The sequence below is a fragment of the Streptomyces sp. NRRL F-6492 genome, assembly GCF_001280125.1.
Lineage (GTDB): Bacteria > Actinomycetota > Actinomycetes > Streptomycetales > Streptomycetaceae > Streptomyces.
The window spans coordinates 1-55,514 of the sequence record NZ_LGEG01000227.1 but is presented as its reverse complement, the minus strand read 5'-3'; the positions used below and the strand labels follow the sequence as shown (position 1 = coordinate 55,514).

Genomic DNA, 55,514 nt, shown 5'->3' with positions numbered 1-55,514 from the left:
CGCCCTCGCGGCCGTCGGCATGGTCGGCTTCAACCTCGCCGTCCTGGCCGCCGAGCGGACCGCCGAACCGGCCGTCCCGGGCGTCCTGGTGGGCTGCGCGCCGGTCGTGGTCGCCGTCCTGGTCCCGCTGGCCGAGGGCCGCAGGCCGGCCCGCGCCGTGCTGTGCGGGGCGCTGCTCGTCGCCGCCGGGGCGTTCACCGTGCAGGGCTGGGGGCGGACGGACGCGGCCGGGATCGGCTGGTCGGCGGCGGCGCTCGCGGGCGAGGTGGGGTTCACGGTCCTCGCCGTCCCGGTGCTGCGGATCCTCGGCCCGAAGCTGCTCACCGCCGCCGTCTGCGGGGTCGGCGCGGCCGAGGCGGCGCTCCTCGGGCTGCTCGTGGACGGCGCCGGTCTCGTACGGACGCCGACGGGCGTGGAGGCGGGGGCGCTCGTCTGGCAGGCGGCCCTGGCCACGGTCGTCGGCTTCGTCCTCTTCTATATGGGGGTCCAGCGGATCGGCATGGAGCGGGCCACCCTCTTCACCGGGGCGATCCCGGTCGCCGCCGCCCTGAGCGCCGTCCTGGTCGCGGGCGCCGCCTTCGGCCTCCCGCAGGCGGCCGGCAGTCTGCTCGTGGGGGCCGGAGCCGCCCTGGGCACCGGCCTGTTCACCCGTGCGAAAGAGGTCTCAGCGACTGCCGTCGAGGAGCACGCGCGCGACGAGGGCCGGGTCGTCGTTCATGGGCACGTGGCCGCAGCCGGGCAGCCGGACGAGCCGCGCGCCGGGCAGCGCCTGCTTGGCGCGGACGCCCTGGCGGCGCAGGAGCAGCCGGTCGCGGGTGCCCCAGGCGACCGTGACCGGGACCGCGGGGACGTCGTCGCGGAAGAGCGCGGTCCGGCCCGCGGCCAGGGTCTGGTGGAAGCCGGTCGCGCCGCGCAGCGCGAGGGTCTCGGCGACGACCGCCTCGGGTGAGCGCCGCGCGGGCCGGGCGTAGATGGTGCTGGTGAGGGCGGTGCGCCCGGCGGGCGTGCGGGAGAGCCGCTCGATCACCGGCACGGGCAGCGACAGGGCCGCGCCGCGCATGGCCCGCAGCGTCCCGAAGGCGTACCGGCGCTCGGCCTCCGTCCAGAAGCCGGCGGGGGAGAGGGCGGTGACCGAGCGCACCAGCTTCTCCCGGCCGAGCTCCAGCGCGAGCAGTCCGCCGAGCGAGTTCCCGGCCACGTGCGGACGCTCCGCGCCGAGGGCCCCGCAGAAGGCGTCGAGGACGGGGACGACGGTGGACAGGTCGTACGGGGAGCCCTCCGGCAGCGCGTCGGAGGCGCCGAAGCCGGGCAGGTCGACGGCGATCACGTCCCGCTCGGCGGCCAGGACGTCGAGGACCGGCTCCCAGGCCTGCCAGTGGTGCCCGATGCCGTGGAGGAGGAGCAGCGGCTCGCCCGAGCCCCTCCTCTCGTACGTCAGGGACGTCGTCCGGGGACCCGAGGGGGTCTCGATCGTGAACGTGATCCGTGCGGACATGCGGACTCCCTGTCGTGACACCTCTTAGACGACCCGTCAGTAAGAATTACCGGTCGGTAGCCGGGAGTTCAAGAGGCCGGCCCGAACTGGACAGGCCGGAGCCGCTTGGGCTGGGATGGGCGGGTGCCCACCGACATCCCGACCGGCGCCGAGGCCGGTACCCCCACGCGCGTCGGCGGCGTTCCGTCCGACGCCCCGACCGAACTCTTCGAGGAGCACCGCCCGATGCTCCTCGGCATCGCCTACCGGATGCTCGGGCGCGCCGCCGACGCCGAGGACGTCGTCCAGGAGGCCTGGCTGCGCTGGACCGCCGACGACCGGGCCGCCGTCCGCGAGCCGCGCGCCTTCCTCGTGCGGATCACCACCCGCCTCGCCGTCGACCGGCTCCGGCTCGCCCACGTGCGCCGCGAGACCTACGTCGGCCCCTGGCTGCCCGAGCCCGTCGTCACCGACTTCGGCCCGGCCGCGCCCGACACCGCCGAGCGCGCCCTGCTCGCCGACTCCGTCTCGCTCGCGGTCCTCGTCGTCCTCGAATCCCTCTCGCCCCTGGAGCGGGCCGTCTTCGTGCTGCGCGAGGCCTTCGGCTTCCCGTACGGGGAGATCGCCGCCGTCCTGGACCGCTCCGAGGCGGCCGTGCGCCAGCTCGCCGGGCGGGCCCGGCGCCACGTCGACGAGGGCAGGCCGCGCTACGACGTCGACCCGGCCGAGCGCCGCGACCTGACCGAGCGCTTCCTCGCCGCGGCCGCCGGCGGCGACCTCGGCGGGCTCCTCGCCCTGCTCGCCCCGGACGCGCGCCTGGTCGGCGACAGCGGCGGCAAGTCCAAGGCGCCGCTGCGGGTCATCGAGACCGCGTCCAAGGTCGGCCGCTTCCTCCACGCCGTGTCCGGGGACGCGGGCCTCTACGACTACCGCCTCGTCGAGCTCAACGGCGCCCCGGCCCTGGTCGCGTTCGCCGGCGGGCGCCCCGACACGGTGATCCAGCTGGAGGTGAGGGACGGACGCGTCCAGACCGTCCACATCATCCGGAACCCCGACAAGTTCCACGGCCTGAAGGACGTCTGACCCGCCGGGCACGACGACGGGCCTCCCGCCGCACCGCGGTGGGAGGCCCGTCGCCCGTCGGGGAGGGGACGCGTCACACGCCCGCGATCGACCTGATCCAGGAGCGGTACGCCGTGACGTTGGTGTACGCCGTGGTGGTCTGGCGGTCGCTGGTGGAGGCGACGCCGACCTGGACGCCGGCGGCCGTCATCGGGCCGCCGGAGTCGCCGCCGGCGGTGATGCCGTCGCCCCGGCGGGCGCAGATCGCGGAACCGCCGTAGGCGTCGGTGCAGCCGCCGGTGACGGTGACGTTGGCGACCTTCAGGTAGCGGGACTGGCAGTTGGCCTCGGAGCCGCACTGGGACGTGGCGCCCCAGCCGTACACCTGGACGTTCTGGCCGACGCGCACGGTGCCCGGCTGGCCGAGCGTCGCGTAGGTCGCCGACACGGAGCGGTCCAGGCGGACGAGGGCCAGGTCCGAGCTGTGCGTGTAGGTCTGGGCGCCGTTGGCCAGGGTGCCGCCGCTGTGCTGGTCGAGGCTGCCTATGCGGAAGGAGAGGCCGCCGCCGGTGACGCAGTGCTTGGCGGTGAGGATCCAGGTCGGGGCGATGATCGTGGCCGAACAGGTCTCCCGGCCGTTCGAGAGCAGCCGGGCCGCCCACGGGGCGTTGGAGGCGTAGCCGCCGCCGATGATGGGCTGCACGGCCTGGACGGCCGGGGGCGCGGGCGCCGGCGCCGCGGAGGCGGTGGGGGAGAGGAGGGCGAGGACGGAGACCGCGGCGGCCGCGAGGGCGGGCACGAGCCGTGAGATGCGCAAGGTTCCTCGATTCGGTGGGCGCGCCCGGCGGGCGCGCGTGTGGGGGGCGGGCGGCCCCGAGGGGCCGCGCGCATGCCGGAGTCCCGCCGGCGGGGCGGTGGTTCGGCATGGACATGACCCATGATTCCGAAGGGGAGGGCGCGCGGGGTAATAACACTTGGCCATAACACGGCGCTCTCTCCCGGAAGGGCGCGCTTCGCCGCCCCCGGCGCCGTACGAACACCCGCTCCCCGCCCCCGGTGCCGTACGAACACCCGCCCCCGCCGTCCCGCGACGGGGGTTTTCCGCTACCGGAGCCTCACAGGGGTGCGAACGTCCTGTGAACGATCTAGGTCAGAGAGCCACATTCCGGGGTTTTCGACGGAGGATTGGTCTTGACCAAGGGGGTGGCTCGCCTTATGGTCGCAGAGTTAGTGCAGGAACCTTTAATAAACAAGGGCGCGGAAAAACGCCGCGGGACACGGCGAATTGCGGAGGATCAGGGTGGGGACCACGCAGCTGGCATCGGTGCCGGAACCGAAGTACCAGCACCTCAAGACAGTGATCGGCGAAGCGCTCGACTCGGACTTCGCCGTCGGGGAGATCCTCCCCAACGAGCGCGAGCTCGCCGCGCGCTTCGGCGTCGCCCGGGCCACGCTCCGGCAGGCCCTGGAGCAGCTGGAGCTGGAAGGGCGCCTCCAGCGCCGCCGCGGCGTCGGCACCACGGTCGCCCCGCCGCGCGTCGGCGTGGACGTCTCCACCACGCAGCACGCTTGGCCGGGCGTCGGCGACGAGGCCTGGCAGTCCCTGGACTCCGCCTCCGACGTCCCCCCGGCCGCCGTCGCGCGCGTCCTGGAGACCGGCGCCGAGGACCGGGTGCACGTCGTCCGCCGCCTCCGCGTCACCCAGGGCCAGCCGGTCGCCGCCGAACTGCTCTACGTGCCGGCCGGCTCCGTCCCGGACCTCAGCGGCATCGACGCCCCCGCGGGCCCCGCCCGCGCCCGCGCCGTGCTCCGCGAGCTCCAGCACCTCGCCCTGGACGGCCAGGACCGCTCCGTCGAACTCGGCTCCGCCCGCGCCGACGACGCCAAGGAGCTCGACCGGCTGCCCGGCGCGCCCGTCCTCGTCGTGACGACCCGCTACCTCTCCGGCGGCCGTACCGCCGCCGTCTCCGTGGCCACCTACCGCGCCGACACCTGCCGCCTCACCTTCGGCGACTCGGGCGACCTGGTCATGGCCTCGTAACTCCCGCGCGTCCGGCGACGGACAGGCACCGGCCCGCCCCGGGACCGCCCCTCGGCGGTTCAGCGGCGGGCCGTCACCGATCCGTCGACCGCGAACAACTGCTCCTCGACGTGGTCGAGGGCGAGCCGCAGCGCCCCCGTGCCCACCGCGGCCTCGCCGAGCAGGGAGAGCGCCACCCGGGGCGGCCGCAGGCAGAACCGGGCCAGCTCCTCGCGGAGCGGCTGGAGCACCCCGTCGAGACCGGCCGCCCAGCCGCCCACCACGACCAGCTCGGGGTCGATGGCCAGGACGAGGGCCGCCACGTCGTGCACGAGCCGCTGGATGAACCGCTCCACGGCCGCCCCGGCCCGCGCGTCGCCCTTCTTGGCCAGCGCGAACACCTCCGCGACCGCCTGCTCGTCCAGCGGGTGCAGCGGCTCGTCCGTCGTCGACAGCAGGTGCTCGGGGGTGACGTCCCGGCCGAGCAGGTGCAGGGCGCCGATCTCCCCGGCCGCCCCGCCGAAACCGCGGTGCAGCCGGCCGCCGATCAGCGAGCCGGCCCCCGGGCTCAGTCCGGCCAGGACGAACACGATGTCGTCGGAGTCGGTCGCCGCGCCCTTCCAGTGCTCGGCGACGGCCGCCGCGTTCGCGTCGTTCTCCACGATCACCGGGCAGCGGAAGGAGCGCCGCAGCCGCTCGCCGAGCGCGAGGCCCGTCCAGCCGGGCAGCGCCGTGCCGAGGCGCACCGTCCCGTCGGCCTCCACGATGCCGGGCGTACCCACGCCCACGGCCCGCAGGTTGGACCGGGCGACCCCGGCCCTGCGCAGCACGTCCGCGACGACCGTGCGCACCCGGTCGAGACGCTCGTCCTCGGGCGCCGTCTCCGACACCTCGCGGGACCCCGCGCCGATGATCCGCCCGTCGAGGCCGGAGAGCAGGGCGGCCACCCGGTGCGGGCCGATCTCGATGCCGAGCAGATGACCGGCCTCCGCGCGGAAGCGGAACCTCCGCGCCGGGCGCCCCTGCCGCCGGGCCTCGCCCTCCTCGGGCGCCGACTCGACGACGAGCCCGCCCTCCATGAGGCCCTCGACGACCCCTTCGACCGTGGGCCGCGACAGACCGGTGATCCGGGTCAGATCGGTGAGCGTGGGCGCGTCGGCGCCCCGCAGCGCATGGAGTACCACCGCGGAGTTGATCCGCCGCAGCAGAGACGGATCCCCGCCGGTCAGCCGCCCCACCGTGTGTCCTCCCAGCTCGTGAGCCATTCAGCCGGATGGTACTCAATGGGCCCCGATGCGGCGAGTGCCGCCCCCGTCACGCTTGGGTGACGGTCCCTGCCCAGGGTCCCGGCGCCCTCCCGGGCCCCCGGTCCGCGGGACCGGGCACGGACGGGTGCGTCCGGGAGGAGGCGGGGGAGGGGCGCGAAGCGGAACGGGAGGCGCTGGACGTGCCGTTCACCGGCCGCGGGCCCCGCACGAGAGCCGCGCGGGACCCCGGTCACCGGGACGGTCCGGGCCCGTTTCGTGCGGCGGCTCCGTACGGTTCCGGCCCGGCCCGGTCCGGTCCGTACGGCGGGACCGTTCGTACGGCGGGACCGGAACCGCCCTACGCCTGCGACCGCCGCTCGACGTCCGCCGCCTCGCGGAGGCGGGCGAACTCCTCGGCCATCGCCGCCGTCGACCAGTGGGCGTTCAGGCCGCTCGGGCTGGGCAGCGCCCAGATCCGGGTGGTGCCGATCGTCCGCTCCTGCGGTCCGACGGCCGCCTTCGGCTCGTCGAAGGCCGCGCGGTACGCCGTGACTCCGGCGATCGCGAGCCAGCGCGGCTCCAGCCGCTCCACCCGCGCGGCGAGCAGCCGCCCGCCCTCCCGGTACTCCTCGCGGGTCAGCTCGTCGGCCCGCGCGGACGGCCGCTCCACCACGTTCGTGATCCCGAGGCCGTACGTCAGGAGCTCCTCCTGCTCGTCCGGCCGCAGCTGCCTCGGCGTGAACCCCGACAGGTGCAGCACCGGCCAGAACCGGTTGCCCGGCCGGGCGAAGTGGTGGCCGGACGCCGCCGTCATCAGACCCGGGTTGATCCCGCAGAAGAGCACCGAGAGGCCGCTCGCGACCACGTCGGGAACGACGCGGTCGCGGGCGGCCTCCAGCTCCTGCCGGGTGAACCGGGGGGAGGAGGTCAGAGGATCGCCCCGGGGGCGTAGGCGGCGGCCTCCGGGTGCTGCTTGAGGATCTCCTCGACGCGGGAGACCACGGACGCGACCTGGTCGGCGGCGGCGCCCGTGAAGGACAGCTTGTCCGCCATCAGCTCGTCGAGTTGCGCCCGGTCCAGCGGGATGCGCTCGTCGGCGGCCAGCTTGTCGAGCAGCTCGTTGCGCTCGGCGCCCTGCTCGCGCATGGCGAGCGCGGAGGCCACGGCGTTCTCCTTGATGGCCTCGTGCGCGACCTCGCGGCCGACCCCGGCGCGCACGGCGCCCATGAGGACCTTGGTGGTCGCCAGGAAGGGCAGGTAGCGGTCGAGCTCGCGGGCGACGACGGCCGGGAAGGCGCCGAACTCGTCGAGCACGGTGAGGAAGGTCTCCAGGAGGCCGTCCAGCGCGAAGAACGCGTCCGGCAGCGCGACCCGGCGGACCACGGAGCAGGACACGTCGCCCTCGTTCCACTGGTCGCCGGCCAGCTCGCCGGTCATCGAGGCGTAGCCGCGCAGGATGACCATCAGGCCGTTGACGCGCTCGCAGGAGCGGGTGTTCATCTTGTGCGGCATCGCCGAGGAGCCGACCTGGCCGGGCTTGAAGCCCTCGGTGACCAGCTCGTGGCCCGCCATCAGACGGATCGTCTTGGCGGTGGAGGACGGGGCGGCGGCCAGCTGGACCAGCGCGGTGACCACGTCGTAGTCGAGCGAGCGCGGGTAGACCTGGCCGACCGAGGTGAAGGCGTGCGCGAAGCCGAGGTGACCGGCGATCCGCCGCTCCAGGTCGGCCAGCTTGCCGGCGTCGCCGCCGAGCAGGTCCAGCATGTCCTGCGCGGTGCCGACCGGGCCCTTGATGCCGCGCAGCGGGTAGCGGCCGAGCAGCTCCTCCAGGCGCGCGTACGCCACGAGCAGCTCGTCCGCCGCCGTCGCGAACCGCTTGCCGAGGGTGGTCGCCTGGGCGGCGACGTTGTGCGAGCGGCCGGCCACGACCAGCTCGGCGTACTCGGCGGAGAGCTTGCCGAGCCGGGCGAGGACGGCGACCGTGCGGTCCCGCATCAGCTCCAGGGAGAGCCGGATCTGGAGCTGCTCGACGTTCTCGGTGAGGTCGCGCGAGGTCATGCCCTTGTGGACGTGCTCGTGGCCGGCGAGGGCGTTGAACTCCTCGATGCGGGCCTTCACGTCGTGCCGGGTGACCTTCTCGCGCTCGGCGATGGAGCCGAGGTCGACCTGGTCGAGGACGCGCTCGTAGTCGGCGAGGGCCTCCTCCGGGACCTCGATCCCGAGGTCCTTCTGCGCACGCAGCACGGCGAGCCACAGCCGGCGCTCCAGCTTCACCTTCTGCTCGGGGGACCAGAGGACGGCGAGCTCCGCGGAGGCGTAGCGGCCGGCCAGAACGTTGGGGATGCGGGGCTTCGCAGTCACAGCAGTCACGTAGAGGGATTCTACTGGCGGTTTCTGCAGGCCAGTGCCACCGCCCGGTGTGGAGCTTGCTACGAGACGCGGGTCACGGGCGCTCCGGCCGGACGGCCACCGAGGGCTCGTACGGGAGCAGCTCCGGGCGCTTGGGCGCGCGGCCGTCGCCGGAGGAGCGGCCGGTCAGCCGCCGTCCGATCCAGGGACCCAGGTGCTCCCTGGCGAAGCGGGCGTCCGCGAGCCGCCGGCTCGCCCAGCGGGGAGGCGCGGTCGCCGGCATCGGCGTGCGCCAGTCCTCCTCGGCCTCCAGGCCGAGGGCCTGCCACACGGCCTCGGCGACCCGCCGGTGCCCCTCGGCCGTCAGATGGAGCCGGTCCACGTCCCAGAGGCGGGGGTCGCCGAGCGACGGCGCCCCGTACAGGTCGACGACCAGGGCGCCGTGCCGGGCGGCGAGCGCGTCGATGTGGGCGAAGAGCTCCTCCATCCGGGGCCGGAAGCGCTCCATGACGGGGCCGTTCCGGCCGGGGCTGCGCATCAGGACGAGCTGCCCGCAGGCGGGTGTGAGGCGTTCCACTGCCTCGGTGAGGAGGTCCCGCACCCGGACCATGTCGACCTTGGGCCGGAGGGTGTCGTTGAGGCCGCCGACGAGGGTGACCACATCGGCCTCCATCGTTGCGGCCGGGCCGACTTGCTCCTCGACGATCTGTCCGATGAGCTTCCCGCGCACGGCGAGGTTCGCGTACCGGAAGCCGGGGGAGCGGGCGGCGAGACGGCCCGCGAGGACGTCGGCCCAGCCGCCGTAGGAACCGTCGGGCCTCAGGTCCGACATACCCTCGGTGAAGCTGTCGCCGAGGGCGACGAAACTGTTGTACGTGGCATTGATCTCCATGGCGGAGCGATCATACCGTGCGGTATGCGAGGCGTGCCGTGGAGAACCCGGGAGGGGAAATCCGATGAGCGAAGCGCTCCTGAGCGCCCTGGCAGAGGCCCTGGCCGGACTGGTGACGGAGGTCGAGGCCGCCGACGACGAGGTCCTCGACCCCGACACGGCGGTGAAGTGGCTGGAGTCCACCGGGCACGCCCTCGCCGGGCTCGCGGCGGCCGACCGGCGGACCCTCGACGGGCTGTTCCGCGCGGCGGCCCTGCGCGCGCCCGAGGGCCCCCGGCGGGACGGTCTGCTCAGGGTCTCCGAGGGCTTCGGACTCGCCGGGGACACCCACGCCGCCGACTGCGGGGCCGCCCTGGACCACGCCCGGCGCCTCGCCGCCGTCGTCCGCGACGCCGGCCCCGCGACCCCCGTCCCCGGCCGCCCCGACCGGACCCTCGCGGACCTCGCCCGGCACGTCGGCACCGTCCACCGCTGGGCCGAGCACCTCGTACGGACCCGTGCCACCACCCGGGTCCTCGCCCAGGACGTCCCCCTCGACCCGCCGGCCGACCCCGCCGCGTACCCCGACTGGCTCGTCGCCGGCGCCGAGCGGTTCGCCGCCACCGCCCGCGACGCCGACCCCGACGCCCCCGTCTGGTCCCCGGGCGCGGACCCGCACGTCCGCCACTACCCCCGCCAGGTGCTCTTCGAGACCCTGGTCCACCTGGCCGACGCCGAACTCGCCGTCCACGGGAAGACCGGCCCCCTCGACCCCGGCACGGCCGCGGCCGCCGTCGACCACTTCCTGACCGACGCCCCGTACATCCCCCGGATCGCGGAGCCGGTCTCCCGGCTCGGCCGGGACGGGGCGGTCCTGCGCCTCACCGCCCGCGACACCCGCGCCGTCTGGACCCTGACCTTCGGCGGGGGCGGCTTCACCTGGACCCGGGGGAGCGGCGGCGCGGAGCCGACCGCCGCCGTCGAGGCGGACGCCGGGGAGCTGCTGCTCCTGCTGCACCGCCGTTACGGGGCCGACGAGCCCTGCTTCGCGCACACCGGCGACCGGGGCCTCCTGGACGACTGGCTGGCCGCCGCCGCGCTCTGAACGAAGCCCGAAGGGCCCCGGGACGGATCCCGGGGCCCTTCGTCTTCCGTGCGCGCGGCCGTTACGACGCCGCGGGGCGCCCGACCAGCTCGCGCAGCACGTCCTCCATCGCCACGAGGCCGGCCGGCCGGTCGTTCTCGTCGAGGACCGCCGCCAGGTGCGTCCGGCTGCGGCGCATCGCGGTCAGGACGTCGTCCAGCGGCGCCTCCGCCCGCACCCGGGCGATCGGCCGCAGCGACGACACCGGGAACGGCAGGTCGCGCGGGACGATGTCCAGGGCGTCCTTGACGTGCAGGTAGCCCAGGATGTGGCGCTCCGGGTCGACCACGGGGAAGCGGGAGAACCCGGTCCGCGCCGACAGCGCCTCCAGCTCCTCCGGGGTGGTGCCGACCGGGGTGGACACCACCTTCTCCGCCGGCATCACCACGTCCCGCACGGGACGGCGGCCCAGCTCCAGGGCGTCGTGCAGCCGCTCGGCGGCCCGGTCGTCCAGGAGCCCGGCGTCACCGGCGTCGGTGACCAGACGGGCCAGCTCGTCGTCCGAGAAGGTCGCCGAGACCTCGTCCTTGACCTCCACCCGCAACAGCTTGAGCAGGGCGTTCGCGAAGGCGTTGATCGTGAAGATCACCGGCCGCAGCGCCCGGGCGAGCGCCACCAGGGGCGGCCCGAGGAGCAGCGCGGAGCGCGTCGGCTCGGCGAGCGCGATGTTCTTCGGCACCATCTCGCCCAGCAGCATGTGCAGGTACGTCGCGAGCGACAGGGCGATCACGAACGAGATCGGGTGCACCAGACCGTGCGGGACGCCGACCGCGTCGAAGACCGGTTCGAGCAGGTGCGCGATGGCCGGCTCGGCGACGATGCCGAGGACCAGGGTGCAGAGCGTGATGCCGAGCTGGGCCGCCGCGAGCATCGCGGAGACGTGCTCCAGACCCCAGACGACACTGCGCGCCCGCTTGTCCCCCGCCTCGGCGAGGGGTTCGATCTGGCTGCGGCGGACCGAGATCAGGGCGAACTCGGCGCCGACGAAGAAGGCGTTGACGACCAGGGTGAGCAGGCCGATCAGCAACTGGATCGCGATCATCGGCCGGCCTCCCCGGTCTCGTCCCCGGTCTCGTGCGCGGGTGCGTGCAGCAGCAGACGGGCCGCGCGGCGGCCCGAGGCGTCCACGACGTCGAGCCGCCAGCCGGCCAGCTCCACGCTGTCGCCGGCGTCCGGGATGCGGCCCAGCTCGTGGGCGACGGCGCCCGCCAGCGTCTCGTAGGGGCCGTCCGGCACCTTCAGGCCGATCGCGCCGACCTGGTCGGTGCGGGCCGCGCCGTCGGCGGACCACAGCTCGCGCCCGTCCGCGTCCTCGCCGGCCCGTGCCAGGTCCGGCGTCTCGTGCGGGTCGTGCTCGTCGCGGACCTCGCCGACGACCTCCTCGACGATGTCCTCCAGGGTGACGACCCCGGCCGTGCCGCCGTACTCGTCGATGACGACCGCCATCGTCTGCTTCCCGGACAGCCGGTCCAGCAGCCTGTCCACGGTCAGCGTCTCGGGGACGAGCAGCGGCTCGCGCATCATCTCCCCGATCGGGCGGCGGTACCGCTCGGCGGCCGGTATGGCCAGGACATCCTTGATGTGGGCGATGCCGACGACCGCGTCGAGGCTGCCCCGGTAGACGGGGAAGCGGGACAGGCCGGTCGCGCGGGTCGCGTTCGCCACGTCCTCGGCGGTGGCCTGCACCTCCAGGGCGGTGACCTGCACGCGGGGCGTCATCACGTTCTCGGCGGTCAGCTCCGCCAGGTTGAGGGTGCGGACGAACAGCTCGGCCGTGTCCGCCTCCAGGGCGCCCTCCTTGGCGGAGTGCCGGGCGAGGGCCACCAGCTCCTGCGGGGAGCGCGCGGAGGCCAGTTCCTCGGTCGGCTCCATGCCGAGCCGGCGCAGGATCCGGTTCGCGGTGTTGTTGAGGTGGCTGATCAGCGGCTTGAAGGCGGCCGTGAACACGCGCTGCGGGGTGGCCACGACCTTCGCCACGGCGAGCGGCGAGGAGATGGCCCAGTTCTTGGGGACCAGCTCGCCGACCACCATCAGGACCACGGTCGACAGGGCGGTGCCCAGGACCAGGGCCACCGAGGAGGCGACCGTGGCGGAGAGGCCGAGGGCCTCGACCGGGCCCTTGATCAGCGCGGCGATCGACGGCTCGGCCAGCATGCCGACCACCAGGTTGGTGACGGTGATCCCCAGCTGGGCGCCGGAGAGCTGGAACGTCAGCGACCTGACGGCCTTGAGCGCGCTCGCCGCGCCGCGCTCGCCGCGCTTCACGGCGGCTTCGAGTTCGCCGCGCTCGACCGTGGTCAGCGAGAACTCGGCCGCGACGAAGGCGCCGCACGCGAGGGAGAGCAGGAGCGCGAGGAGGAGCAGGAGCACTTCGGTCATCGGTTCACCTCCGTCCCATGATCACGCGGCGGGAGGAGGATCGCTCGGAGCCGGCGGCCGGAGCCGGAGCTTTCGAGTCTGTGGGAACCAGTGCTACTGGGAGGCTCGCCCATGGGCGGACGCTCACACCTTTCAATCGTCGGGACGAGGGACCATGGTAAAGGACGGGCAAAGCGGGGTGTCGATCACCCCGGTGCCCCTCACCTCGCACTTCTCATCGTCCCTCCTGCTTCTCCTGCCCCGTGAGCGGCTTCACCCAGCGGCGCCAGCGGTCCTCGCGCTGGTACCCGGCGGACGCCCACAGCATCCGCCCCGTTCCGTTCGCCTCCAGGACCATGGCGTCCGCGCGCCGCCCGCCGAGCGCGGCGAACCGCTCCTCGGCCGCCCGCAGGAGCGCGGTGGAGATCCCCCGGCGCCGGTACGCGGGCAGGACGGCGAGCCGGTAGAGGGAGGCGCGCCAGCCGTCCCAGCCGGCGATCACGGACCCCACGATCCGTCCGTCGGCCACCGCGAGCAGCAGGGCCTCCGGATCGCGCTCGACGAGCCGGGTGACCCCGGGCACGTCGTCCGAGACCGACGTCCCCTCGGCGGACTCCCGCCAGAAGGCCAGGACGGTCTCGGCCTCGTTGACGGTGGCGGGACGTATGTGCAGATCGATCATGGCCGGATCCCATCACGGGGGACTCGGGCCGTGCCAGGGGGTTCCGGAGGGCGGGACGGCGGCGCCTCACCGTCGCGCCGTGCCCAGGACACAGGGCGAGGACGGCAGGCGCGGCCCGCCCTCCGGGACGTCGAAGGAGCGGTACGGGCCGAGGGCGAAACCGGCCTCCCCGATCTCCGCCAGCGGGTCGCGGGAGGTGTGGCAGCCGCCGAAGAGCCGCGGCCACACCGTCCGGTCGAGTCCCCGCTGCACCCGGGCGAGCCCCGGCGTGTCCGCCGCCCCGTGCTCGAAGAAGCGCAGCTCGCCGCCGGGACGCAGCACCCGGCGCAGCTCGGCGAGGGCCGCCGGCACGTCCCGCACCGTGCACAGGACCAGGGAGACCACCGCCGCGTCGAAGGCGCCGTCCTCCGCCGGCAGCGCCTCGGCCGTTCCCGGCACCACGGTCACCGGAACGGCGGCCCGCCGCGCGGCCTCCCCGGCGAGCCCGCGCAGCCGGGCCTCCGGTTCGACGGCCACGACCTCCGTGACCCCGACCGGGTAGTGCCCGAAGTTCAGCCCGTTCCCGGCGCCGACCTCAACGACCCGGCCGGTGAGCCCGGCGAGCAGCTCCGCCCGGAGGGGCCCGATCCCGCCCCGCGTCTCGGCGGAGACGCTGAACCGGGCGTAGAGGCGGGCGAAGAGGGGGTGGTGCACCCGGGGCGGACCCCCGGGCACCGGCCGCGAAGACGTCATCGGGGGCTCCTCGTGCCTGGACGCGCGTACGACCAGCCTGGCGCGCGTACGTCCAGCCTACGGAGCCGCGCCGCCCGGGGCCGGACGACGGGGCCGGGACACCGACCGTCCGGCGCCTCTTCGCGCGGATCCGGGGACCTCTTCGCGCGGCCCCCGGGACCTCTTCGCGCGGCCCCCGGGACCTCTTCGCGCGACCCTCGGGACCTCTTCGCGCGGCCCCCGGGACCTCTTCGCGCGACCCTCGGGACCTCTTCGCGCGGCCCTCGGGACCTCCTCGCGCGGCCCCGGGGACCTCTTCCTACGGGCCCCGAGCCCCTTTCGCGCGGCCCCCCGGCACCCCGTCCGGCGGTCAGCCCCCGTACGGCTCCGCGTGCGTCCGCGTGAACGCCCCCGCGTCCCACGTCCCGCCCAGGGCCGGGCCCAGCCAGCTCCCCGCCGCCGCCCGGAACTCCGCCGGGGGCAGGGACCCCGAGCCCTCCGGTACGGCTCCGAGCAGGGGGGCGCCCGCCGCCTCCGGCAGGTCGGCCAGGTTGCAGCGGGCCGCCAGGTCCGGCGCGGCCGGCCAGCTGCCGACCACCACGCCCAGCTGCTCGATCCCGCGCGCCCGCAGCGCCTCGGCCGTCAGGGCCGTCGAGTTGAGCGTCCCGAGCCCGGCCGGGGCCACCACCAGGACCGGCGCGCCGAGCAGCGCCGCCGCGTCCGCGAGCGTGCCGCCCTCCTCGTCGAAGCGGACGAGCAGCCCGCCCGCCCCCTCCACGAGCACCAGGTCGTGCTCGGCGGCCAGTTTCCGGGCGGCCTCGGCGACCTCCCCGGGCCCGACCGGCGCGAGGCCGGCCCGCCGGGCGGCCGTACCGGGCGCCAGCGGCTCCGGGAAGCGGCCCAGTTCGGCCGAGGCGACGGCGCCCGAGAGCCGTACGACCTCGTCCGCGTCGCCCCGCTCGTCCGGCCCGACGCCCGTCTGCGCGGGCTTCAGGACGGCGACCGAACGCCCGGCGGCGGTCGCAGCGGCGGCCACGGCCGCGGTCACGACCGTCTTGCCGATCTCGGTCCCGGTGCCGCTGACGACGACGATTCCCATGACTGTTCCCTCTTTCCGTTCAGCCCGCCGCGGCGGCGGCGCGCACCGCCGCGCAGATCCGGGCCACGTCCTCGTCGCCGGTCACGTACGGCGGCATCGTGTAGATCAGGTCCCGGAACGGGCGCAGCCACACGCCCTCCCGGACCGCCGCGCGCGTGGCCGCCGCCATGTCGACCTCGTGGTCGAGCTGGACGACCCCGATCGCGCCGAGCACCCGCACGTCCCGCACCCCCGGCAGGCCGGTGGCCGGGGCGAGCCCCTCGCGCAGCCCGGCCTCGATCCGCTTGACGTCGACCCGCCAGTCCCGCGAGAGCAGCAGGTCGATCGAGGCCAGGGCCACCGCGGAGGCCAGCGGGTTCCCCATGAAGGTCGGCCCGTGCGCCAGGACCGGCACCTCGCCCCGCGAGATCCCGTCGGCCACCCGGCCGGTGCAGAGCGTCGCGGCCATCGACAGGTAACCGCCCGTCAGCGCCTTGCCGACGCACATCACGTCGGGGGAGACCCCGGCCGCGTCGGCCGCGAACAGCGTGCCCGTGCGCCCGAACCCGGTCGCGATCTCGTCGAACACCAGCAGTACGCCGTGCTCGTCGCAGGCCTCCCGCAGCACCCGCAGATAGGCCGGGTCGTGGAAGCGCATCCCGCCCGCGCCCTGCACCACCGGCTCCACGACCACCGCGGCCAGCTCGTGCGCGTGCCGCCCGATCGAGGTCCGCAGCAGCTCGGCGTACGACTCCTCGTACGCGGCCGGCGGGGCGTCCGTGAAGACCTGCGGCTGGAGGACCCCGGTCCACAGCTCGTGCATCCCGCCCTCGGGGTCGCACACCGACATCGGCTGCCAGGTGTCCCCGTGGTAGCCGCCGCGCCAGGTGAAGAGCCGCCGCTTCTCCGGGCGGCCCAGCGAACGCCAGTACTGCAGGCACATCTTGACCGCGACCTCGACGGAGACCGAGCCCGAGTCGCTGAGGAAGACGTGCCGCAGCGGCTCGGGGGTGATCTCCACCAGCCGGCTCGCGAGGCGGACGGCCGGCTCGTGGGTGAGCCCGCCGAACATGACGTGGCTCATCCGGTCGAGCTGGCCGCGCACCGCCTCGTTGAGGACGGGGTGGTTGTAGCCGTGGACCGCCGACCACCACGAGGACATGCCGTCGACCAACTCGTCCCGCCCCTCGGCGGGTTCGGCGAGCCGCAGGCGCACCCCGGACGCGGACGCGACGACCAGCGGGTCCGTGCGGCCCGGCATGGGGCCGTACGGGTGCCAGACGTGCGCCCGGTCCAGGGCGAGGAGCTCGTCGTTACGCATTCGGCGCGAGGTCCGTCCCGGCTCCCCTGCGGCGCACCGCCACCAGATCGGTCCGGGCACCGCCCGGCGCGGCCTCGGCGGCCGGGGCCTCGGCGGGCTCGGGGACCGGGGCGTGTCCGCCGCACGGACCGCAGCCGCCGCCGGCGCCCGAACCGCAGCCCGCGCCGCCCTCCGCCGCGCCGCTCTCCGCCGGCGCGTGCGAGCCGCAACCGCCGCCGCTCTCCGCGGGAGCGCCGGAGCCGCAGCCGCCGGAGGCCGCCGCGAGCGCGTCCGCGCGGTGGGCGGGCAGCGTGGGCGTGCCCGTGCCCTCCACCTCGAAGCCCGCGTCAGCGATCATGTCCAGGTCGGCCTGGCCGGCCTGGCCCTCGCTGGTCAGGTAGTCGCCCAGGAAGATCGAGTTCGCGATGTGCAGCGCGAGCGGCTGCATCGAGCGCAGGTGCACCTCGCGGCCGCCGGCGATCCGCACCTCGACGTCGGGGCAGACGAACCGCACCATCGCCAGGATCCGCAGACAGCGCTGCGGGGTCAGGTTCCACTCCTTGGCGAGCGGGGTGCCCTCGAACGGGATGAGGAAGTTGACCGGCACCGAGTCCGAGCCCAGCTCCCGCAGCGCGTACACGACGTCGACCAGGTCCTCGTCGGCCTCGCCCATGCCCGCGATCAGTCCCGAGCAGGCCGAGAGCCCGGCCGCGTGCGCCTTCTGCACGGTGTCCACCCGGTCGGCGTACGTGTGGGTCTTGGTGATCCCGCCGTACGTCGCCTCGGAGGTGTTCAGGTTGTGGTTGTACGCGTCGGCGCCGGCCTCCCGCAGCCGCTCCGCCTGGCCGTCCGAGAGCAGACCGAGGCAGGCGCACACCTCGACGCCCTCGTTGCCCTCCTTGATGGCCTCGATGGTCCTGCCGACCCGCTCGACGTCCCGGTCCGTCGGACCGCGTCCGCTCGCCACCAGGCACACCCGCTTGGCGCCGCCCGCGACGCCCGCCGCGGCCGCCTTCGAGGCCTCGTCCGGCTTCAGCCAGGTGTACTTGAGGATCTCCGCCTTGGAGCCGAGCCGCTGCGAACAGTACGAGCAGTCCTCGGGGCACAGGCCGGACTTCAGATTGACCAGGTAGTTGAGCTTCACCCGCCGCCCGAACCACTGACGGCGCACCTTGCCGGCCGCCGCCACCACATCGAGCAGTTCGTCGTCGGAGGTCGCCAGGACGGCGAGCGCTTCTTCACGGGTCGGCGGCTCGCGCCGCAGCCCCTTCTCCACCAGCGTGTTCAGCAGGTCCATAACCGCTGATCCTGGCCTACCGCCCGGCCCCGGGCCAAGGAGGATCCGAACAAACGCCGCCGATCGGGGTGTGTGGATGACCACACCACGATCCCGGTCTCCTGCGGCTAGGGTCTGTGCGCTGCCTACAAAAGGCGCCGACCAGCCGACGAAGGCGCCGACGGAGGATCCCGCATGCCACAGGCCGACGACGCACGGGCCGCGGGTCCGCGCCGCACCGCCTTCGACTGGACCGACGCCGAGGCGCGCCGCCGGGCCGACGCCGGTCTGGTCCGCACGCTGCGGCCCCGGGCGGCCGAGTCGGACCTCCTCGACCTGGCGGGCAACGACTACCTCGGCCTCACCCGCAGGCCCGAGGTCACGGAAGCGGCGGCCGAGGCGGCCCGGCGCTGGGGCGCCGGTTCCACCGGCTCCCGGCTGGTCACCGGCACCACCCTGCTGCACACCGCCCTGGAGCGCGAACTCGCCGCCTTCTGCGGCTTCGAGGCGGCCCTCGTCTTCTCCTCCGGCTACACCGCCAACCTCGCCGTGCTCACCGCGCTCGGCGGCCGGGACTCCCTGGTCGTCTCGGACGCCGCCAACCACGCCTCCCTGGTGGACGGCTGCCGTCTGGCGCGCGCCGAGACCGCCGTCGTCCCGCACGCCGACCCCGAGGCCGTACGCAAGACGCTGGAGGCGCACCCCGGGCGCCGGGCCCTCGTCGTCAGCGACTCCGTCTTCTCCGTCGACGGCGACCGGGCCCCGCTGGCGGAGCTCGCCGCCGCCTGCCGCGCGCACGGCGCCGGGCTCGTCGTGGACGACGCCCACGGCTTCGGCGTCCTCGGCGACGGCGGCCGGGGCGCGCCGCACGGGGCCGGGCTCGCGGGCGACGAGGACGTGGTCGCCACCCTGACCCTCTCCAAGTCCCTGGGCAGCCAGGGCGGCGCGGTCCTCGGCCCGGCCCGGGTGATCGAGCACCTGGTGAACGCCGCCCGCACCTTCATCTTCGACACCGGCCTCGCCCCGGCCGCCGTCGGCGGCGCCCTCGCGAGCCTGCGGCTGATCGCGGCCGAACCGGGGCTCGCTGGGCGGGTCCGCACCGTCGCCACCGGCCTGTACGAGCGGCTGACCGCGGCCGGTCTGACGGCGGCCCGGCCCGACGCGGCCGTGGTCTCGGTCCGCGCCCCCTCCCCGGAGGCGGCGCTGCGCTGGGCGGCGGACTGCCGGGAACGGGGCCTGGCGGTCGGCTGCTTCCGGCCCCCGTCCGTCCCCGACGGCGTCTCGCGCCTGCGCCTGACCGCGCGCGCCGATCTGACGGACGCGCAGATCGACCGCGCGGTGGAGACGGTCCTGCGCACCGCGCCCGCCGTCTGACACACGGGTCGAGGTCGCATCCGCCGTCCGGCGTACGGACCGGCGGCGCTCACGGTCCGCACGGTTCACCGCTTCGGACGACGGACGGGGCCCGCCCTGGTGGGACCCGTCCGTCGCGGCACCCTCGTGGGACTCCGGGGCGGCGGCCCCGGCGGGCCGTCGACGCCCGTCCGGCGGCGTTCGGGTGCGGCGGCGCCACCGCACCCTCCCGGCGCCCGCTCAGCGCCCGGGCGGGGTCACCGGACGCGTCCGTAGTAGACCTTCGAGGACCAGATCTTGTCGAGCTTCACCCAGGAACCGGTCTTGGGCGAGTGCCAGATCTTGCCGCTCCCGGCGTAGATGCCCACGTGGTAGACCTTCCCACCGGAGTGGAAGAAGACCAGGTCCCCCTTCTGCCTGCTGCCGGCGGAGACGTGCCGGGTCTTGTTGTACTGCTGCTGCGCGGTGCGGGGCAGCGACTTGCCCGCCTTCTTGTACGCGTAGAGCGTCAGGCCCGAGCAGTCGAACCGGGAGGGGCCCGCGGCCCCGTAGCCGTACGGCGCACCCTTCTTGGCGGCGGCGATGCTCAGCGCCTTGTTCGCGTGTGCGGTCGCTGCCTGGGCCTCCGGTGCCGCGCCGGGCGCGAACAGCGTGCCGCCGACGGCGGCGAGGGTGAGAGCCGAGACGGCTCCGGCCCGGGACAGCAGGGACGGGACGTGCATCTGCGCAGTCATGCGCAACCCTTCGTCAGCCGCCTGTGAAGGATGACCTGTCGGGTTCGGGCAGGCGAAGATGCCCGGCCGCGGTCGCGGCTTCACCCCAAGGGCCGACCCGCTGCGGAAACAGCGCGTGCGACCCGTACTGCTCGGGTCCTCCACTCCTGCCGATCCAATCCTGTCGACCAGACGTCCGGGACGGCGGCAGGACTCGGCGTCCGCCCGGACCGCCCCGCCTCGGATGGCGGGGGCTTGTCGTCGGCAGGGATCTTGCCCCACAGCCTGGTCGAAATCCGAGTGGAAACAGCGATATGTGAGAGTCCTCACGACTGATCCATTCGGGTGGACAGGATGCTTTCGTGATCGTCGGAGGTTTGATCCGCGGGCTCCGCACCAGCAAGGAAGCGCCCGATTCCGCCAGATGTGTACCGCCCGTGCGCAACTCGCCCGAGCCATATGTCGACTCGTCGACTCCATCGAACGGACGAGTGCTTCCGGTGTGCGTGTCGGCCGTCCGGCCCTCGACACGACATGCCGGAATGTCAACTCCGTCAGGTGCGGGGGAGCGTGACCCGACCGGCCCGCCGCTCCCCGTCCAACACCCGCAGGGCGCGCGCCAGGGTGTCCGCGTGGACCTCGCTCTCGCCCCGCGCGTGCATGAGCGCCAGGGCCTCGCGCAGCGCCTCCGCGCGCCCCACCAGAGCCTGAGCCGCCCTCAGGGCCCCATAGGTGTGCGTGCTTCTGGACGGGTTGATCTTCCCCAGGAGGTCGACGACCGCGAGGTACGCGTCGACGAGCTCGCCCTCGGCCCGCGTCAGGGCGGGCAGCGGCGGCGGTTCGGGAACCACGGTCCGCTCACCGCACCGCGTCGCGCCGGCTCGTGATCACGTGGTCCACCAGGCCGTACTCGACCGCGGCCGGGGCGTCCAGGACCGTGGGGCGGTCGAGGTCGGCGTCGACCCGCTCCCTGCTCCGTCCGGTGTGCTCGGCGAGCATCCCGGCCATCAGGGCGCGCTCGCGGAGCAGTTCGCGGGCCCGGATGTCGAGGTCGCCCGGCTGTCCGCGCAGCGGCTCGTCCAGGGCGGGCTGCCGGAGCGTCACCCGGGCGCCGGGGAGCATCGTGCGCTTGCCCGGGGCGCCGGCGGCGAGCAGGACGGCGGCGGTGGAGGCGGCCCGGCCCAGGCAGGTGGTCGCCACGTCGCAGGCGAGCGTCCGGATCGTGTCGTGGATCGCGGTCATGGCGCTGACGGAGCCGCCGGGGGAGTTGATGTAGAGCGCGATGTCCCGGTCGGGCGCCGCGTGCTCCAGGTACAGGAACTGGGCGATCACGTCGTTGGACGAGATCTCGTCGACCCGTGTGCCGAGGAGGACGATCCGGGACTCCAGCAGCTTCGTGTACGGATCGAGCGTCCGGGTCCCGTGACCGGTCCGCTCCGTGAACTCGGGCAGGACGTGGCGAGCCTCCATGACGGGCACCTCCATCTGTAAAAAATGTACAGGACGTACAGGCCGTAAGATGGGGAGCATGACCTACGAGATCCCCGTGACGCAAGCGCGAGCCGAGCTCGCGGACCTCATCAACCGCGTCGTGTACGGCGGTGAACGCGTGGTCGTCACCCGCCACGGGAAGCCCCTGGTCGCCCTGGTGTCCGCCGCTGACCTGGACGTACTCGAAGGGGCGGCGCGGCCGGAGGAGGAGCGGGCGGTCCGCTCGGTCTCCGGCTTCCACTCCCTCGACTCCGCTCCCGGCGAACAGGGGCACTTCGGCCTCGCCGCCCGCCACCGCGAGCCCGGAGCCCCATAGGGGCCCGCCGGTCGGATGATCATGAGAACGCAAAGCCGGAGTTAACGAGCCGGAAAAACTTCCGCCCTAACGTGCAATGTCTCGCCGCGGGCCGCATCCAGGCCGTTCAGCAGAGTGTTGACGGTCGGTAGGGTCCGCAGCTGTCCGGGTGCCGTCCCGGTCGACGACTGTGAGGTGGAAGAGTGCAACTGAGCCCGCACGAGCAGGAACGCCTGCTCATCCATGTGGCGGCGGACGTGGCCGCGAAGCGCAGGGCCCGGGGCGTACGGCTCAACCACCCCGAGGCCGTCGCCCTCCTGACCTCCCACATCCTGGAGGGCGCCCGCGACGGCCGGACCGTCGCCGAGCTGATGGCCTCCGGCCGCGAGGTGCTCACCCGCGACGACGTCATGGAGGGCATCCCCGAGATGATCCACGACGTCCAGGTCGAGGCCACCTTCCCGGACGGCACCAAGCTCGTCACCGTCCACGACCCCATCGTCTGAACGGGCGCCGCCGATGATCCCCGGAGAGATCCTGTACGCGGACGGCCCCGTCGCCCTCAACGAAGGGCGCCCCGTCACCCGCCTCACCGTGCTCAACGCCGCCGACCGGCCCGTCCAGGTCGGCTCCCACTACCACTTCGCCGAGGTCAACCCCGGCCTGGAGTTCGACCGCGCCGCCGCGCACGGACGGCGGCTGCACATCGCCGCCGGAACCGCCGTCCGCTTCGAGCCCGGCATCCCCGTCGAGGTCGAGCTCGTCCCGATCGCCGGCCGCCGCGTCGTGCCCGGACTGCGCGGCGAGACCGCCGGCCCGCTCGACGCGGAGACCGGAACCCCCGCCGGGACTTCCGCCGAAACGGACGGAGGCCCCCGTGCCTGAGCTGCACCGCGCCGTCTACGCCGACCTGTTCGGCCCCACCACCGGCGACCGGATCCGCCTCGCCGACACCGACCTCCTCGTGGAGATCGAGGAGGACCGCTCCGGCGGCCCCGGCCGCGCCGGCGAGGAGGCCGTCTTCGGCGGCGGCAAGGTCGTCCGCGAATCCATGGGACAGGCCCGCACCACCCGCGCCGAGGGCGCCCCCGACACCGTGATCACCGGCGCCGTGGTCATCGACCACTGGGGGATCGTCAAGGCCGACATCGGCATCCGCGACGGACGGATCACCGCCCTCGGCAAGGCCGGCAACCCCGACACCATGGACGGCGTCCACCCCGCCCTGGTGATCGGCCCCGAGACCGAGATCGTCGTCGGCAACGGGCGGATCCTCACCGCGGGCGCCGTCGACGCCCACGTCCACTTCATCTCGCCGACCGTCGTCGAACAGGCCCTCGCCACCGGCGTCACCACCCTCGTCGGCGGCGGCACCGGACCCGCCGAGGGCACCAAGGCGACCACGATCACCCCCGGCCCCTGGCACCTGGCCCGGATGTTCGAGGCCCTCGACACCTTCCCCGTCAACATCGGCCTCCTCGGCAAGGGCAACACCATGTCCCGCGAGGCCATGCACTCCCAACTGCGCGGCGGAGCCCTCGGATTCAAGATCCACGAGGACTGGGGCGCCACCCCCGCCGTCATCGACACCTGCCTGGACGTGTGCGAGGAGACGGGCGCCCAGCTCGCCATCCACACCGACACCCTCAACGAGGCGGGCTTCGTCGGCGACACCCTCGCCGCCATCGCCGGCCGCACCGTCCACGCGTACCACACGGAGGGCGCCGGCGGCGGGCACGCCCCCGACATCATCACCGTCGTCTCCGAGCCGTACGTCCTGCCCAGTTCCACCAACCCGACCCGGCCGCACACCGTCAACACCATCGAGGAACACCTCGACATGCTGATGGTCTGCCACCACCTCAACCCGGCCGTCCCCGAGGACCTCGCCTTCGCGGAGTCCCGCATCCGGCCCTCCACCATCGCCGCCGAGGACGTCCTGCACGACCTCGGAGCCATCTCGATCATCTCCTCCGACTCCCAGGCCATGGGCCGGATCGGGGAGGTGGTCATGCGGACCTGGCAGACCGCCCACGTCATGAAGAAGCGGCGCGGCGCCCTGCCCGGCGACGGCCGCGCCGACAACCACCGGGCCCGCCGCTACGTCGCCAAGTACACGATCAACCCGGCCGCCGCCCAGGGCATGGACCACCTCATCGGCTCCGTCGAGCCCGGGAAGCTCGCGGACCTGGTGCTCTGGGAGCCCGCCTTCTTCGGCGTGAAGCCGCTCGTCGTCCTCAAGGGCGGCCAGATCGCGTACGCGCAGATGGGCGACGCCAACGCCTCCATCCCCACGCCCCAACCGGTCCTGCCCCGCCCGATGTTCGGCGCGCTCGGCAAGGCCGCGGCGGCCGGCTCGGTCAACTTCGTCTCCGGCGCGGCGATCGAGGACGACCTGCCACGACGGCTCGGCCTGAACAAGGAGTTCACCGCCATCGGCAACACCCGGAGGGTCACCAAGGCCGACATGCGCGAGAACGACGCGTTGCCCCGGGTCGAGGTCGACGCGGACACCTTCACGGTGACCATCGACGGCGAGGCGGTCGAACCGGCCCCCGCCGCCGAACTGCCCATGGCCCAGCGCTACTTCCTCTTCTGATGACGGCACCGTCGATGACGCGCTCGGCTCTGCTCGTGCTCGCCGACGGGCGTTTCCCCGCCGGCGGGCACGCCCACTCCGGAGGCGCCGAGGCCGCCGTCAGGGCCGGCCGGATCAAGGACGCCGACGACCTGGAGGCCTTCTGCCGGGGACGCCTGCACACCACGGGCCTCACCTCCGCCGGACTCGCCGCGGGAGCCGCGCACGGGCTCGACCCGTACGCGCTCGACGCGGCCGCCGACGCCCGCACCCCCTCGCCCGCCCTGCGCGCCGCCGCCCGCAGGCTCGGCCGCCAGCTGATGCGGGCCGCCCGCGCCGCCTGGCCGGGCCCCGGACTCGACGCGCTCGCGGCCGCCTTCCCGCGCGGCGCCCACCAGCCCGTCGTCCTCGGCGCCGCCGCCCGGTCCGCCGGACTCGGCCCCGAGGACGCGGCGCACTGCGTCGCGTACGAGACGGTCGGCGGCCCCGCGACCGCGGTCGTCCGCCTCCTCGGCCTCGACCCCTACCGGGCCACCGCCGTCCTCGCCCGCCTCGCGCCCGAGATGGACCGGGTGGCCGAGCGGGCGGCGGCCGCCGCCCGCGAAGGGGTGGACGCCCTGCCGGCCGCCTCCGCGCCCCTGCTCGACCTCACCGCCGAACAGCACGCGGCCTGGCCCGTCCGCCTCTTCGCGTCCTGACGCCCCGGCGATCCCGACATCTTGACCTCCCGCCCCCCTTCCGTGACACGACCACCCCGGAGCCGCCCCGTGCACCTCGACCACGCCCACACCCACCACGGCGCCGTCTCGGCCGACGCCCACCGCCCCGACGGCACCCGCCGCGCCCTGCGCGTCGGGCTCGGCGGACCGGTCGGATCCGGCAAGACCGCCACCGTCGCCGCCCTCTGCCGCGCCCTGCGCGACACCCTCTCCCTCGCCGTCGTCACCAACGACATCTACACCCGCGAGGACGCCGAGTTCCTGCTCCGCGAGGCCGTCCTGCCGCCCGAGCGCATCCGCGCCGTGGAGACCGGCGCCTGCCCGCACACCGCCATCCGCGACGACATCTCCGCCAACCTCGAAGCCGTCGAGGAGCTGGAGGACGCCGTCGGCCCGCTCGACCTCATCCTCGTCGAGTCCGGCGGCGACAACCTCACCGCCACCTTCTCCAAGGGGCTCGTCGACGCCCAGGTCTTCGTCATCGACGTCGCCGGAGGCGACGACATCCCGCGCAAGGGCGGCCCCGGCGTCACCACCGCCGACCTCCTCATTGTCAACAAGACCGACCTCGCCCCGTACGTCGGCTCCGACCTGGAGCGGATGGCCCGCGACGCCGAGGAGCAGCGCGGCGAACTGCCCGTCCTCTTCACCTCCCTGCGCGCCGAGAACGGCGTCGGCCCCGTCGCCGACTGGGTCCGGGCGCGGCTCGGGGCATGGACCGCGTGAGCCTGCGCGCCACCGCCCGGATCGCCGCCGACGCCGACGGCGGACTGCCGCTCCTGGTGAGCGACGGCCCCCTCGCCCTGCGCCGCACCCGGGCGGCGGGGCCGTACGCCCGGGTCACCGTCGTCGGGGCGATGAGCGCCCCGCTCGGCGGCGACCGGCTCGCGATCGAGACGCGGGTACGGGCCGGGGCCCGGCTCCTGGTCGACTCGGCCGCCGCCACCCTCGCCCTGCCGGGCCGGGACGCCGGCCCGGCCGCGTACGACGTCCGGATCGACGTCGAGGACGACGGGGTGCTCCGCTGGCTGCCCGAGCAGACGGTCTCCGTCGAGGGCTCGCACCTGCGGCTGCGCACCACCGCCGAACTCGCCCCCACCGCACGGCTCGTCCTGCGCGAGGAGCAGGTCCTCGGGCGGCACGGCGAACCGCCCGGCACCCTCACCACCCGCCTCACCGTCCGCCGCGCCGGGCGCCCCCTGCTCGACCAGGAGCTGTCCTTCGGCCCCGGCGCCCCCGGCGGCTGGGACGGCGGCGCGGTCCTCGGCGGCCACCGGGCCACCGGCCAGCTCCTCGTCGTCGACCCGGCGTTCGAGGAGAAGCCGGTGGAGACCCGGCTGCTCGGGGAGCACGCGGTGATCGCCCCGCTCGCGGGCCCCGCCGCCCTCGTCACCGCCGTCGCCCCGGACGCCCTGGCCCTGCGCCGCCTCCTCGACACCGCCCTGGCCGCGCTCGCCCCGTTCTGAGCCGCGCCCGGCGGCCGGACCCGGAGTCACCGCTCAGCGGTACACCGCTCTCCGGTTATTGGTTCGGCAAAGAAACACGCGTTCGCCCTTTCCTCCCGGGTCCCCCTGGCGAAAGGATCCCCTGGACCGCCAACACCCGGCGCCACCACGGCAAACGGCGCCCACACCGGGGGAGAACCCATGAGACGTACGACAGTGCTCGGCGCGGCCGGCACGCTGATAACGGGCGCGCTCGTCGCGGGCGCGCTCGCGGCCCCGACGGCGAACGCCCAGAGCGACCGGCACCGCGTCGACGCCGAGTCGATCGGCGTCGCCGTGGCAGCCGCCCGGGCCGCCGCCACGGGCGTCGACTGGCAGGACTGTCCGGCCGACTGGGGCCTGGAGAAGCCGATCCAGTGCGGCTGGGTCACCGTCCCCGTCGACTACGCGAAGCCCCACGGCAAGAAGATCAAGCTCGCCGTGGACCGGATCGGCTCCACCGGCACCCCCGCCGAGCGCCAGGGCGCCCTGCTCTACAACCCCGGCGGCCCCGGCGCCTCCGGCCTGCGCTTCCCCCGCCGCGTCACCACCAAGAACGCCGTCTGGGCGGGCGCCGCCAAGGCCTACGACTTCGTCGGCTTCGACCCGCGCGGCGTCGGCCACTCGGCCCCCATCTCCTGCGTCGACCCGACCGAGTTCGTCAAGGGCCCCAAGGCCGACCCGGTCCCGGACGGCGAGGCCGACAAGCGCGCCCAGCGCAAGCTCGCCGCCGAGTACGCCGACGGCTGCGCCGAGAAGAGCGGCGACATGCTGCCCTTCATGACCACGCCCAACAGCGCCCGCGACCTCGACGTCATCCGCGCCGCCCTCGGCGAGAAGAAGCTCAACTTCGTCGGCGTCTCCTACGGCACCTACCTCGGCGCGGTCTACGGCACCCTCTTCCCCACCCACGTCCGCCGCATGGTCCTCGACAGCGTCGTCAACCCGTCCCGGGACAAGATCTGGTACGAGGCCAACCTCGACCAGGACGTCGCCTTCGAGGGCCGCCTCAAGGACTGGATGGCCTGGGTCGCCCGGCACGACGCCACGTACCACCTCGGCGACAGCTACGCCGAGGTCCGCGAGCAGTGGGAGACCCTGCGCGCCGCCGCCAAGAAGAACCCGCTGGGCGGCAAGGTCGGACCGGCCGAGCTCATCGGCTTCTTCCAGAACGCCCCCTACTACGACTCCATGTGGGTCCCGGTCGCGGAGGCCTGGAGCGCGTACGCCGCCGGTGACCCGCAGCCGCTGATCGACTCGGCCGCCGCCGACCCCACCGACACGGCCGGCAACATCTCCTCGGAGAACGGCAACGCCGTCTACACCGCCGTCGAGTGCGCCGACGCCCCCTGGCCGACCAGCTGGAAGAAGTGGGACCGGGACAACACCCGCCTCCACCGGAACCACCCGTTCATGACCTGGGCCAACGCCTGGATGAACCTGCCCTGCGCCACCTGGTCCGCCCCGCGGCAGCGGCCGGTCGAGGTGAGGACCCACAAGGGCCTGCCGCCGGTGCTCATCGCCCAGGCCGAGCGCGACGCCGCCACCCCGTACGACGGCGCCGTCGAGCTGCACGAGCGCTTCAAGGGCTCGCGCCTGATCACGGAGCGGGACGCCGGCTCGCACGGCGTCACCGGCCTGGTCAACCCGTGCGTCAACACCAAGGTCGAGGCCTACCTGCTGACCGGGAAGCTGGACGCCAGGGACCAGACCTGCGCCCCGCACGCCACCCCGCAGCCGTAACGGCACCGGCGCGGGGGTGGAGGGAGGGAGCGTCCCTCCCTCCACCCCCGCGTCACCCGCGCGCCGCGAGCCAGGCGTCCTCCGCCGCGTAGTCGAACCAGTCCACCCCGTACTTCGCGAGGCCCGGGAACGCCTCCCGCCACTCCCGCCCCGCCACCCGCCCGGCCAGCCACTCCACCGTCCCCGGCAGCGAGTCGGCGTACGACACCACCGGCCGGTACCCCAACTCCCGCTCCGCCGCCGCCATGTCGTAGACGATCGGATGCTCCGACGTCCACGGCGTGAGCCCCACCAGGCCCCCGGGGCCCTCCGGCGCCCCCTCGATCAGCACCCGCTCGCTCTCCACGCCCAGGACCGCGTCGACCGCGGCCCCGATCTCCGCCACCGTCGGCGCCTGCGGATCGGCGCCGTTGAGCACCCGGCTCCCCGGCTTCGCCGCCGCGAGGCGGACCAGCTCCGCCAGGTTGTCCACGTGCGCCGGGTGGAACCGCGACCTCCCGCCGTACGCGAGGACGCGCACCGGCCGCCCGTCGAGCGCCCGCTTCACGAACCACAGCTCGCGCGGCCCCGCGGAGTACGGCCCGTGGATCGCGCCCGCCCGCAGCAGCGTCGTCGGCAGCGCCCCGCCCGCCGCCAGCAACTCCCGCTCCAGGGCGATCTTCCGCGTGCCGTACGTGTCCTCGCCCGGCGCGACCGTCGGCCACTCCTCGGGGATCGGCACCGGATAGGCGGGGAAGCCGTCCGGCTCGTCCTGGGTGTCGAAGCTGCGCCCCCGGTCGTCCTCGTAGACGGCGCCGCTCGACACCACCACCGCCGAACCGATCCGGTCCGCGAGCCCCGTCAACTGCCGGGCGTGGCCCCGGTCGTACGCCACGACGTCCACGAGCACGTCGCAGCCGTCGCCGATCCCCGCCGCGAGCGCCCCCTCCTCGTTCCGGTCGAGCCGCACCGACCGGACCCCCTCCGGCCACCCGTCGTCCCTCCCGCCGCCCCGCGAGGCGGCCGTCACCTCCCAGCCGTCCGCGGCGAGGGCCCGCACGGTCGCCCGCCCCACCTGTCCCGACGCACCCAGCACGAACACGTGTCCCTTGGTCATGGACGGGACGCTACGGCCGTCCGGTGCGCCGGACCAGGGGATTGCGCCGTGCGCGGATCCGCCCTCAGCGTTCCCCGCCGGGGAACTTCCGCGGCTCCTCATCCGGAGCGCCTTCCGCCTCCGCGGCCTTCACCACCGCCGCGTACTCGTCCACGTACTCCTGCCCGGACAGGCGCAGGATCTCGTACATGATCTCGTCCGTGACCGCGCGGACCACCGCCTTCTCGCCCTCCTGCCCGGCGAACCGGGAGAAGTCCAGCGGCTCCCCGAACCGGATGGCGACCCGGCGGATCCGGGGCACGACCCGCCCCGGCGGCTGGATCTCGAAGGTCCCCACCATCGCGCAGGGCACCACCGGCACCCCGGCCCGCAGCGCCATCACCGCCACCCCCACCTTGCCCTTGTAGAGCCGCCCGTCGTGCGAACGGGTCCCCTCCGGATAGATGCCGAGCAGCTCGCCCCGGCCCAGCACGCCGAGCCCCTCCCGGATCGCCGCCTGCCCGGCCTCCTTGCCCGAGCGGTCCACCGGGATCTGCCCGGCGGCCCGGAAGAAGGCGGCCGTGAGCCGGCCCTTGAGCCCCGGCCCCGTGAAGTACTCCTGCTTCGCGAGGAAGGTGATCCGCCGCTCCAGGACGGCCGGCATCAGGAAGTGGTCGGAGAAGGAGAGGTGGTTGCCCGCCACGATCGCGGCCCCCTCCGCCGGGACCTGGTCGAGCCCCTCGATCCGGGGCCGGAACAGCAGCTTGAGCAGCGGCCCGAGGAGCACGTACTTCATCAGTTGGTAGAACACTCGCGACCCCGTTCGCCCGTCCGACAGTCGGTCTGTCAGCTGTTCGTCTTCCCGCCACGCCCGTTGTATCCGTGCGCGGGCCCGTGGTCCACTGGTGGGAGAGCGTCACCATGACCGACGGGCACCCCATGACCAACGGGCACGGCACGAGACGCCCCGGCCGGATCCTCACCGCGTTCCTCTGCGCGCTGACGGCGGCCGGGCTGTACGGCTGCTCCGGCACGGCCGCGCCGGACCCGGCCCCCGCCACCACGGCCCCGGCCGGCCGCTCGCCCTTCACGGGCCTGCCCGCCGAACCGGGACCCGTCCTCGCCGTCAAGATCGACAACGCGGCGGCGGCCCGCCCCCACACCGGGCTGGGCGCGGCCGACCTCGTCTACGTCGAACAGGTCGAGGGCGGCGCCACCCGGCTCCTGGCCGTCTACTCCTCCCGCCTCCCCGAGCGCGTCGGCCCCGTCCGCAGCGCCCGCGAGTCCGACATCGCCCTGCTCGCCGCCTTCGGCCGGCCGGCCCTCGCCTACTCCGGGGCGCAGTCCGCCCTGAACCCGCTGCTCCGGGCCGCGCCGCTGTACCCCGTCACCGAGAGCACCGCGCCCGAAGCCTTCCTGCGCTCCCCGGACCGGGCCGCCCCGCACAACCTCTACCTGCGGCCCGCACGCGCCCTCGCCGCCGCCCCGGACGCCGGGGACGCCCGCGACATCGGCCTCCGCTTCGGGACCGCCCCGCCGGACGGCACCCCGACCACCGCCTCGACCGTCCGCTACCCGGCGGCCCGCTACACCTTCACCTGGTCCGCCGCCGACCGCGCCTGGCGGGTCGCCATGGACGGCCGCGAGGCACGCGCCACCGACACCGGGCCGCTCACCCCGGAGACGGTCGTCGTCCAGCGCGTCACCGTCCGCCCCTCCGACTTCCGCGACGTGACCGGCGCGGTCTCCCCGTACACCGAGACCGTCGGCGAGGGCACCGCGCTCGTCCTGCGCGACGGGCGCGCCCACGAGGCCCGCTGGTCCCGGCCCTCCACCGCGTCCGGCACGACCTTCACCACCCCGGAGGGGCAGCCCCTGGCCTTCGCCCCGGGACAGGTCTGGATCGTCCTCGCGCCCCGCTGACGGGACGCACGCGGGTCAGATACCGGTGGGTCCCATGGGACCCATGGGACCTGTGGGGCCCGAGGGCCCCGGGCGCTCCGGTGGGCGCCGGCGCGGGCCGGCGGAGGCCGCCCCGCTCTCCGACGCGGCCACCCCGATCGTCACCACGATCAGCACCAGCAGACCGAACCAGAGCCAGCCGCTGCTGCCGAGCGCCACCGTGTACGCCGTCGTGAGCACCAGCGCGGCGCAGGTGAGCACCGTCATCGTCTTCGTGGGACCGGACATCAGTCCGCCCTCCTCCCGACCGAGGCCGCGGAAGCCGTTCCGACCATCGTGACCCGGAGGAGGGGGCGCGCGCTACTCCCCGGACGCTCCGGCGTGCGCCGGAAACCGGTTCCTCCACGCGGAACGGGCCCGGCGCCACACCCGGCACCGGACCCGTCCACGACTCTCCGGAGGTCAGTTCCCCCGCGCCCGGAGCGAGGCCAGGTACGCGTTGTACGCCTCCAGCTCCTTGTCCCCGTCCCGGTCGGCCGCCCGGTCCTTGCGGACCGCCTGCCGCTGCTCGGAGTGGTACCACTGGTAGACGAGGGCGATGAGGACGAGCACGGACGGGATCTCGCTGAACGCCCAGGCGATGCCGCCCGCCGCGTTCTGGTCGGCGAGCGCGTCGATCCCCAGCGAGGCCGGCGGGTTCGCGTACACCTGGACCATCGGCTCCGAGGCCATCATCAGCGCGATGCCGAAGAAGGCGTGGAACGGCATGCCCGCGAACAGCTCCAGCATCCGCATCACGTACCCCGGCCGGTGCGGGCCCGGGTCCACGCCCATGATCGGCCAGAAGAACACCACGCCGACCATCAGGAAGTGGACCATCATCCCGATGTGCCCCGGCTTCGACCCCATCAGGAAGTCGAAGAGCGGCGTGAAGTACAGCGCGTAGAGGCTCGCGATGAACATCGGGATCGTGAAGCCGGGGTGCGTGACCACCTTCGTGTACCGGCTGTGCAGCAGCTTCAGGAGCAGCTCGCGCGGCCCGGTCGAGCCCCGGCCCGCCACCGGCAGCGCCCGCAGCGCCAGCGTCACCGGCGCGCCGAGCAGCAGCAGGATCGGCGACAGCATGGAGATCACCATGTGCTGCACCATGTGCACGCTGAACATGACCATGCCGTAGTCGTTGAGCCCGGTGCACGTCACGAGGGCGACCGTGAGGACGCCGACCGCGAAGAACACCGTCCGGCTCACCGGCCACGCGTCCCCGCGCCGCCGCAGCCGCGCCACGCCCCACCCGTACAGGCCGAGCGCCGCGAGGCAGCCGACCAGGAAGAAGAGGTCGGGAGAGAACTCCAGGCCCCGCCCCAGCGTGAACGGCGGCAGGTCCGTGGTCATGCCGTGCCCGCTGTGATCCATCCGTACACTCCTGGAGCCCGATTCGCGCTTGTTGTCCGCACCAGACTAGAACCGCCCCCGGCCGCGATCACGACCGGGGGCGGGTGTCACGTGCGGGAAGGCGTACGGTCGCGCACGGGAGCCGTCAGAGCACGCACTCCGCCTCGGCGTAGCGGTCGGCCGGGACCGTCTTGAGGGTCTCCACGGCCTGCGCCAGCGGGACCATCGCGATGTCCGTGCCGCGCAGCGCGGTCAGCATGCCGAACTCGCCGCGGTGCGCCGCCTCCACCGCGTGCCAGCCGAAGCGGGTCGCGAGGACGCGGTCGTACGCGGTCGGGGTCCCACCGCGCTGGACGTGGCCGAGGATGACCGGACGGGCCTCCTTGCCGAGCCGCCGCTCCAGCTCCACGGAGAGCTGGTTGGCGACGCCGGTGAAGCGCTCGTGGCCGTAGATGTCGGTGCCGGCGGTCTTGAACTCCATCGAGCCCTCGCGCGGCTTCGCGCCCTCCGCGACCACCACGATCGCGAACCGCTTGCCGTCCGCGAAGCGCGAGCCGACCCGGGCGGTCAGCTCGTCCATGTCGAAGGGGCGCTCGGGGACGACGACGGCGTGCGCGCCGGCCGCCATGCCGGAGTGCAGCGCTATCCAGCCGGTGTGGCGGCCCATGACCTCGACGACCAGGACCCGCTGGTGGGACTCGGCGGTCGTCTTCAGCCGGTCGAGGGCCTCGGTGGCCACGGTGACGGCCGTGTCGAAGCCGAAGGTGACGTCGGTGGAGGCGATGTCGTTGTCGATGGTCTTCGGGACGCCGACGATCGGGAGGCCCGCCTCGGAGAGCAGGTTCGCCGCCTTCAGGGTGCCCTCGCCGCCGATCGGGATGATGGCGTCGAGTCCGAGGTCCGCGACGTGGCCCCGGGCGCGCTCGACGCCGTCGACCAGGTGCGCGGGCTGGACCCGCGAGGAGCCGAGGATGGTGCCGCCGCGGGCGAGGATGCCTCCCACCGCGTCCAGGTCCAGCTTGCGGTAGTCGCACTCCAGGAGGCCCTTCCACCCGTCGTGGAAGCCGATGACCTCGTCGCCGTGGTCCACCACGGCACGGTGCACGACGGACCGGATGACAGCGTTCAGACCGGGGCAGTCTCCGCCGGAGGTGAGCACGCCAATGCGCATAGCCCAAAAACCTTTGCAACGTGGGCCGACTCCCGGACCACGTCGTCCGGCTGGATCCCCGCCACCCTATCGCCGCGGGGTGGCGGGGCCGAACCGGTTGTCCGCACCGTGGACAGCGTACGTGCGTACGAGGGGCGCGGACGGGCCGTGCGGGCGGGTCAGGCGGGCTGCGTGGCCGCCGCGATGCGCTCGGCGCGCAGCGCCTCGTACCAGCGGTCGTCGGTCGGCGGCAGCGCGTTCACGTCGAGGGCCAGCTTCAGGAGCAGGTCCGCGATCTGCGGGTTGCGGGCCATGACGGGGCCGTGCATGTACGTGCCGAAGACGGTGTCGTTGTACGCGCCCTCGGTGCCGTCGCCGGTGCCGTTGCCCTTGCCGAGGACGGTCCGGGCGAACGGCCGGGCCGTCGGGCCGAGGTGGGTGATGCCCTGGTGGTTCTCGAACCCGGTCAGCTGGGGCAGGCCCAGGCGCGGGTCGATGTCCGCGAGGACGTCGCCGACGCACCGCTCGCCCTCGCCGCGGGTCGAGATCACGTCGATGAGCCCGAGGCCGGCCTCGCGCTCGCCGAGGTCGTTGATGAACTCGTGGCCCAGGATCTGGTAGCCGGCGCAGACCGAGAAGATGATCGCGCCGTTGGAGGCGGCCCGGCTCAGGCCGCCGTCCCGCCGCAGCCGCTCGGCCGCGAGCCGCTGCGGACGGTCCTCGCCGCCGCCGATCAGGTAGATGTCGCCCGAGGTCGGCACCGGCTGGTCGCTGCGGACGTCGACGCGCTCGACGCTGAGGCCGCGCTGGAGGGCACGGCGCTCGACGACGAGGACGTTGCCCTGGTCGCCGTAGGTGCTGAGCAGGTCCGGGTAGACCCAGACCAGGCGCAGGCTGCTGTCAGTCATGCTGCATGTCCTCTACGGGTCAGTTGCCGACGCGGCGGCGGACGTCCTGGAAGGCGGTGTAGTTGGCGATCAGCTCGATCTGCCCGGGCGGGGCCATCGTGACGGCCTCGTCGAGGGTGTCGCAGACGCGGAAGTCCACGCCCGCGACCTCCAGGCGGACCGCCAGGTCGAGCCGGCGGTCGCCGATCACCATGATCGGGTGGCCGGCGAGCCGGCCGTAGTCGACGTCCCACAGCCAGGAGGTGTCCGTGCCGTCGGCGCCGCGCGCGTTGACGGAGAGGATCACCGGGGCCGGCGGGCCGTCGATGAGGGAGAACGTCTCCAGCCAGCCGGCTGGGTTCTTCGCCAGGAGCAGACGCAGGTCGCGGTTCTGGAAGGAGACCACGTCGTAGCGGCCGGCGACGGCCTGCACCTGGTACATGCGCTCCAGGGCCACCTGCGGCGGCACCCCGAAGACGGCGGCGACGGCGGCCGAGCTGGTGGCGTTCGCCTTGTTGGCGCGGCCGGGCAGCTGGAGGCGGATCGGCCAGGCCGAACCGTGCGGGTCGAGCACGTGGTCGCCGCTGAGCGCCCAGCTCGGCGCGGGGCGCCGGAAGCCGCACTCGCCGCAGAACCAGTCGTCGCCGGGGCGCTGCATCACACCGCCGCAGGCGGGGCACGACCAGGCGTCGTCCTTCCACTCCTGGCCCGCGGCGACCCACACCACGTTCGGGGAGGAGGAGGCGGCCCACACGATCAGCGGGTCGTCGGCGTTGGCGATGACCACGGCCTTGGTGCCGTTGAGGCCCTCGCGCCACTTCTCGGCGAGCATCCGGGTCTCGGCGGCGCGGTCGAGCTGGTCGCGGGAGAGGTTGAGCAGCGCGATCGCCTTGGGCGTGGTGTCCCGGGCGACGCCCGCCAGGTACTTCTCGTCGACCTCGATCACGCCGTACTTGGAGTCCGAGCCGCCGGCGAGCGCCGAGGTGATGCCCGCGGGCATGTTCGCGCCGAGCGCGTTCGAGACGACGGGGCCGGCGGCGCGCAGGGCCTCCGCGATCAGCCGGGTCGTCGTCGTCTTGCCGTTGGTCGCCGACACCAGGACGACGTCCAGATGCTGGGCGAGGCGCCCGAGGAGGTCGGGGTCGAGCCTCAGCGCGACCTTGCCGCCGATCACCGATCCGCTTCCGCGACCCGCCGCCCGCGACACCGCGGCCGCGGCCCTGCCCGCCGTCACGGCCAGCTTGGCGCGCGGCGACAGCGGCTCTGGATTACCGGGGTGTCCTGACATCGTTCTTGTTCCTCCTCGCGTCGGTCCGGGCTCAGCCTATCGAGATCCGGCCAGGAGCCCGAACAGCGGCACCGCCGAGCGATCCTACGAAACAGGCAGGTCACGGCGGACCGTACCCTTACCGGCATGCGAAACCGCCCCATCCCCGGCAGTTCCGGCCTGGTCCGAGCGATGACCCTGCTCGGCGATCCCGTGCTGCACGCGCCCTGCGCGCCCGTCACCGACTTCGGACCCCGACTGGCCCGGCTGGTCGAGGACATGTTCGCCACGATGTACGCGGCGAACGGGGTGGGCCTGGCGGCGAACCAGGTGGGCGTCGGCCTGCGGGTCTTCGTGTACGACTGCCCCGACGACGAGGAGGTCCGCCACCTGGGGCACGTGGTGAACCCGCGCCTGGTGGAGACGGACGGAGACGTGGTCAGGGGGCCGGAAGGGTGCCTCTCCCTGCCGGGCCTGGAGGCCCCGACGCCCCGTTTCGACCGCGCGGTGGTGGAGGGCGTGGACCTGGACGGGGCTCCGGTACGGGTCGAGGGCACGGGTTTCTTCGCCCGCTGCCTCCAGCACGAGGCCGACCACCTGGCGGGCGGGGTCTACGCGGACCACGTCACGGGGTGGCGGAGGTCACGTCTGCTGCGTGCGGTCCGCAAGCAGCCGTGGGGCGGCGGGGCGTCGGTACTGAAGGGCTGAGGGGTCCTTCACGGGCCTTCCGGGCGGGCCCGCCGAACGGGGGCCTTCCCGGCGAGGGGCCTCCCGGCGAGGCCTCCGGGCGGGCCCTAGAAGCCCGGTCCGTCCGCGCGGTCGTCGGCCTCGGCCAGACGGCCCCAGAGGAGGTCCGCCAGGCTGTGGACCAGCTCGGCGCGGGAGCAGGGGCGCTCGCCGAGCCACCAGTCGCCGGCCGCGTGCATCATGCCGACGATGCCGTGGCCCCAGATCCGGGCCTGGGCCTCGGCGGCGGGGCCCAGGTCGACGCGTTCGGCGATGACCTGGCCGAGCTCCTCGCCCATGCGGCGCAGCAGCGGGGCCGAGTGGCGGCCGACGTCGAAGCCCTGCTCGTTCTGGTGGGGCTCCTCGGCGGGGTGCATGAGGAAGCGGTAGACCTGCGGCATCGCCTCGATCGAGGCGAGGTAGGTGTCGAGGGTGGACTCGACCCGGCGGCGCCGGTCGGAGGGGGCGTCGAGCGCGGCCCGCAGGGCGTCGAGGAGCGCGTCGGTGTGCCGGGTGGCGAGGGCGCGGTAGAGACCGCCCTTGTCGCCGAAGTGCCGGTAGAGGATCGGCTTGGTGATGCCGGCCTCGGCCGCGATCGCGTTCATGGAGGCCTTGGGGCCGTCCCGGAGCACCACCCGGTCCGCCGCCTCCAGCAGTTCGCGCCGCCGCTGCTCGGCGGGCGTCTGCTGGTCGGTGGTCCGGTGCGCGATGTCCATGTGCCTGTCTCCCCGGCCGTACGGTTCTCGGTCCCGCGGTTGCGCGGTCCTGTGTTTGTCGGGCCGTCGCAACGTAACACCCGGTCCGGTCCGGATGCGGGCCGGGCCGAACCGCTTCCCCGCAGGTTGACAGCCCCTACCCGGCGGTAACAGACTGCTGTTACCGCAAGTAACATACTGCTGGGAGGGAAAATGGGCGAGTTCACGTTCGAACTCAACGAGGACCAGAAGCAGGTGCGCGACTGGCTCCACGGCTTCGCGGCCGACGTCATGCGCCCCGCGGCCGCCGAGTGGGACGAGCGTGAGGAGACCCCCTGGCCGATCATCCAGGAGGCGGCCAAGCTCGGAATCTACTCCCTCGACTTCTACGCCCAGCAGTTCTTCGACCCGACCGGCCTCGGCATCCCCATGACGATGGAGGAGCTCTTCTGGGGCGACGCGGGCATCGCCCTCTCCATCGTCGGCACCGGCCTCGCCGCCGTCGGCGTCCTCGCCAACGGCACCGAGGAGCAGATCGGCACCTGGGTCCCGCAGATGTACGGCGACGCGAACGACGTCAAGGTCGCCGCCTTCTGCTCCTCCGAGCCCGACGCCGGCTCGGACGTCGCCTCCATGCGCACCCGGGCCGTGTACGACGCGGCCAAGGACGAGTGGGTCCTCAACGGCACCAAGACCTGGGCGACCAACGGCGGCATCGCCAACGTCCACGTCGTCGTCGCCGTCGTCGACCCGGAGCTCGGCTCCAAGGGCCACGCCTCCTTCATCGTGCCGCCGGACACCCCCGGCCTCTCCCAGGGCCAGAAGTTCCAGAAGCACGGCATCCGCGCCTCCCACACCGCCGAGGTCGTCCTGGAGGACGTCCGGATCCCCGGCCACTGCCTGCTCGGCGGCAAGGACAAGCTGGACGAGCGCCTCGCCCGCGCCCGGGAGAAGGCGAAGGCGGGCGGCATGGGGGTCCCCCCGGCCAAAGGCTGGGGGAGCGTGAAGAACGCCGCCATGGCCACCTTCGAGGCCTCCCGCCCCGCCGTCGGCGCCATGGCCGTCGGCACCGCCCGCGCCGCGTACGAGGTGGCCCTCGACTACGCGAAGACCCGCGTCCAGTTCGGCCGCCCGATCATCGAGAACCAGGGCGTCGCCTTCCAGCTCGCCGACATGGCCACCCGGATCGACGCGGCCCGCCTGCTGGTCTGGCGCGCCTCCTGGATGGCGACGGCCGGCCGGCCCTTCACCTCGGCCGAGGGCTCCATGTCCAAGCTGTACGCCAGCGAGGTCGCCAAGGAGGTCACCGCCCAGGCCATCCAGATCCTCGGCGGCAACGGCTACACCCGCGAGTACCCGGTGGAGCGCATGCACCGCGACGCCGCCATCTACACGATCTTCGAGGGCACCAGCGAGATCCAGCGCCTGGTCATCAGCCGGACCATCGCCAAGTAAGTCAGGTGCCGGTGGCGCCTGCCCGCCCCGCACCCCCTCCGGGTGCGGGGCGTCCGCGTCAGAACGGCCGGAGCACGTCCCCGACCGCGTCCAGGGCGGTCCGCCACGGGTAGGCCGCCGGATCCTCCCGGCCCGGCTCGTACGGCGCGAACCCCGCCTCGCCGTACAGGACCCGCACCCCGGCGCCGCGCAGGATGTCGAGCGACCGGTCGAACCGGGGGTGCGCGGCGTACGCGGAGTTCACGCACGGCATCACCGCCATGGGGGTCCGCTTCCCGATGCCCTCGGCCACCACCCCGACGAGCCACGTGGCCGTGAGGCCGAGCGCCCACTGGTTGACCGTGTTGAAGGTGGCGGGCGCGACGACGATCGCGTCCGGCTCCGGCCACACGTCCGCCTGGCCCGGGAACGGGTGGTCCCAGCGCACGGGGTGCCCGGTGAGGGCGGCGAGGCCGTCGAGGGAGCCGGCGAGCCAGCGGGCCGCCGTCGGCGTGAGGCCGAGGCACACGTCCCAGCCGTCGGCCTGCGCCTCCTCGACGACCCGGGCGACGTCGAAGACGGGTGGGGCGGCACTGCTGAACAGGTACAGGGTCCGATCGTTCATGACCGCCATCCGATCATACGGAAGTCATGGGGAAGCGGCCCCGGTTCGGACTCAGTCCTTCCGCTTCTTGTCGCGGAGGTGCAGCGAGCGCAGGACTGCCTCCAGGGCGAAGCGGCGGTCGGGGTCGAGGAGCCGGTCGCCGAAGTGGTTGTCCAGGTTCCGCAGGCGGTAACGGACCGTCTGGGCGTGCACGCCCAGCATCTCGCCGACCTGCTCGGCCGGGGCCCGGGTGGAGACGTGGACGCGCAGGGTCTCGATCAGCCGGTCGCGCCGGCTTCCGGACAGCCCGTCGAGCGGGGCCAGTTCGCGTGCGGCGAGGTGGTGCGTGAGCGCCGGGTCGGAGAGCAACCACAACGTTGTCAGATGCTCCTCGCAGTGCACGAGGGGAGCGTCCGCCACCAGGCCGTCGTCGATGAGCTGGAGGACGCGCCGCGCCCAGCGGACGGAGTGGGCGGCCTGCGCCGGAGGCACGGTCAGACCGACGACGGCGGGGGTGCCGGCCAGCGCCGATTCGAGCATCGCGAGGCGCTCGGCGGTCAGCGGGCCGGGGATCAGCACGTGCGGCTGGGGGAGGCTGAGGTCGGCGAGGACGTCCCGGTCGAGGCCGGCCTGGACGAGTTCGGCGACCGGGGCCCGTAAGGCGACCATCGTGCACTCGGCGGGCAGCTCCCAGGAGGCCTCGCGGCACAGCTCGGCGATGGTCGTCCGGGGCAGCGGCGGACCGGCGAGGACGAGGTGGAGGAGCTGTCTGCGCAGCGCCGCCGTGTCGGACACCGCCCGCCCCTGGACCATGACGTATCCCTCGCGGGACAGCGCCTCCAGCTCCTCGACGTAGGCGAAGAGGGCGTCCGCGAAGGCCAGGATGAGGGTGGGGGAGAGGTTGTACGTGCGCCCGATGCTCTTGGCCCGGCGCAGCGCGATGCGGGCGCCGAGGCGGTAGGCGCCCTGCAGGGTGTCGAGGTCGCGGCCCTCGTAGGCCTCCACCCGGCCGAACTTGCGCAGCAGTTCGTCGCGGAGGGCCGAGTTCGTCCCGGGGTCGGCGACCCGGTCCACGAAGGCCGCCAGGGCCTGCTCCACGCCCTGGCGGATCGCGTCCGAGTGGGGCCCGTTGAAGAGGTGGGCGTACACGGGATAGGTCCGCTGGACCTCCACGCCGATCTCCTTGATGAGTCCGGGGATCTCCGGCCTCATCAGATCGGCGAACTCCCGGGGGAGCGGGTCGAGGGGTTCACCGACGCTCGGCGGCTGTGCGATAGCGGGCATGGACCGATCCCTTGCTCTTCTGCGCGACCGGTGGGGGAACGGCGGTGCGGCGCCCTGCCCGGAGTACGGGGCGCCGCCACGGCCGTCAGGTGCGTACCTGCGGGGACTGCTGAAGCTAGGACAACTGCTGGGTGGTGTACACAACTTGCGCAGGAGTTGGTGTCCCCGGGAGGGCGTGCGCCGCCGACTAGGCCGGGAATCGTCCCTGAGTGGCTGTTACTTGACGGCGGAGTGCCAGCTCCGGGAGAAGATCTTCCCGGCGTCGGGGGCGACGACGCCCGGCGCGTACAGGCCGGTCAGATAGGTCTGGGTGTTGTTGAGGACGAGGCTGTTCTTCCCGGCGGGGGAGGGCAGGCCCGTCTTGAGGTTGACCGCGCCGTCGATCAGGCCGAGCAGCCCGAGGCCGCAGCCGCTGGCGCCGGGGACGGCGAAGGTGTTGTCGCCCTGGGTGGAGCCGAGGAGGTTGAGGCGGCTCAGGTCGCCCTCCTCGTTCGCGGTGCCGTCGGCGTCGAAGCGCTCGACGCCGAACTCGGGCGCCGTGAAGTTGCGCGGGCGCAGGACGATCGGGTTGGCCTTCGTCCCGATGTAGCAGTTGCTGCCGAGGAACGGGTTCTCCAGGTGGATCCGGACCGGGAGGGTGACGATCGGCTGGTCGGTGAGGACGCCCGCGATCTGGTCGAAGTCCGAGGGGGAGCCGACCGACTCCATGGTGGCGGTGATCTTGTTGAGCTTCCCGTCGGACAGCTGCTTGCAGATGCTGGTGATGAACGGGATGTCGCTCGGACACATCAGGCCGAGCAGGCCGCCGGGGACGGTGGCGGAGTCGGCGATGATCGCGCCGGCGGGCGGGGCGACGACCGCGCTGGTGCCGTCGGCGTTCTGGATGGTGCCGAGCTGGAGGTTGGTCCTCCCCGTGTTCACGGTCGTCTTGCCCAGCTTGATGGAGCCGCTGAGGGAGAAGGAGGTGACGCACTGCGGCGCCTTGTCGAGGCCGTCGGTGGCGAGCATCGCCGGGGCGTCGACCGGGCAGCGGGTGAACGGCCCCCAGCCGCCGTTCAGTTCGGGAGCGGCGGCGGTGGCCGTGCCCATGGAGGCGAAGGCGCCGAGGGCGGTGAGGGCGGAGACGGCGGCCGTCTTCGTGCGGCGGGAGACGAGGGGCATGGCGGAGGCCTTTCCGGCGAGAGGGGATGAGAGGGGGGCGGAACGTGCGGGGGATCAGCGTTCGGGCCTGGGCACCTGGCGGGGCTGGAGGTCTTCGGTGCAGTTCTCCATGGTGGGTTCCTCGACGCCGACGTTGCAGGTCTGGCCCTGGATCTGCTTCACGTGGTTGCCGGGGCCGGAGATGGACGCGGTGAGGAGCCGGTCGAGGGACTCGCCCTTGGTTCCGCAGCCCTTGAAGGCGGGGATGGTCACCTCCCCGGTGAGCGGGCCGCCGCTGGAGAGCAGGTAGCCGACGGCGTCGGTGCCGTTGATGAGCCGGCCCTTGCCCAGGAGCACCAGATGGTCTCCGGGGTACTTGGCGGGGTCGGGCTCGTGCGAGGTGAGCGGCTTCTCCGTACGGCAGGAGGGGCCGACGTCCAGCGGGGTGCCGTTCACCTCGACGCCGAGGACGCGCAGGACCAGGGGGACCCGGACGTAGGTCTCGGAGATGTTGTCGGGGAAGACCAGGAGGACGTCCGAGTCGACGGTCATGGGTCCCGTCTGTTCCAGGACCAGGGTCGCCGTGGTGGGGGCGAAGCCGAACGTCAGGAAGGTGGCCTTGAAGGGCGGGGTCTCCTTGCGTCCCTGGTAGGAGAGGGCGCCCTCCGACGGGGTGAGCAGGTGCATGCTCCCGTCCGGCCGGACCACGAACTCCGCCTGGCCCTGCTCGATGAGGACGCAGGACACCGGGATGATGTTGGCGCCGTTCAGCTTCCGGACGTTGGAGTATCCGGTGATGTACGCCGACAGCGACATGGGGGTCGGCTTCTCGGTCACGCAGGGCGGCGCGGCCGGCCGGGCTCCCGGGGCGCCGGGCGCGTCCGCGTCGGCCGCCCCCGGTCCCCGGCCCTCCCGCTGGTCGGTCCGCGGGCCCGTCGGGGCGCCGCTCGTCCCGTTCGGGGTTTCCGGCCTCGCCGGGGGCGTTCGGTTCGGCGGGAGGGACGGCAGGGGGAGGCCGGGCGAGGGGGCGGGCGACGAGGGGCCGGCCGGTGACGCGGGAGGGGAACTCGGTTCCGTGGTGGGAGTGCCGGTGGCGACCGGGACCGTGACGAGCGGCGTGCCGCCCTCCGCGTCCGGGTCGGGGGTGCAGGTGAGGGAGAGGGACGGGGGAGCGGTGGCCGCGCCGTCGGCCGTGCTCGGGGCGAGATCGAGGGCGAGGTCCCCGGCGGTGAGGACCAGGTCGCCGGCGGTGTCCGTCGTCAGGGAGGGGACGTCGCCGGTCGTGGCGAGCGCGAGGGGACCCTCGGCCGGTACGCCGACGGGTTGTGCCGTACCGCTCCAGGTCGCTTCCGCGCGCTGTCCGTTCTGGACCATGCCGACCGTGAGCCGTGACTCCGCCCGTACGGCGGCTGCCCCGAGCGCGGTCAGGTCGGCCACGGCCGCCGCGGGCAGCTCCACCGTCGTGGTGACGTCGGTCGGGCGTATCTCCTCGCCGGTGGCGGCCCGTTCGGGGAAGGCCGCCGTGATCCGCACCGTCACGGGTCGCTGTCCCGAGGGCAGGGCGCAGACATAGGGCAGCGCGGTGTCGACCTTCAGCGTCTCCGCCGCGGCGACCGCGGCCGGAAGCAGCGGGGCGAGTGCCACGAACGCGGCGATCGCCGCGCCGCGCGCGCGGGAGGGTCGGGGGAAGGGCCGGAGGCCTCTCATCTGGTGCTCCGCTCGGATCGGTCGTGCGCCGGCGGGACGGGGACCGGCGAAGGGTGCGGACAGCCCGCGAAGGCGGGAGGTCGTGCCTTACGGCTGGGATCCGACGATCGTCGGGACGGTGGTGGTGCCCGTCTTCTTGACGAGATAGCCGGCCTTGATGAGCAGACCGGCGCCGACGGGGAAGGCCGAACCGCCGTTGAGCGACTCGACGATGGGGAGTTCGCCGGCGGTGTTGTCGACGACCAGCCTGCCCGTCGCGTTGGTGTAGGTGGCGGAGGCCTTGCCCCGCACGCGGAAGACCGTGGCGCCGACGGTCAGTTTCATGTCGACGTCGCCGAGGTATCCCTTGGTCACGCCGGTCGCGGCGGTGTGGTCCTGCGCCACGAAGGTCCAGGGGGTGGTCGGGACCAGGGTGATGTTGCCCAGCACGCTGCTGCAGGGGGCTCCGGCGGCGGCGAACGCGATGGAGCCGACGGTGCCGACGGTCGCCGGGTTGCCGGTGGCGCTCCGCAACGTGGCCGTGGCGGTCGACTTCGTACACGTCCAGGTGATGCCGTTGACGCTCATGACGATGTTCGCGCCGTTCGACAGGGAGACGCCGACCGGCGAGGGACCGACCGTCCAGACGGTCGAGGGCGCCGCCGAGGCGGGGGCCGCCGTGAGGACGAGCGCGGACGTGACCGCCCCCGCGGTGAGGGCGAGCTTTCCGGTCGGTTTCTTCATGGTGGGGAGGGTCTCCTCGGGAAGTGACCTGCGGTCGGAGGCACGGACAGGCCCGCGTCCGCCCGGCCGGGATCGCCGGCCGGGCGGACGCGGGAGGTCGCGCCTTACGGGTTGGAGCCGACGATCGTCGGGATGACGGTGGTGCCCGTCTTCTTGACGAGGTAGTCGCCCTTGAAGGTCGGCTTGGCGCCGACCGGGACGGCGCTGCCGCAGCCGGTCGACGAGACGACGGTCAGCTCGCCGGCGAGGCTGTTGACGGAGAGCTTGCCCGTCGAGTTGGTGTACGTGCCGGACGCCTTGCCCGTGACGCGGAAGACGCAGGCGCCGACGGTCACCTTGGCGTCGACGTTGCCGACGTAGCCCTTGGTGACGCCGGTCCCGGCGGTGTAGTCCTGCGCCACGATGGTCCAGGGAGTGGTCGCGACGGTGGACACGGTGCCCAGGACGCTGGTGCAGGGCGCGCCGCTGGCGCCGAAGGCGATGGCGCTGATGGAGGCGACGGTCGCCGGGTTGCCCGTGGCGCTGAACATCGAGGCCGTGGCGGTCGACTTCGTACACGTCATGGCGATGCCGTTGACGCTCAGGACGATGTTCCCGCTGTTGGTCGCGGAGGCGGCGACCGGGGACGGCGCCGGGCTGACGGTCCAGACCGTCGAGGGCACGGCCGAGGCCGGGGACACCGCGAGGGCGAACGCGGCCGAGGCGGCTCCGGCGACGACGGCGATCTTTCCGATGGGCTTCTTCATGACTCCGGGCTCTCCTTGGGGATTGACCAGCAGAGGGGTGGCCGCGTTGGAGGGGGACGAGCGGCCGGCGGCCTGCCGTTCCCTGGCCGCGAAACCTGACGTTACTTGCGGGAAACTTAGCTGAACAATGGCGAAGTCCATGATTCTTTCAAGTTGGCCTATTGCCTGTCAGGCGGGTGAGCGGTAGCGGGAACCGGCTTGGTTCCGGGGTGCGCAATGTCGACAATTATGATCGATCACCCAAGGGTCGGTAACAAGCCGTGTCGCAGCGGTCCCGACAGCCCCGAAGAGGCTCGTATTCGCTCTTGCCGATGACAAGTCGGATGGCGGAACTGTTTCCCCGATGACAAATATCAGGCCGTTCTTCCCTGTCTTCCGAAAACTCGGAGCCCGGTATTGCCCCGGGAGGTTACTCGGCCGTAACGTTCCCCGGGCGGCGCTCAGTCGCAGGTCGGCGCGTACCCACGGGCCGGTCCGGCCGCCGCTCCGGAGCGGGACTCCGGTGGCGGAGACCCGCTCGCCGGGCCTTGAGGAGAAGCGATGCCCGCTGTATCTCGGCGGAGACAAAGACCGCTCCCGACTTTGTCTCCACGGTGACAAGAACGGCAATGGATCAAGGATCGCGGCGACGCGCCTATTGTCCCGGTGATCCGCACCGACTTAACGTGCGCCCGCGGTGCACGCCCGACTCGCGCCTGCTGGAGGTGGTATGGGAATCGAAGTAGTCGTTGAGGGTCTGACCATGTCCTTCGGCAAGCAGAACATCTGGCAGGACGTGACGCTGACATTGCCGGCCGGAGAGGTGAGCGTGATGCTCGGCCCTTCCGGTACCGGTAAGACGGTCTTCCTGAAATCGCTCATAGGACTGCTGAAACCCCAGCGGGGCCGTGTCCTCATCAACGGGGTCGACATGGTCAGCAGCCCCGAACGCGACATCTACGAGACCCGCAAGCTCTTCGGCCTCATGTTCCAGGACGGGGCCCTCTTCGGCTCCATGACCCTGTTCGACAACATCGCCTTCCCGCTGCGCGAGCACACCCGCAAGCGGGAGTCGGAGATCCGCCGCACCGTCATGGAGCGGATCGAACTCGTCGGCCTCCTCGGCGCGGAGGGGAAACTGCCGGGCGAGATCAGCGGCGGCATGCGCAAGCGCGCCGGCCTCGCCCGCGCCCTCGTCCTCGACCCGCAGATCGTCCTGTGCGACGAACCCGACTCCGGACTCGACCCCGTCCGCACCGCGTACCTCTCCCAGCTGCTCATCGACCTCAACGCGCGGATCGACGCGACGATGCTGATCGTCACCCACAACCTCGACATCGCCGCCACCGTCCCCGACAACATGGGGATGTTCTTCCGGCGCGAGCTCGTCACCTTCGGCCCCCGCGAAGTCCTCCTCACCAGCGACGAACCGGTCGTCACCCAGTTCCTCGCCGGCCGCCGCGAAGGCCCCATCGGCATGTCCGAGGAGAAGGACGCCGCCACCCTCGCCGCCGAGGCGGACGGCGCCGTACGGACGGATGTGCCCCGCGTCATCGTCCCGCAGCTCGAACCCTCGCCCGGCCTGCCGCCCCGCGCGGCCGTCGCCCGCCGCCGCGAACGGGTCCTCGGCATGCTCGACCGGCTGCCGCCCGCCGCCCGCGCCGCCATCCAGGACACCTACGCGCGCGGTGCCGGAGCGCCCACCCCGCGCATGCCGGCCGCCGGGAGCGGCTCGTGATCACCGGTGCGCTGCGGCAGACCGGCCGCCTCTTCGCCCTCGCCGCCGAGGTGACCCGGGCCGTCTTCCGGCGCCCCTTCCAGTTCCGCGAGTTCATCGAGCAGTTCTGGTTCGTCGCGAGCGTCACCATCCTGCCGGCCGCGCTCGTCTCGATCCCGTTCGGCGCCGTGATCGCCCTCCAGGTCGGCTCGCTCACCCAGCAGCTCGGCGCCCAGTCGTTCACCGGCGGCGCCAGCGTCCTCGCCGTCATCCAGCAGGCCAGCCCGCTCATCGTCGCCCTCCTGATCGCCGGCGCCGGCGGCTCCGCCATCTGCGCCGACCTCGGCTCCCGCAAGATCCGGGAGGAGCTCGACGCCATGGAGGTCATGGGCGTCTCGCCCGTCCAGCGCCTGGTCGTCCCGCGCGTCCTCGCCACCATGGCGGTCGCCGTGCTCCTCAACGGCATGGTCTCCGTCGTCGGCACCCTGGGCGGCTACTTCTTCAACATCGTCCTCCAGGGCGGCACCCCCGGCGCCTACCTCTCCAGCTTCTCCGCCCTCGCCCAGCTGCCCGACCTCTACATCAGCGAACTCAAGGCCCTGATCTTCGGGTTCATCGCGGGCATCGTCGCCGCCTACCGGGGACTCAACCCCCGCGGCGGCCCCAAGGGCGTCGGCGACGCCGTCAACCAGTCCGTCGTCATCACCTTCCTGCTGCTGTTCTTCGTGAACATGGTGCTGACGGGCATCTACCTGCAGATCGTCCCGCCGAAGGGAGGCTGAGGCCGATGGCCTCCCCGTTCGTCTGGCTCGACCGCTCCGGTGACCAGCTCCTGTTCTACGTCAGGGCCCTGCTCTGGATCCCGCGAACCCTGCGCCGCTACCTCAAGGAGGTGCAACGGCTGCTCGCCGAGGTCGCCTTCGGCTCCGGCGGCCTCGGCGTCATCGGCGGCACCATCGGCGTGATGGTCGCGATGACGCTGTTCACCGGAACCGTCGTCGGCCTCCAGGGCCACGCGGCCCTCGAACAGATCGGCACCGCCGCCTTCACCGGCTTCGTCTCCGCCTACTTCAACACCCGGGAGATCGCCCCGCTCGTCGCCGGACTCGCCCTCTCCGCGACCGTCGGCGCCGGCTTCACCGCCCAGCTCGGCGCCATGCGCATCAACGAGGAGGTCGACGCCCTCGAAGGCATGGGCATCCGCTCCATGCCGTACCTGGTCACCACCCGCATCATCGCCGGCGTCGTCGCCATCGTCCCGCTCTACGCGATCGGCCTGCTCTCCTCCTACCTGGCCTCCCGCTACGTCACGGTCCTCTTCAACGGCCAGTCGGCGGGGACCTACGACCACTACTTCAACCTCTTCCTGTCACCGACGGACGTCCTCCTGTCGGTGCTCAAGGTGCTGATCTTCAGCGTGATGGTGATCATCGCCCACTGCTACTACGGCTTCCGCGCCTCCGGCGGCCCCGCCGGCGTCGGCATCGCCGTCGGCCGCTCCGTGCGCAACGCCATCGTGCTGATCAGCGTCACCGACTTCTTCCTGTCGCTGGCCCTCTGGGGCGCGACCACGACCGTGAAGGTGGCGGGGTGAGATGAGCGACACCCGAGGCACGACCCTGCGCCGCCGGTCCGCCGGCGTCGTCTTCCTGCTGGTGCCCGCCCTGCTCGCCTGGCTGGCGGTCGCCGTCTACGACAAGCGCTTCACCGCGTCCGACCCGGTCGTCGTCGAGACCGGCAGCGTCGGCAACGAGATGCACCTCGGAGCCGAGGTGAAACTGCGCGGCGTCGTCGTCGGCGAGGTCCGCGCCATCGACACCACCGGCACCGGAGCCCGGCTCACCCTCGCCATGCGGCCCGGCACCCTGGACCACGTCCCCTCCGACGTGCGCGCCCAGATGCTGCCCACCACGCTGTTCGGCGAGCGGTTCGTGGCCCTCGTACCGCCCGGGAACCCCTCGACGCGGCCCCTCGGCCCCGGAGCCGTCATCCCGGAGGACCGCTCCGGCAACGCCGTCGAACTCCAGCAGGTCCTCGACAACGTCCTGCCCCTGCTGACCGCCGTCCAGCCGCAGAAGCTCTCCGCGACCCTGTCGGCCGTCTCCCAGGCCCTGGAAGGACGCGGCGACAAGCTCGGCGACACCCTCGGCCGGCTCGACGCCCACCTGCGCGAGTTCAACCCCCACCTGCCCGCCCTCAACCGCGACCTGAAAGAACTCGTGAAGGTCAGCCACCTCTACGCGGACGCCGCCCCGGACATCGTCACCGCGCTCACCGACTTCACCACCACCAGCGGCACCCTCGCCGAGAAGGAGGCCGAACTGACCGGCACCCTCGGCGCCACCACCCGGACCGCCCAGGACCTGACCGCCTTCCTGCGCCAGAACAAGGACAACATCATCCGGCTCAGCGCCACCAGCAGGCCCACCCTGGAACTGCTCGCCGAGTACTCCCCGTCCTTCCCGTGCACCCTGCGCACCCTCGCCCAGTTCGTGCCCGCCATGGACAAGGCGCTCGGCAAGGGCACGAACCGGCCGGGGCTCCACGTGAACGTCACCACCGTGCCCTCGCGCGGCGCCTACGTCCCCGGCCGCGACACCCCCTCCTACGGCTCCGGCGGCGGCCCGCGCTGCCACCCCGTGCCCTACCTCGGCGTCCCGGCCGCACCCGCCGCCCGGGCCTCCGCCGCCGCCGGCCAGGACCTCGGGCCCGCCAACTCCCCGCAGGAGAACGACCTCGTCAACGAACTCCTCGCCCCCGCCGCGGAGAAACGGCCCGGCGACCTGCCGGACTGGAGCAGCCTCCTCGCCGGACCGGCCTTCCGCGGAGCGGAGGTGACCCTCCGATGACGAAGCCGTCCGCCCACACCCGCCGGCGCGGCCTGACCGGCACGGTCCTGAAGTCCCTCGCCTTCGTCCTGGTCACGGCGCTCGCCACCACCGTGCTCGGCTTCAGCATCGCCAACACCGGGGTCGGCTCCGCCACCCGCTCGTACAAGGCGCTGTTCACCGACGTCACCGGCCTCGCCGAGGGCGACTCCGTCCGCATCGCCGGAGTGAGGGTCGGCGAGGTGACCGACGTCCGCGTGGTCGAACGGCGCACCGCCCAGGTCACCTTCACGGTCCGCGAGGACCGCTCCCTGCCCCGCTCCGCGACCGCCGCCGTGAAGTACCTCAACATGGTCGGCCAGCGGTACGTCTCCCTCGACCGGGGCAGCGGCGACCTGACCGGAAGCCTCCAGTCCGGGGAGACCATCCCGCTGGAGCGCACCACGCCCGCCCTCGACCTCACCCTGCTGTTCAACGGCTTCAAGCCGCTGTTCGAGGGCCTCTCGCCCGCCGACGTCAACGACCTCGCCGGCTCCCTCGTCCAGGTCCTCCAGGGCGAGAGCGGCACCGTCGACAGCCTCCTGCGGCACATCGGCTCCCTCACCAAGACCGTCGCCGCCAAGGACGAGGTGATCGGCCGGGTCGTCACCCACCTCAACACCGTCCTGACCACCCTCAACACCCGCGAGGCCGGCTTCAACGAGCTCGTCGTCACCCTCCAGAAGCTCGTCACCGGCTTCAACGCCGACCGCAAGCCCCTCGGCCAGGCCGTCCAGGCCATCGGCGACCTCACCACCACGACCGCCGGACTCTTCCGGGAAGGACGCGCCCCCCTCAAGAAGGACATCCGCGAACTGGGCCGGCTCTCCGGGAACCTCGGCGACCACACCTCCCGCATCGAGGCCTTCCTCGCCAACACCCCCGCCAAGATGACCGCCCTGGCCCGCCTCTCCTCGTACGGGTCGTGGTTCAACCTCTACCTCTGCGAGGCGCGCGTGAGCGGCGTGGGAACCTCCGACGGCTCCAAGCCCCCGACCGGCGTCACCGTGACCGAATCGAGGTGCCGCGGATGAGCCCCCGCCCCCGGCTCAAGCCGGTCAAGGAGCGCAGCCCCGTCGCCGTCGCCCTCGTCGGACTCCTCCTCCTCGCCCTCCTCGCCGCCCTGGCCTACAACGTGGAGCGGCTCCCCCTCGTCGGCGGCGACACCGCCTACAGCGCCGACTTCACCGAGGCCGCCGGACTCGACGAGGGCGACGAGGTGCGCGTCGCCGGCGTCAAGGTCGGCAAGGTCACCGGCGTCGCCCTCGACGGACCCAAGGTCAAGGTGACGTTCGAGGTCGGCGACGCCTGGGTCGGCGACCGGTCGACCGCCGCCATCGCCATCAAGACCCTCCTGGGCGAGAAGTACCTGGCGCTCGACCCCCTCGGCTCCGCCCCGCAGGACCCCGGGACCCGCATCCCCCGGTCCCGCACCACCTCCCCGTACGACGTGACGCAGGCCTTCCAGGACCTCAGCGGCACCGTCGACGACATCGACACGGAGAAGCTCGCGAAGAGCTTCGAGACCATCTCCGACACCTTCAAGAACTCCCCGCCCCACGTCCGCAACGCCGCCACCGGCCTGTCCGAACTGTCCAGGTCAGTCTCCAAGCGCGACACCGAACTCGCCCGGCTCCTGGAGAACAGCAAGAAGTTCACCAAGACCCTGGAGGACAAGAAGTCCAGCTTCGAGACGCTCATCGAGGACGGCGGCTCCCTGCTCGGGGAGCTCAGGAAGCGCCGCGACGCCATCCGCGCCCTGCTCAAGGGCAGCAGGGAACTGGGCACCCAGCTCAGCGGCCTCGTCGGCGACAACGACCGGCAGCTCGGCCCCACCCTCAAGGCCCTCGGCCGCGTCACCGCCGTCCTGGAGAAGAACAGCGGCCGGCTCGACCAGACCCTCGCGCTCGTCGGCCCGTACTACCGGCTCGTCGGCAACAGCCTCGGCAACGGCCGCTGGTTCGACAGCTACCTGTGCGGCGTGGTGCCCCGGACCTACCTGCCCGAAGCCTCGCAGCCCACGACCGGATGCCTGCCGCCGAAACAGACGGCGACGGCCAAGGGGAGCGGTGAACGATGACCAAGCCCAGAACGCCCCTCGTCGCCGGACTCGCCCTCGTGGTGCTCGCCGCCTGCGGATTCGTCGCCGTACGCGTCCTCGAACCCGACGGCACCCGCATCACCGCGTACTTCGACCGGGCCGTCGGCGTCTACGCCGGCTCCGACCTGCGCGTCCTCGGCGTACGGGTAGGGGAGGTCGAGTCCGTCGAACCGCAGGGCACCCGCGTCCGCGTCCGGCTCCGCCTCGACGAGGGCGTCCGCGTCCCCGCCGGCGTCCGGGCCGCCGTCGTCGCCCCGAGCGTCGTCGCCGACCGCTACGTCCAGCTCGCCCCCGCCTACAGCACCGGCCCCGCCCTCGCCGACGGCGCCGAACTGCCGGCCTCCCGCAACCGCGTCCCCGTCGAGATCGACCAGCTCTACGCGTCGATCACCGAACTGAGCGAGGCGCTCGGCCCGAACGGCGCCAACTCCGCCGGAGCCCTCTCCGAACTGCTGGACACCGGCGCGAAGAACCTCAAGGGCAACGGCGCCTCCATCGGCACCTCCATCGAGGAGTTCGGCAAGGCCGCCAAGACCCTCGACGGCAGCAGCGAGCAGCTGTTCACCAGCCTCGGACAGCTCCAGACCTTCACCACCATGCTCAAGAAGAAGGACGGCGACGTCCGCACCGCGCAGGAACGCCTGGACGAGGTCGTCGGCTACTTCGCCGAGAACAAGGACGACCTCACCGGCGCCCTCAAGGAGCTCGGCAAGGCCCTCGCCCAGGTCAAGACCTTCATCAAGGACAACCGGGGCGAGCTGAAGAAGAACGTCGACCGGCTCGTGCCCCTCACCCAGGTCCTCGTCGACCAGCGCGCCTCCCTCGCCGAGGCCCTCGACGTCGCCCCGCTCGCCGCGGGCAACCTGATCAACGCGTACAACCCGGCCACCCGCACCCTCGACGGCCGCGCCAACCTCAACGAGATCAGCACGGGCGGACCGCTGCTCCCGCTGCCGGTGACCGGCGGCTCCGCGGCGGGCACCGGGAAGGGGGAGTGATGGGACGCGGCACCTCACCCTCCGGGAAGCTCCTCGGCGCCGGAGCCGTCGGCACGATCGCCCTCGGCCTGGGCATCGCCGTCGTCCTCGGCGTGGTCCCGTCGAACCCGATCCGGTTCGACGGCATCGAGGACCTGCCGCTGCCCGGCGGCGCCGACCTCGGCTCCCACCCCTACACGGTCACCGCCGAACTCGACGACGTGCTGAGCCTCGCGCCGCAGTCCGCGGTCAAGGTCAACGACGTCGCCGTCGGCCGCGTCGCCGCCATCGAGCTGGTGCCCGGCGGCTGGACCGCCCGGGTCATCCTGAAGATCAACGGCGACGTCCGGCTGCCCGCCGACTCCGGCGCCCGCCTGGAGCAGTCCAGCCTCCTGGGCGAGAAGTACGTCCAGCTCGTCGCACCGGGCGGGAACGCGAGCGGCACGGGTACGAACGGCGTCCAGCGGGCCGCCGCGCGCCGGAGCGGCGGCGAACTCGTCGACGGCAGCGTCATCCCGTTGGCGCGCACCAGCCGGAACACGGAGGTCGAGGAGGTCTTCGGCGCCCTGTCCCTGCTGCTCAACGGCGGCGGCGTCAACCAGCTCAAGACCATCACCCGCGAGCTCAACGCGGCGCTCCGCGGACGCGAGCCCGAGGTCCGCTCGATGCTGAAGCGGGTGAACACCCTGGTCGGCAACCTGGACGCGCACCGCGGCGACATCACCCGCGCCCTCGACGGGGTCAACCGGCTCTCCGCCACCCTCGCCGGACGCAAGAAGGACGTCGACACCGTCCTCACCGGCCTCTCGCCCGGCCTGAAGACGCTGGAGGACCAACGGGGCTCCCTGCTGACCATGCTGCGGGCCCTGGACACCCTGTCCGGCGTCGCCGTCTCCACCGTCAACGCGAGCCAGAAGGACATGGTGGCCGATCTGAAGGCCCTCGCACCGACCCTGAAGGCGCTCGCGGACGCCGGCGCCGACCTGCCCGAATCGCTCCAGGTCCTGCTGACGTACCCCTTCACCGACGAGGTGATGCGGGGCATCAAGGGCGACTACCTCAACGCCTATCTGCACCTCGCCGCCGCTCCCGGCACCGAGGTGATCCCGCCCCTGGTCCCCGGGACCGATCCCGCTCCCGAGCCCACCCCGTCGCCCCCGGAGACGACCGACCCGGAGCCCGAGCCCGAGCCGGAGCCCGAGCCGGAGCCCGAGCCGGAGCCCGGCGCCCGCCGGGGACAGGGCACCGGAACGGCCCTGCCGCTGCCCCCGGTCCGCACCGGCGGCACCCCGACCCACGGAGGCGAGAACCGGTGATCACCCGTACCGTACGGCTGAAGAACCTCGCGTTCCTCGTCATCGCCGTCCTCGTCCTCGGCTTCCTCGGCATCCGCTACGCGGACCTCGGCCGTCACGTCGGCGTCGCCGACCACTACACCGTCAAGGTCCACCTCGCCCGTACGGGAGGCCTGTTCACCCACTCCGACGTCACCTACCGCGGCGTCTCCGTGGGCCGCGTCGGCGACATCGGCCTCACCGCCGAAGGAGTCGTCGCCGAACTGCGCATCAAGAAGTCGGCCGCCCGGATCCCCGCCGACGCGCGGGCCGTGGTCGCCGGGCTCTCCGCCGTCGGCGAGCAGTACATCGACCTGCGTCCCGAGAGCGACGGCGGTCCCTACCTCGCCGACGGCGCCCGCATCGAGCAGACCGACACCCAGGTGCCGGCGCCGGTCACCGACGTGCTCGCGAGCATGAACGACCTCACCTCCTCCGTACCGCTGGAGTCCCTGCGCACGGTCGTCGACGAGTTCGGCAAGGCCTTCGAGGGACACGGCGACGACCTCCAGGTCCTCCTCGACAGCGGCAGCGGGTTCGTCCGGGCCGCCGACCGGGCGCTGCCGTCCACCGTCCGGCTCATCGACGACGGGGAGGTCGTCCTGCGCACCCAGGCCGACGAGAGCCGCGCCATCCGGGGCTTCGCCACCGGAGCGCGCGACCTCGCCGCCGCCCTCAAGGGCTCCGACGCCGACCTGCGGCGCGTCCTGACCGTCGCCCCCGACGCGGCCGGTCAGGTCAGCGGCCTCCTGCGCGACCTCGACCCGAGCCTGGGCGTCGTCCTCGCCAACCTCCTGACCACCTCGGAGGTCGCCGTCACCCGGCAGCGCGGCATCGAGGAACTGCTCGTGACGTACCCGGCGGCCGTCTCGGCCGGAGCCACCGCCGTCGACGGCGGAAAGGTGAACTTCGGCATGGCCGTCACCTTCTTCAAACCGCTGCCCTGCACCTCCGGGTACGGCGCCACGCGCTACCGCAACGGCCTCGACCTGGGGACCGCGCCCGCCCTCAACACCGGCGCGGCCTGCACGGGTTCCGCCGCGGCCGGGGTCAACGTGCGCGGCTCCGGGAACGCCCCGAAGGGCGGCCCCGTCCCCGCTCCGGCCAAGCCGGGCTCCCTGCCCTCGGGCAGCGCGAGCGGTACGGCGGGCTCGCAGCGGCAGTCCCTGCCCGGCGCGCTCGCGCTGCCGGGCCAGGGCGCGGGGCCGACGGACATGGCCGGGCTCCTCGGCCTGAACGGCGGGAGCACGCGATGAGGCGGGCGAGGATCCTCGGCGCCGGCGCCCTCGTCGTCGCCCTCGGCTTCTGCGGGACCGGCGCGTGGACCTACGCGCAGGCCCGCTCCGACGAGGGCCTCTCCTTCGGCCGCGAACGGGACGCCGCGCTCGCCGAGGGCCGGCAGCGCCTCACCGTGCTGAACACGCTCGACGCCTCGACCCGCGAGCGCGCCGCGGCGGGCGTACGGGCCTGGCGCGACGCCTCCACCGGCCCGCTCCGCACCGAACTGGGCCGCACCGAGCCCGCGGTGGGCGCCTCGGCGCGCGCCACGGTCACCGAGGCCGCCCTCACCGCGCTCGACGCGCGGGCCGGCACGGCGAAGCTCATCGCGACCGTACGCGTCGAGGTCACCCCGCGCGGGAGCGCCGCCCCGACCACCGACCGCAAGCGCCTGGAAGCCGTCCTGACGCGCACCGGCGAGGACACGTGGAAGGTCGCGGCCCTGAGCGCGGTCCCCGTCGTCGGCGCGGAGGAGAGCGAACGGAAGGAGGGCGGGGACGAGTGACACGACTACTGCGCGGAACGACCGGCCGGACCCGGGAGACTTCGGAGACCCCTGAGACCTTGGAGGCCCCCGAGAC

The 55,514-nt window shown here is 73.4% G+C and carries 55 protein-coding genes, 1 pseudogene and 1 riboswitch (1 of these 57 running past the window's edge); of the genes and pseudogenes, 26 read left to right on the top strand and 30 right to left on the bottom strand.

Going from position 1 to position 55,514, the window contains the following annotated elements:
* Positions 1-571: pseudogene (locus ADL08_RS21990) on the top strand (EamA family transporter); its annotated part reaches 275 nt to the left of the window's first position; the annotation flags it as partial.
* Positions 572-664: 93 nt separating this feature from the next.
* On the opposite strand, the gene ADL08_RS35805 reads toward ADL08_RS21990, so the two are convergent.
* Positions 665-1,495 carry an alpha/beta fold hydrolase gene (locus ADL08_RS35805; protein WP_053669233.1) on the bottom strand — a complete coding sequence of 277 codons (831 nt, stop codon included), beginning with the start codon at positions 1,493-1,495 and terminating at the stop codon, positions 665-667.
* Positions 1,496-1,618: 123 nt separating this feature from the next.
* On the opposite strand from ADL08_RS35805, the gene sigJ reads away from it, so the two are divergent.
* On the top strand, positions 1,619-2,557 hold the full coding sequence (gene sigJ, locus ADL08_RS21985; RefSeq protein WP_267889582.1) for an RNA polymerase sigma factor SigJ: 939 nt from the start codon (positions 1,619-1,621) through the stop codon (positions 2,555-2,557).
* A 73-nt stretch (positions 2,558-2,630) separates the two neighbouring features.
* On the opposite strand, the gene ADL08_RS21980 is transcribed toward sigJ, so the two are convergent.
* Positions 2,631-3,353, bottom strand: a complete 723-nt coding sequence (locus tag ADL08_RS21980; RefSeq protein ID WP_053645604.1) for a S1 family peptidase — start codon at positions 3,351-3,353, stop codon at positions 2,631-2,633.
* Between the two features lie 483 nt (positions 3,354-3,836).
* Here ADL08_RS21980 and ADL08_RS21975 point away from each other — a divergent pair, with 483 nt between their 5' ends.
* A complete protein-coding gene (locus ADL08_RS21975) occupies positions 3,837-4,577 on the top strand; it encodes a GntR family transcriptional regulator (RefSeq protein WP_053645602.1) in 741 nt (246 codons plus the stop codon).
* 59 nt (positions 4,578-4,636) lie between these two features.
* Here the strand turns inward: ADL08_RS21975 and ADL08_RS21970 are convergent, their stop codons facing one another.
* The 4 genes from ADL08_RS21970 to ADL08_RS21955 all read right to left on the bottom strand — a co-directional run bounded on the left by ADL08_RS21970 (position 4,637) and on the right by ADL08_RS21955 (position 9,044).
* Positions 4,637-5,794, bottom strand: coding sequence for an ROK family transcriptional regulator (locus tag ADL08_RS21970; protein WP_053645600.1), 1,158 nt, complete (start codon positions 5,792-5,794; stop codon positions 4,637-4,639).
* 367 nt (positions 5,795-6,161) lie between these two features.
* On the bottom strand, positions 6,162-6,668 hold the full coding sequence (mug, locus tag ADL08_RS21965) for a G/U mismatch-specific DNA glycosylase (RefSeq protein ID WP_053645598.1): 507 nt from the start codon (positions 6,666-6,668) through the stop codon (positions 6,162-6,164).
* A 62-nt stretch (positions 6,669-6,730) separates the two neighbouring features.
* The gene (purB, locus tag ADL08_RS21960; protein ID WP_199837059.1) at positions 6,731-8,173 is read right to left on the bottom strand and encodes an adenylosuccinate lyase; all 1,443 of its coding nucleotides are present in this window, start codon (positions 8,171-8,173) and stop codon (positions 6,731-6,733) included.
* Positions 8,174-8,246: 73 nt separating this feature from the next.
* A complete protein-coding gene (locus tag ADL08_RS21955; RefSeq protein ID WP_053645594.1) occupies positions 8,247-9,044 on the bottom strand; it encodes an SGNH/GDSL hydrolase family protein in 798 nt (265 codons plus the stop codon).
* A gap of 64 nt (positions 9,045-9,108) precedes the next feature.
* On the opposite strand from ADL08_RS21955, the gene ADL08_RS21950 reads away from it, so the two are divergent.
* The gene (locus ADL08_RS21950) at positions 9,109-10,128 is read left to right on the top strand and encodes a maleylpyruvate isomerase N-terminal domain-containing protein (protein WP_053645592.1); all 1,020 of its coding nucleotides are present in this window, start codon (positions 9,109-9,111) and stop codon (positions 10,126-10,128) included.
* 61 nt (positions 10,129-10,189) lie between these two features.
* Here ADL08_RS21950 and ADL08_RS21945 read toward each other — a convergent pair whose 3' ends face one another.
* The 7 genes from ADL08_RS21945 to bioB form a co-directional block, all read right to left on the bottom strand.
* Positions 10,190-11,209, bottom strand: coding sequence for a hemolysin family protein (locus tag ADL08_RS21945; protein WP_053645591.1), 1,020 nt, complete (start codon positions 11,207-11,209; stop codon positions 10,190-10,192).
* On the bottom strand, positions 11,206-12,546 hold the full coding sequence (locus ADL08_RS21940; RefSeq protein ID WP_053645589.1) for a hemolysin family protein: 1,341 nt from the start codon (positions 12,544-12,546) through the stop codon (positions 11,206-11,208). Before ADL08_RS21940 ends, ADL08_RS21945 begins: the two co-directional genes overlap by 4 nt.
* A gap of 214 nt (positions 12,547-12,760) precedes the next feature.
* Positions 12,761-13,207, bottom strand: a complete 447-nt coding sequence (locus ADL08_RS21935; protein ID WP_053645586.1) for a GNAT family N-acetyltransferase — start codon at positions 13,205-13,207, stop codon at positions 12,761-12,763.
* Positions 13,208-13,273: 66 nt separating this feature from the next.
* Positions 13,274-13,939, bottom strand: a complete 666-nt coding sequence (locus ADL08_RS21930) for a class I SAM-dependent methyltransferase (RefSeq protein WP_053645584.1) — start codon at positions 13,937-13,939, stop codon at positions 13,274-13,276.
* Between the two features lie 349 nt (positions 13,940-14,288).
* Complete coding sequence (gene bioD / locus ADL08_RS21925) at positions 14,289-15,017, bottom strand: dethiobiotin synthase (protein ID WP_053645582.1); 729 nt, start codon at positions 15,015-15,017, stop codon at positions 14,289-14,291.
* 19 nt (positions 15,018-15,036) lie between these two features.
* Positions 15,037-16,317, bottom strand: a complete 1,281-nt coding sequence (locus tag ADL08_RS21920; protein WP_053645580.1) for an adenosylmethionine--8-amino-7-oxononanoate transaminase — start codon at positions 16,315-16,317, stop codon at positions 15,037-15,039.
* Positions 16,310-17,593, bottom strand: a complete 1,284-nt coding sequence (gene bioB / locus ADL08_RS21915) for a biotin synthase BioB (RefSeq protein WP_053645579.1) — start codon at positions 17,591-17,593, stop codon at positions 16,310-16,312. The genes ADL08_RS21920 and bioB overlap by 8 nt, the downstream gene beginning before the upstream one ends.
* Positions 17,594-17,767: 174 nt before the next feature.
* On the opposite strand from bioB, the gene ADL08_RS21910 reads away from it, so the two are divergent.
* Positions 17,768-18,946 (top strand): 8-amino-7-oxononanoate synthase, encoded by a 1,179-nt coding sequence (locus ADL08_RS21910; RefSeq protein WP_053645577.1) that lies wholly within the window; start codon positions 17,768-17,770, stop codon positions 18,944-18,946.
* 236 nt (positions 18,947-19,182) lie between these two features.
* On the opposite strand, the gene ADL08_RS21905 is transcribed toward ADL08_RS21910, so the two are convergent.
* The 3 genes from ADL08_RS21905 to ADL08_RS21895 all read right to left on the bottom strand — a co-directional run bounded on the left by ADL08_RS21905 (position 19,183) and on the right by ADL08_RS21895 (position 21,108).
* Positions 19,183-19,659, bottom strand: coding sequence for a C40 family peptidase (locus tag ADL08_RS21905; RefSeq protein ID WP_053645575.1), 477 nt, complete (start codon positions 19,657-19,659; stop codon positions 19,183-19,185).
* Positions 19,660-19,662: 3 nt separating this feature from the next.
* A riboswitch (cyclic di-AMP (ydaO/yuaA leader) is annotated at positions 19,663-19,868 on the bottom strand.
* Positions 19,869-20,192: 324 nt separating this feature from the next.
* Positions 20,193-20,489 (bottom strand): hypothetical protein, encoded by a 297-nt coding sequence (locus ADL08_RS21900; RefSeq protein WP_053645573.1) that lies wholly within the window; start codon positions 20,487-20,489, stop codon positions 20,193-20,195.
* 7 nt (positions 20,490-20,496) lie between these two features.
* Positions 20,497-21,108: an ATP-dependent Clp protease proteolytic subunit gene (locus ADL08_RS21895; protein WP_199837058.1), complete on the bottom strand. Its 612-nt coding sequence runs from the start codon at positions 21,106-21,108 to the stop codon at positions 20,497-20,499.
* A gap of 58 nt (positions 21,109-21,166) precedes the next feature.
* On the opposite strand from ADL08_RS21895, the gene ADL08_RS21890 reads away from it, so the two are divergent.
* The 8 genes from ADL08_RS21890 to ADL08_RS21855 all read left to right on the top strand — a co-directional run bounded on the left by ADL08_RS21890 (position 21,167) and on the right by ADL08_RS21855 (position 27,948).
* Complete coding sequence (locus tag ADL08_RS21890; protein WP_053645569.1) at positions 21,167-21,445, top strand: type II toxin-antitoxin system Phd/YefM family antitoxin; 279 nt, start codon at positions 21,167-21,169, stop codon at positions 21,443-21,445.
* 182 nt (positions 21,446-21,627) lie between these two features.
* Positions 21,628-21,930, top strand: coding sequence for an urease subunit gamma (locus ADL08_RS21885; RefSeq protein ID WP_053645567.1), 303 nt, complete (start codon positions 21,628-21,630; stop codon positions 21,928-21,930).
* Between the two features lie 13 nt (positions 21,931-21,943).
* Positions 21,944-22,309, top strand: a complete 366-nt coding sequence (locus ADL08_RS21880; protein WP_053645565.1) for an urease subunit beta — start codon at positions 21,944-21,946, stop codon at positions 22,307-22,309.
* On the top strand, positions 22,302-24,023 hold the full coding sequence (locus ADL08_RS21875) for an urease subunit alpha (RefSeq protein ID WP_053645563.1): 1,722 nt from the start codon (positions 22,302-22,304) through the stop codon (positions 24,021-24,023). The genes ADL08_RS21880 and ADL08_RS21875 overlap by 8 nt, the downstream gene beginning before the upstream one ends.
* A 14-nt stretch (positions 24,024-24,037) precedes the next feature.
* Positions 24,038-24,700: an urease accessory protein UreF gene (locus ADL08_RS21870; RefSeq protein ID WP_053645561.1), complete on the top strand. Its 663-nt coding sequence runs from the start codon at positions 24,038-24,040 to the stop codon at positions 24,698-24,700.
* Positions 24,701-24,769: 69 nt separating this feature from the next.
* Positions 24,770-25,447 carry an urease accessory protein UreG gene (gene ureG / locus ADL08_RS21865; protein ID WP_053645559.1) on the top strand — a complete coding sequence of 226 codons (678 nt, stop codon included), beginning with the start codon at positions 24,770-24,772 and terminating at the stop codon, positions 25,445-25,447.
* Positions 25,444-26,187: an urease accessory protein UreD gene (locus ADL08_RS21860; protein WP_053645619.1), complete on the top strand. Its 744-nt coding sequence runs from the start codon at positions 25,444-25,446 to the stop codon at positions 26,185-26,187. The genes ureG and ADL08_RS21860 overlap by 4 nt, the downstream gene beginning before the upstream one ends.
* A gap of 180 nt (positions 26,188-26,367) precedes the next feature.
* Positions 26,368-27,948 (top strand): alpha/beta hydrolase, encoded by a 1,581-nt coding sequence (locus ADL08_RS21855; protein WP_053645557.1) that lies wholly within the window; start codon positions 26,368-26,370, stop codon positions 27,946-27,948.
* 52 nt (positions 27,949-28,000) lie between these two features.
* Here ADL08_RS21855 and ADL08_RS21850 read toward each other — a convergent pair whose 3' ends face one another.
* Both ADL08_RS21850 and ADL08_RS21845 read right to left on the bottom strand, forming a co-directional pair.
* On the bottom strand, positions 28,001-29,044 hold the full coding sequence (locus tag ADL08_RS21850) for an NAD-dependent epimerase/dehydratase family protein (protein WP_199837057.1): 1,044 nt from the start codon (positions 29,042-29,044) through the stop codon (positions 28,001-28,003).
* Positions 29,045-29,108: 64 nt separating this feature from the next.
* On the bottom strand, positions 29,109-29,834 hold the full coding sequence (locus tag ADL08_RS21845) for a lysophospholipid acyltransferase family protein (protein WP_053645556.1): 726 nt from the start codon (positions 29,832-29,834) through the stop codon (positions 29,109-29,111).
* A gap of 128 nt (positions 29,835-29,962) precedes the next feature.
* Between ADL08_RS21845 and ADL08_RS21840 the strand changes: the two genes are divergently transcribed.
* The gene (locus tag ADL08_RS21840) at positions 29,963-30,946 is read left to right on the top strand and encodes a DUF3048 domain-containing protein (protein WP_053645614.1); all 984 of its coding nucleotides are present in this window, start codon (positions 29,963-29,965) and stop codon (positions 30,944-30,946) included.
* A gap of 15 nt (positions 30,947-30,961) precedes the next feature.
* Here ADL08_RS21840 and ADL08_RS21835 read toward each other — a convergent pair whose 3' ends face one another.
* The 5 genes from ADL08_RS21835 to ADL08_RS21815 form a co-directional block, all read right to left on the bottom strand.
* Entirely contained in the window at positions 30,962-31,213 is a 252-nt protein-coding gene (locus tag ADL08_RS21835; protein ID WP_053645554.1) for a hypothetical protein, read from the bottom strand.
* A 174-nt stretch (positions 31,214-31,387) separates the two neighbouring features.
* Positions 31,388-32,338 (bottom strand): cytochrome c oxidase assembly protein, encoded by a 951-nt coding sequence (locus ADL08_RS21830; protein WP_053645551.1) that lies wholly within the window; start codon positions 32,336-32,338, stop codon positions 31,388-31,390.
* Between the two features lie 124 nt (positions 32,339-32,462).
* Positions 32,463-33,488, bottom strand: coding sequence for a 6-phosphofructokinase (locus tag ADL08_RS21825; protein WP_053645549.1), 1,026 nt, complete (start codon positions 33,486-33,488; stop codon positions 32,463-32,465).
* Positions 33,489-33,646: 158 nt separating this feature from the next.
* Positions 33,647-34,375: a type 1 glutamine amidotransferase gene (locus tag ADL08_RS21820; protein ID WP_053645547.1), complete on the bottom strand. Its 729-nt coding sequence runs from the start codon at positions 34,373-34,375 to the stop codon at positions 33,647-33,649.
* 19 nt (positions 34,376-34,394) lie between these two features.
* Positions 34,395-35,642 carry a Mur ligase family protein gene (locus ADL08_RS21815; RefSeq protein ID WP_053645544.1) on the bottom strand — a complete coding sequence of 416 codons (1,248 nt, stop codon included), beginning with the start codon at positions 35,640-35,642 and terminating at the stop codon, positions 34,395-34,397.
* 126 nt (positions 35,643-35,768) lie between these two features.
* Here ADL08_RS21815 and def point away from each other — a divergent pair, with 126 nt between their 5' ends.
* A complete protein-coding gene (gene def / locus ADL08_RS21810) occupies positions 35,769-36,329 on the top strand; it encodes a peptide deformylase (RefSeq protein ID WP_053645543.1) in 561 nt (186 codons plus the stop codon).
* Between the two features lie 86 nt (positions 36,330-36,415).
* Here the strand turns inward: def and ADL08_RS21805 are convergent, their stop codons facing one another.
* Positions 36,416-37,063, bottom strand: coding sequence for a TetR family transcriptional regulator (locus tag ADL08_RS21805; RefSeq protein ID WP_053645541.1), 648 nt, complete (start codon positions 37,061-37,063; stop codon positions 36,416-36,418).
* A 192-nt stretch (positions 37,064-37,255) separates the two neighbouring features.
* Between ADL08_RS21805 and ADL08_RS21800 the strand changes: the two genes are divergently transcribed.
* Positions 37,256-38,497 carry an acyl-CoA dehydrogenase family protein gene (locus ADL08_RS21800; RefSeq protein WP_053645539.1) on the top strand — a complete coding sequence of 414 codons (1,242 nt, stop codon included), beginning with the start codon at positions 37,256-37,258 and terminating at the stop codon, positions 38,495-38,497.
* Positions 38,498-38,555: 58 nt separating this feature from the next.
* Here ADL08_RS21800 and ADL08_RS21795 read toward each other — a convergent pair whose 3' ends face one another.
* The 6 genes from ADL08_RS21795 to ADL08_RS21770 all read right to left on the bottom strand — a co-directional run bounded on the left by ADL08_RS21795 (position 38,556) and on the right by ADL08_RS21770 (position 44,680).
* Positions 38,556-39,101: a flavoprotein gene (locus ADL08_RS21795; RefSeq protein WP_053645611.1), complete on the bottom strand. Its 546-nt coding sequence runs from the start codon at positions 39,099-39,101 to the stop codon at positions 38,556-38,558.
* Positions 39,102-39,152: 51 nt separating this feature from the next.
* Entirely contained in the window at positions 39,153-40,364 is a 1,212-nt protein-coding gene (locus ADL08_RS21790) for a helix-turn-helix domain-containing protein (protein WP_053645537.1), read from the bottom strand.
* 216 nt (positions 40,365-40,580) lie between these two features.
* A complete protein-coding gene (locus ADL08_RS21785; protein ID WP_053645536.1) occupies positions 40,581-41,525 on the bottom strand; it encodes a hypothetical protein in 945 nt (314 codons plus the stop codon).
* A 54-nt stretch (positions 41,526-41,579) separates the two neighbouring features.
* Entirely contained in the window at positions 41,580-43,211 is a 1,632-nt protein-coding gene (locus ADL08_RS21780; RefSeq protein WP_053645534.1) for a DUF6801 domain-containing protein, read from the bottom strand.
* 87 nt (positions 43,212-43,298) lie between these two features.
* Positions 43,299-43,934 carry a hypothetical protein gene (locus tag ADL08_RS21775; RefSeq protein ID WP_053645532.1) on the bottom strand — a complete coding sequence of 212 codons (636 nt, stop codon included), beginning with the start codon at positions 43,932-43,934 and terminating at the stop codon, positions 43,299-43,301.
* A gap of 104 nt (positions 43,935-44,038) precedes the next feature.
* Positions 44,039-44,680 carry a hypothetical protein gene (locus ADL08_RS21770; RefSeq protein WP_053645530.1) on the bottom strand — a complete coding sequence of 214 codons (642 nt, stop codon included), beginning with the start codon at positions 44,678-44,680 and terminating at the stop codon, positions 44,039-44,041.
* 709 nt (positions 44,681-45,389) lie between these two features.
* Between ADL08_RS21770 and ADL08_RS21765 the strand changes: the two genes are divergently transcribed.
* The 10 genes from ADL08_RS21765 to ADL08_RS21720 are packed head-to-tail and all read left to right on the top strand — an operon-like array spanning position 45,390 to position 55,438.
* A complete protein-coding gene (locus tag ADL08_RS21765) occupies positions 45,390-46,397 on the top strand; it encodes an ABC transporter ATP-binding protein (protein WP_053645528.1) in 1,008 nt (335 codons plus the stop codon).
* Entirely contained in the window at positions 46,394-47,158 is a 765-nt protein-coding gene (locus tag ADL08_RS21760; RefSeq protein WP_053645526.1) for an MlaE family ABC transporter permease, read from the top strand. Before ADL08_RS21765 ends, ADL08_RS21760 begins: the two co-directional genes overlap by 4 nt.
* Before the next feature lie 5 nt (positions 47,159-47,163).
* Positions 47,164-47,970 carry an MlaE family ABC transporter permease gene (locus ADL08_RS21755; RefSeq protein WP_053645523.1) on the top strand — a complete coding sequence of 269 codons (807 nt, stop codon included), beginning with the start codon at positions 47,164-47,166 and terminating at the stop codon, positions 47,968-47,970.
* Position 47,971: 1 nt separating this feature from the next.
* Positions 47,972-49,225: an MCE family protein gene (locus ADL08_RS21750; RefSeq protein WP_053645521.1), complete on the top strand. Its 1,254-nt coding sequence runs from the start codon at positions 47,972-47,974 to the stop codon at positions 49,223-49,225.
* Positions 49,222-50,277: an MCE family protein gene (locus tag ADL08_RS21745; RefSeq protein WP_053645519.1), complete on the top strand. Its 1,056-nt coding sequence runs from the start codon at positions 49,222-49,224 to the stop codon at positions 50,275-50,277. The genes ADL08_RS21750 and ADL08_RS21745 overlap by 4 nt, the downstream gene beginning before the upstream one ends.
* Entirely contained in the window at positions 50,274-51,323 is a 1,050-nt protein-coding gene (locus ADL08_RS21740) for an MCE family protein (protein ID WP_053645609.1), read from the top strand. Before ADL08_RS21745 ends, ADL08_RS21740 begins: the two co-directional genes overlap by 4 nt.
* Positions 51,320-52,342, top strand: coding sequence for an MCE family protein (locus ADL08_RS21735; protein ID WP_053645517.1), 1,023 nt, complete (start codon positions 51,320-51,322; stop codon positions 52,340-52,342). The genes ADL08_RS21740 and ADL08_RS21735 overlap by 4 nt, the downstream gene beginning before the upstream one ends.
* On the top strand, positions 52,342-53,637 hold the full coding sequence (locus tag ADL08_RS21730; RefSeq protein WP_053645515.1) for an MCE family protein: 1,296 nt from the start codon (positions 52,342-52,344) through the stop codon (positions 53,635-53,637). The genes ADL08_RS21735 and ADL08_RS21730 overlap by 1 nt, the downstream gene beginning before the upstream one ends.
* Positions 53,634-54,911, top strand: coding sequence for an MCE family protein (locus ADL08_RS21725; RefSeq protein WP_053645514.1), 1,278 nt, complete (start codon positions 53,634-53,636; stop codon positions 54,909-54,911). The genes ADL08_RS21730 and ADL08_RS21725 overlap by 4 nt, the downstream gene beginning before the upstream one ends.
* Positions 54,908-55,438, top strand: a complete 531-nt coding sequence (locus tag ADL08_RS21720; protein ID WP_053645512.1) for a hypothetical protein — start codon at positions 54,908-54,910, stop codon at positions 55,436-55,438. The genes ADL08_RS21725 and ADL08_RS21720 overlap by 4 nt, the downstream gene beginning before the upstream one ends.
* Positions 55,439-55,514: the final 76 nt, after the last annotated feature.

Bases quoted from the DNA above. Each gene is read 5' to 3' on its own strand.
- ADL08_RS21835 (WP_053645554.1), bottom strand. From the start codon at position 31,213: ATGTCCGGTCCCACGAAGACGATGACGGTGCTCACCTGCGCCGCGCTG.
- ADL08_RS21790 (WP_053645537.1), bottom strand. From the start codon at position 40,364: ATGCCCGCTATCGCACAGCCGCCGAGCGTCGGTGAACCCCTCGACCCG.
- ADL08_RS21735 (WP_053645517.1), top strand. From the start codon at position 51,320: ATGACCAAGCCCAGAACGCCCCTCGTCGCCGGACTCGCCCTCGTGGTG.
- ADL08_RS21890 (WP_053645569.1), top strand. From the start codon at position 21,167: ATGACCTACGAGATCCCCGTGACGCAAGCGCGAGCCGAGCTCGCGGAC.
- ADL08_RS21765 (WP_053645528.1), top strand. From the start codon at position 45,390: ATGGGAATCGAAGTAGTCGTTGAGGGTCTGACCATGTCCTTCGGCAAG.
- ADL08_RS21750 (WP_053645521.1), top strand. From the start codon at position 47,972: ATGAGCGACACCCGAGGCACGACCCTGCGCCGCCGGTCCGCCGGCGTC.
- ADL08_RS21955 (WP_053645594.1), bottom strand. From the start codon at position 9,044: ATGGAGATCAATGCCACGTACAACAGTTTCGTCGCCCTCGGCGACAGC.
- ADL08_RS21730 (WP_053645515.1), top strand. From the start codon at position 52,342: ATGGGACGCGGCACCTCACCCTCCGGGAAGCTCCTCGGCGCCGGAGCC.
- ADL08_RS21830 (WP_053645551.1), bottom strand. From the start codon at position 32,338: ATGGATCACAGCGGGCACGGCATGACCACGGACCTGCCGCCGTTCACG.
- ADL08_RS21880 (WP_053645565.1), top strand. From the start codon at position 21,944: ATGATCCCCGGAGAGATCCTGTACGCGGACGGCCCCGTCGCCCTCAAC.
- ADL08_RS21945 (WP_053645591.1), bottom strand. From the start codon at position 11,209: ATGATCGCGATCCAGTTGCTGATCGGCCTGCTCACCCTGGTCGTCAAC.
- ADL08_RS21930 (WP_053645584.1), bottom strand. From the start codon at position 13,939: ATGACGTCTTCGCGGCCGGTGCCCGGGGGTCCGCCCCGGGTGCACCAC.
- ADL08_RS21805 (WP_053645541.1), bottom strand. From the start codon at position 37,063: ATGGACATCGCGCACCGGACCACCGACCAGCAGACGCCCGCCGAGCAG.
- ADL08_RS21850 (WP_199837057.1), bottom strand. From the start codon at position 29,044: ATGACCAAGGGACACGTGTTCGTGCTGGGTGCGTCGGGACAGGTGGGG.
- bioD (WP_053645582.1), bottom strand. From the start codon at position 15,017: ATGGGAATCGTCGTCGTCAGCGGCACCGGGACCGAGATCGGCAAGACG.
- ADL08_RS21855 (WP_053645557.1), top strand. From the start codon at position 26,368: ATGAGACGTACGACAGTGCTCGGCGCGGCCGGCACGCTGATAACGGGC.
- ADL08_RS21800 (WP_053645539.1), top strand. From the start codon at position 37,256: ATGGGCGAGTTCACGTTCGAACTCAACGAGGACCAGAAGCAGGTGCGC.
- ADL08_RS21720 (WP_053645512.1), top strand. From the start codon at position 54,908: ATGAGGCGGGCGAGGATCCTCGGCGCCGGCGCCCTCGTCGTCGCCCTC.
- ADL08_RS21910 (WP_053645577.1), top strand. From the start codon at position 17,768: ATGCCACAGGCCGACGACGCACGGGCCGCGGGTCCGCGCCGCACCGCC.
- def (WP_053645543.1), top strand. From the start codon at position 35,769: ATGCGAAACCGCCCCATCCCCGGCAGTTCCGGCCTGGTCCGAGCGATG.
- ADL08_RS21755 (WP_053645523.1), top strand. From the start codon at position 47,164: ATGGCCTCCCCGTTCGTCTGGCTCGACCGCTCCGGTGACCAGCTCCTG.
- ADL08_RS35805 (WP_053669233.1), bottom strand. From the start codon at position 1,495: ATGTCCGCACGGATCACGTTCACGATCGAGACCCCCTCGGGTCCCCGG.
- ADL08_RS21870 (WP_053645561.1), top strand. From the start codon at position 24,038: ATGACGCGCTCGGCTCTGCTCGTGCTCGCCGACGGGCGTTTCCCCGCC.
- ADL08_RS21840 (WP_053645614.1), top strand. From the start codon at position 29,963: ATGACCAACGGGCACGGCACGAGACGCCCCGGCCGGATCCTCACCGCG.
- ADL08_RS21820 (WP_053645547.1), bottom strand. From the start codon at position 34,375: ATGACTGACAGCAGCCTGCGCCTGGTCTGGGTCTACCCGGACCTGCTC.
- ADL08_RS21775 (WP_053645532.1), bottom strand. From the start codon at position 43,934: ATGAAGAAACCGACCGGAAAGCTCGCCCTCACCGCGGGGGCGGTCACG.
- ADL08_RS21815 (WP_053645544.1), bottom strand. From the start codon at position 35,642: ATGTCAGGACACCCCGGTAATCCAGAGCCGCTGTCGCCGCGCGCCAAG.
- ADL08_RS21795 (WP_053645611.1), bottom strand. From the start codon at position 39,101: ATGAACGATCGGACCCTGTACCTGTTCAGCAGTGCCGCCCCACCCGTC.
- ADL08_RS21950 (WP_053645592.1), top strand. From the start codon at position 9,109: ATGAGCGAAGCGCTCCTGAGCGCCCTGGCAGAGGCCCTGGCCGGACTG.
- ADL08_RS21935 (WP_053645586.1), bottom strand. From the start codon at position 13,207: ATGATCGATCTGCACATACGTCCCGCCACCGTCAACGAGGCCGAGACC.
- ADL08_RS21905 (WP_053645575.1), bottom strand. From the start codon at position 19,659: ATGACTGCGCAGATGCACGTCCCGTCCCTGCTGTCCCGGGCCGGAGCC.
- ADL08_RS21920 (WP_053645580.1), bottom strand. From the start codon at position 16,317: ATGCGTAACGACGAGCTCCTCGCCCTGGACCGGGCGCACGTCTGGCAC.
- bioB (WP_053645579.1), bottom strand. From the start codon at position 17,593: ATGGACCTGCTGAACACGCTGGTGGAGAAGGGGCTGCGGCGCGAGCCG.
- ADL08_RS21780 (WP_053645534.1), bottom strand. From the start codon at position 43,211: ATGAGAGGCCTCCGGCCCTTCCCCCGACCCTCCCGCGCGCGCGGCGCG.
- ADL08_RS21940 (WP_053645589.1), bottom strand. From the start codon at position 12,546: ATGACCGAAGTGCTCCTGCTCCTCCTCGCGCTCCTGCTCTCCCTCGCG.
- ADL08_RS21825 (WP_053645549.1), bottom strand. From the start codon at position 33,488: ATGCGCATTGGCGTGCTCACCTCCGGCGGAGACTGCCCCGGTCTGAAC.
- ADL08_RS21745 (WP_053645519.1), top strand. From the start codon at position 49,222: ATGACGAAGCCGTCCGCCCACACCCGCCGGCGCGGCCTGACCGGCACG.
- ADL08_RS21785 (WP_053645536.1), bottom strand. From the start codon at position 41,525: ATGCCCCTCGTCTCCCGCCGCACGAAGACGGCCGCCGTCTCCGCCCTC.
- ADL08_RS21740 (WP_053645609.1), top strand. From the start codon at position 50,274: ATGAGCCCCCGCCCCCGGCTCAAGCCGGTCAAGGAGCGCAGCCCCGTC.
- ADL08_RS21895 (WP_199837058.1), bottom strand. From the start codon at position 21,108: ATGGAGGCTCGCCACGTCCTGCCCGAGTTCACGGAGCGGACCGGTCAC.
- ADL08_RS21770 (WP_053645530.1), bottom strand. From the start codon at position 44,680: ATGAAGAAGCCCATCGGAAAGATCGCCGTCGTCGCCGGAGCCGCCTCG.